Source organism: Streptomyces sp. NPDC050674 (assembly GCF_040654575.1).
Lineage (GTDB): Bacteria > Actinomycetota > Actinomycetes > Streptomycetales > Streptomycetaceae > Streptomyces.
The window spans coordinates 1-57,671 of record NZ_JBFAIG010000016.1; the positions used below are offsets into that span (position 1 = coordinate 1).

The 57,671-nt window shown below is 71.0% G+C and carries 49 protein-coding genes, 1 tRNA gene and 2 pseudogenes (1 of these 52 running past the window's edge); 39 read left to right on the top strand and 13 right to left on the bottom strand.

From position 1 onward, the window contains the following. Positions 1 to 225, bottom strand: a pseudogene (locus AB0I06_RS24870) (hypothetical protein); the annotation flags it as partial. Between the two features lie 559 nt (positions 226 to 784). Between AB0I06_RS24870 and AB0I06_RS24875 the strand changes: the two are divergent. From AB0I06_RS24875 to AB0I06_RS24895, 5 genes are all read left to right on the top strand, one after another. Next, the gene (locus AB0I06_RS24875; protein ID WP_363121055.1) at positions 785 to 2,074 is read left to right on the top strand and encodes an extracellular solute-binding protein; all 1,290 of its coding nucleotides are present in this window, start codon (positions 785 to 787) and stop codon (positions 2,072 to 2,074) included. Further along, positions 2,074 to 3,075, top strand: coding sequence for a sugar ABC transporter permease (locus AB0I06_RS24880; protein WP_363121056.1), 1,002 nt, complete (start codon positions 2,074 to 2,076; stop codon positions 3,073 to 3,075). The genes AB0I06_RS24875 and AB0I06_RS24880 overlap by 1 nt, the downstream gene beginning before the upstream one ends. Then, on the top strand, positions 3,072 to 3,998 hold the full coding sequence (locus AB0I06_RS24885; protein WP_363121057.1) for a carbohydrate ABC transporter permease: 927 nt from the start codon (positions 3,072 to 3,074) through the stop codon (positions 3,996 to 3,998). Before AB0I06_RS24880 ends, AB0I06_RS24885 begins: the two co-directional genes overlap by 4 nt. A gap of 7 nt (positions 3,999 to 4,005) precedes the next feature. Further along, a complete protein-coding gene (locus AB0I06_RS24890; protein WP_363121058.1) occupies positions 4,006 to 4,635 on the top strand; it encodes a hypothetical protein in 630 nt (209 codons plus the stop codon). A 111-nt stretch (positions 4,636 to 4,746) separates the two neighbouring features. Continuing rightward, on the top strand, positions 4,747 to 7,482 hold the full coding sequence (locus AB0I06_RS24895; RefSeq protein WP_363121059.1) for a Tat pathway signal sequence domain protein: 2,736 nt from the start codon (positions 4,747 to 4,749) through the stop codon (positions 7,480 to 7,482). Between the two features lie 65 nt (positions 7,483 to 7,547). Here AB0I06_RS24895 and AB0I06_RS24900 read toward each other — a convergent pair whose 3' ends face one another. From AB0I06_RS24900 to AB0I06_RS24915, 4 genes are all read right to left on the bottom strand, one after another. Continuing rightward, positions 7,548 to 7,754, bottom strand: a complete 207-nt coding sequence (locus AB0I06_RS24900) for a hypothetical protein (protein WP_363121060.1) — start codon at positions 7,752 to 7,754, stop codon at positions 7,548 to 7,550. A gap of 10 nt (positions 7,755 to 7,764) precedes the next feature. After that, positions 7,765 to 9,117: a diaminopimelate decarboxylase gene (locus AB0I06_RS24905; RefSeq protein WP_363121061.1), complete on the bottom strand. Its 1,353-nt coding sequence runs from the start codon at positions 9,115 to 9,117 to the stop codon at positions 7,765 to 7,767. Between the two features lie 267 nt (positions 9,118 to 9,384). Further along, positions 9,385 to 11,046: a helix-turn-helix domain-containing protein gene (locus AB0I06_RS24910; RefSeq protein ID WP_363121062.1), complete on the bottom strand. Its 1,662-nt coding sequence runs from the start codon at positions 11,044 to 11,046 to the stop codon at positions 9,385 to 9,387. 361 nt (positions 11,047 to 11,407) lie between these two features. Further along, the gene (locus AB0I06_RS24915; RefSeq protein ID WP_363121063.1) at positions 11,408 to 11,887 is read right to left on the bottom strand and encodes a hypothetical protein; all 480 of its coding nucleotides are present in this window, start codon (positions 11,885 to 11,887) and stop codon (positions 11,408 to 11,410) included. Between the two features lie 505 nt (positions 11,888 to 12,392). Here AB0I06_RS24915 and AB0I06_RS24920 point away from each other — a divergent pair. Beyond that, positions 12,393 to 14,939, top strand: a complete 2,547-nt coding sequence (locus AB0I06_RS24920; protein WP_363121064.1) for a GH32 C-terminal domain-containing protein — start codon at positions 12,393 to 12,395, stop codon at positions 14,937 to 14,939. A gap of 442 nt (positions 14,940 to 15,381) precedes the next feature. Here the strand turns inward: AB0I06_RS24920 and AB0I06_RS24925 are convergent, their stop codons facing one another. Together AB0I06_RS24925 and AB0I06_RS24930 are read right to left on the bottom strand one after the other, a co-directional pair. Then, positions 15,382 to 15,684: a putative quinol monooxygenase gene (locus tag AB0I06_RS24925; protein WP_363121065.1), complete on the bottom strand. Its 303-nt coding sequence runs from the start codon at positions 15,682 to 15,684 to the stop codon at positions 15,382 to 15,384. 39 nt (positions 15,685 to 15,723) lie between these two features. Then, positions 15,724 to 16,704, bottom strand: coding sequence for a carbohydrate kinase (locus AB0I06_RS24930; protein ID WP_363121066.1), 981 nt, complete (start codon positions 16,702 to 16,704; stop codon positions 15,724 to 15,726). 250 nt (positions 16,705 to 16,954) lie between these two features. Here AB0I06_RS24930 and AB0I06_RS24935 point away from each other — a divergent pair, with 250 nt between their 5' ends. From AB0I06_RS24935 to infA, 8 genes are all read left to right on the top strand, one after another. Continuing rightward, complete coding sequence (locus AB0I06_RS24935) at positions 16,955 to 17,971, top strand: sugar ABC transporter substrate-binding protein (protein WP_363121067.1); 1,017 nt, start codon at positions 16,955 to 16,957, stop codon at positions 17,969 to 17,971. 143 nt (positions 17,972 to 18,114) lie between these two features. Continuing rightward, positions 18,115 to 19,128, top strand: coding sequence for an ABC transporter permease (locus AB0I06_RS24940; protein ID WP_363121068.1), 1,014 nt, complete (start codon positions 18,115 to 18,117; stop codon positions 19,126 to 19,128). After that, positions 19,125 to 19,961, top strand: a complete 837-nt coding sequence (locus AB0I06_RS24945; protein ID WP_363121069.1) for an ATP-binding cassette domain-containing protein — start codon at positions 19,125 to 19,127, stop codon at positions 19,959 to 19,961. Before AB0I06_RS24940 ends, AB0I06_RS24945 begins: the two co-directional genes overlap by 4 nt. Before the next feature lie 77 nt (positions 19,962 to 20,038). Beyond that, positions 20,039 to 21,067, top strand: coding sequence for a LacI family DNA-binding transcriptional regulator (locus tag AB0I06_RS24950; RefSeq protein ID WP_363121070.1), 1,029 nt, complete (start codon positions 20,039 to 20,041; stop codon positions 21,065 to 21,067). Positions 21,068 to 21,185: 118 nt separating this feature from the next. Continuing rightward, on the top strand, positions 21,186 to 22,199 hold the full coding sequence (locus tag AB0I06_RS24955; RefSeq protein ID WP_363121071.1) for a LacI family DNA-binding transcriptional regulator: 1,014 nt from the start codon (positions 21,186 to 21,188) through the stop codon (positions 22,197 to 22,199). 184 nt (positions 22,200 to 22,383) lie between these two features. Beyond that, entirely contained in the window at positions 22,384 to 23,718 is a 1,335-nt protein-coding gene (locus AB0I06_RS24960; RefSeq protein ID WP_363121072.1) for a glycoside hydrolase family 68 protein, read from the top strand. A 310-nt stretch (positions 23,719 to 24,028) separates the two neighbouring features. After that, positions 24,029 to 24,823, top strand: coding sequence for a GNAT family N-acetyltransferase (locus tag AB0I06_RS24965; RefSeq protein ID WP_363121073.1), 795 nt, complete (start codon positions 24,029 to 24,031; stop codon positions 24,821 to 24,823). Continuing rightward, a complete protein-coding gene (gene infA / locus AB0I06_RS24970) occupies positions 24,820 to 25,044 on the top strand; it encodes a translation initiation factor IF-1 (RefSeq protein WP_232024847.1) in 225 nt (74 codons plus the stop codon). Before AB0I06_RS24965 ends, infA begins: the two co-directional genes overlap by 4 nt. 175 nt (positions 25,045 to 25,219) lie before the next feature. Here the strand turns inward: infA and AB0I06_RS24975 are convergent, their stop codons facing one another. Further along, positions 25,220 to 27,601: a hypothetical protein gene (locus AB0I06_RS24975; protein WP_363121074.1), complete on the bottom strand. Its 2,382-nt coding sequence runs from the start codon at positions 27,599 to 27,601 to the stop codon at positions 25,220 to 25,222. Between the two features lie 97 nt (positions 27,602 to 27,698). Here AB0I06_RS24975 and AB0I06_RS24980 point away from each other — a divergent pair, with 97 nt between their 5' ends. Both AB0I06_RS24980 and AB0I06_RS24985 read left to right on the top strand, forming a co-directional pair. After that, positions 27,699 to 28,145: an SRPBCC family protein gene (locus tag AB0I06_RS24980; protein WP_363121201.1), complete on the top strand. Its 447-nt coding sequence runs from the start codon at positions 27,699 to 27,701 to the stop codon at positions 28,143 to 28,145. Positions 28,146 to 28,184: 39 nt separating this feature from the next. Beyond that, positions 28,185 to 28,256 (top strand) — tRNA-Val (locus tag AB0I06_RS24985). 67 nt (positions 28,257 to 28,323) lie between these two features. Here AB0I06_RS24985 and AB0I06_RS24990 read toward each other — a convergent pair. Beyond that, positions 28,324 to 29,052: a 3'-5' exonuclease gene (locus AB0I06_RS24990; protein WP_363121075.1), complete on the bottom strand. Its 729-nt coding sequence runs from the start codon at positions 29,050 to 29,052 to the stop codon at positions 28,324 to 28,326. 170 nt (positions 29,053 to 29,222) lie between these two features. On the opposite strand from AB0I06_RS24990, the gene AB0I06_RS24995 reads away from it, so the two are divergent. The 4 genes and pseudogenes from AB0I06_RS24995 to AB0I06_RS25010 all read left to right on the top strand — a co-directional run bounded on the left by AB0I06_RS24995 (position 29,223) and on the right by AB0I06_RS25010 (position 33,709). Then, positions 29,223 to 29,789: a DUF4365 domain-containing protein gene (locus AB0I06_RS24995; protein ID WP_361876385.1), complete on the top strand. Its 567-nt coding sequence runs from the start codon at positions 29,223 to 29,225 to the stop codon at positions 29,787 to 29,789. Then, positions 29,786 to 31,013: pseudogene (locus tag AB0I06_RS25000) on the top strand (hypothetical protein). Before AB0I06_RS24995 ends, AB0I06_RS25000 begins: the two are co-directional and overlap by 4 nt. A 92-nt stretch (positions 31,014 to 31,105) precedes the next feature. Then, positions 31,106 to 33,082 carry a threonine--tRNA ligase gene (gene thrS / locus AB0I06_RS25005; protein WP_363121076.1) on the top strand — a complete coding sequence of 659 codons (1,977 nt, stop codon included), beginning with the start codon at positions 31,106 to 31,108 and terminating at the stop codon, positions 33,080 to 33,082. Between the two features lie 66 nt (positions 33,083 to 33,148). Beyond that, the gene (locus tag AB0I06_RS25010; protein ID WP_363121077.1) at positions 33,149 to 33,709 is read left to right on the top strand and encodes an HIT domain-containing protein; all 561 of its coding nucleotides are present in this window, start codon (positions 33,149 to 33,151) and stop codon (positions 33,707 to 33,709) included. A gap of 93 nt (positions 33,710 to 33,802) precedes the next feature. Here the strand turns inward: AB0I06_RS25010 and AB0I06_RS25015 are convergent, their stop codons facing one another. Then, positions 33,803 to 35,470, bottom strand: a complete 1,668-nt coding sequence (locus AB0I06_RS25015) for a hypothetical protein (protein ID WP_363121202.1) — start codon at positions 35,468 to 35,470, stop codon at positions 33,803 to 33,805. Between the two features lie 171 nt (positions 35,471 to 35,641). After that, positions 35,642 to 37,840 carry an elongation factor G-like protein EF-G2 gene (locus AB0I06_RS25020; RefSeq protein ID WP_363121078.1) on the bottom strand — a complete coding sequence of 733 codons (2,199 nt, stop codon included), beginning with the start codon at positions 37,838 to 37,840 and terminating at the stop codon, positions 35,642 to 35,644. A gap of 222 nt (positions 37,841 to 38,062) precedes the next feature. On the opposite strand from AB0I06_RS25020, the gene pgsA reads away from it, so the two are divergent. The 19 genes from pgsA to relA all read left to right on the top strand — a co-directional run bounded on the left by pgsA (position 38,063) and on the right by relA (position 56,227). Further along, the gene (pgsA, locus tag AB0I06_RS25025; protein ID WP_363121203.1) at positions 38,063 to 38,821 is read left to right on the top strand and encodes a phosphatidylinositol phosphate synthase; all 759 of its coding nucleotides are present in this window, start codon (positions 38,063 to 38,065) and stop codon (positions 38,819 to 38,821) included. After that, on the top strand, positions 38,818 to 39,726 hold the full coding sequence (locus AB0I06_RS25030; protein ID WP_363121079.1) for a phosphatidylinositol mannoside acyltransferase: 909 nt from the start codon (positions 38,818 to 38,820) through the stop codon (positions 39,724 to 39,726). Before pgsA ends, AB0I06_RS25030 begins: the two co-directional genes overlap by 4 nt. Beyond that, a complete protein-coding gene (locus tag AB0I06_RS25035; RefSeq protein ID WP_363121080.1) occupies positions 39,723 to 40,886 on the top strand; it encodes a glycosyltransferase family 4 protein in 1,164 nt (387 codons plus the stop codon). Before AB0I06_RS25030 ends, AB0I06_RS25035 begins: the two co-directional genes overlap by 4 nt. A gap of 228 nt (positions 40,887 to 41,114) precedes the next feature. Further along, on the top strand, positions 41,115 to 41,255 hold the full coding sequence (locus AB0I06_RS25040) for a lasso RiPP family leader peptide-containing protein (RefSeq protein WP_158761618.1): 141 nt from the start codon (positions 41,115 to 41,117) through the stop codon (positions 41,253 to 41,255). A gap of 42 nt (positions 41,256 to 41,297) precedes the next feature. Continuing rightward, positions 41,298 to 43,133, top strand: coding sequence for a lasso peptide isopeptide bond-forming cyclase (locus AB0I06_RS25045; RefSeq protein WP_363121081.1), 1,836 nt, complete (start codon positions 41,298 to 41,300; stop codon positions 43,131 to 43,133). Position 43,134: 1 nt separating this feature from the next. After that, positions 43,135 to 43,368, top strand: coding sequence for a lasso peptide biosynthesis PqqD family chaperone (locus AB0I06_RS25050; protein WP_363121082.1), 234 nt, complete (start codon positions 43,135 to 43,137; stop codon positions 43,366 to 43,368). After that, a complete protein-coding gene (locus AB0I06_RS25055) occupies positions 43,365 to 43,796 on the top strand; it encodes a lasso peptide biosynthesis B2 protein (RefSeq protein WP_363121083.1) in 432 nt (143 codons plus the stop codon). Before AB0I06_RS25050 ends, AB0I06_RS25055 begins: the two co-directional genes overlap by 4 nt. Positions 43,797 to 43,852: 56 nt before the next feature. Beyond that, a complete protein-coding gene (locus AB0I06_RS25060) occupies positions 43,853 to 44,395 on the top strand; it encodes a hypothetical protein (RefSeq protein ID WP_363121084.1) in 543 nt (180 codons plus the stop codon). A gap of 137 nt (positions 44,396 to 44,532) precedes the next feature. Beyond that, entirely contained in the window at positions 44,533 to 45,438 is a 906-nt protein-coding gene (pdxS, locus tag AB0I06_RS25065) for a pyridoxal 5'-phosphate synthase lyase subunit PdxS (RefSeq protein ID WP_363121085.1), read from the top strand. A 6-nt stretch (positions 45,439 to 45,444) separates the two neighbouring features. Beyond that, positions 45,445 to 46,050 (top strand): pyridoxal 5'-phosphate synthase glutaminase subunit PdxT, encoded by a 606-nt coding sequence (gene pdxT / locus AB0I06_RS25070; protein ID WP_363121086.1) that lies wholly within the window; start codon positions 45,445 to 45,447, stop codon positions 46,048 to 46,050. Positions 46,051 to 46,098: 48 nt separating this feature from the next. Then, the gene (locus AB0I06_RS25075) at positions 46,099 to 46,851 is read left to right on the top strand and encodes a YebC/PmpR family DNA-binding transcriptional regulator (protein WP_031116589.1); all 753 of its coding nucleotides are present in this window, start codon (positions 46,099 to 46,101) and stop codon (positions 46,849 to 46,851) included. Between the two features lie 200 nt (positions 46,852 to 47,051). After that, the gene (ruvC, locus tag AB0I06_RS25080) at positions 47,052 to 47,582 is read left to right on the top strand and encodes a crossover junction endodeoxyribonuclease RuvC (RefSeq protein ID WP_363121087.1); all 531 of its coding nucleotides are present in this window, start codon (positions 47,052 to 47,054) and stop codon (positions 47,580 to 47,582) included. Next, positions 47,579 to 48,184 (top strand): Holliday junction branch migration protein RuvA, encoded by a 606-nt coding sequence (gene ruvA, locus AB0I06_RS25085; protein ID WP_363121088.1) that lies wholly within the window; start codon positions 47,579 to 47,581, stop codon positions 48,182 to 48,184. Before ruvC ends, ruvA begins: the two co-directional genes overlap by 4 nt. 29 nt (positions 48,185 to 48,213) lie before the next feature. After that, complete coding sequence (gene ruvB / locus AB0I06_RS25090; RefSeq protein ID WP_363121089.1) at positions 48,214 to 49,284, top strand: Holliday junction branch migration DNA helicase RuvB; 1,071 nt, start codon at positions 48,214 to 48,216, stop codon at positions 49,282 to 49,284. Positions 49,285 to 49,469: 185 nt separating this feature from the next. Further along, entirely contained in the window at positions 49,470 to 49,949 is a 480-nt protein-coding gene (gene yajC / locus AB0I06_RS25095; protein WP_363121090.1) for a preprotein translocase subunit YajC, read from the top strand. Positions 49,950 to 50,081: 132 nt separating this feature from the next. Beyond that, positions 50,082 to 51,848 (top strand): protein translocase subunit SecD, encoded by a 1,767-nt coding sequence (secD, locus tag AB0I06_RS25100; RefSeq protein WP_363121091.1) that lies wholly within the window; start codon positions 50,082 to 50,084, stop codon positions 51,846 to 51,848. Between the two features lies 1 nt (position 51,849). Further along, positions 51,850 to 52,968, top strand: coding sequence for a protein translocase subunit SecF (secF, locus tag AB0I06_RS25105; RefSeq protein ID WP_363121092.1), 1,119 nt, complete (start codon positions 51,850 to 51,852; stop codon positions 52,966 to 52,968). Further along, the gene (locus tag AB0I06_RS25110) at positions 52,965 to 53,504 is read left to right on the top strand and encodes an adenine phosphoribosyltransferase (protein ID WP_363121093.1); all 540 of its coding nucleotides are present in this window, start codon (positions 52,965 to 52,967) and stop codon (positions 53,502 to 53,504) included. The genes secF and AB0I06_RS25110 overlap by 4 nt, the downstream gene beginning before the upstream one ends. Before the next feature lie 203 nt (positions 53,505 to 53,707). Then, positions 53,708 to 56,227 (top strand): GTP pyrophosphokinase, encoded by a 2,520-nt coding sequence (relA, locus tag AB0I06_RS25115; RefSeq protein WP_363121094.1) that lies wholly within the window; start codon positions 53,708 to 53,710, stop codon positions 56,225 to 56,227. A gap of 74 nt (positions 56,228 to 56,301) precedes the next feature. Here the strand turns inward: relA and AB0I06_RS25120 are convergent, their stop codons facing one another. Together AB0I06_RS25120 and AB0I06_RS25125 are read right to left on the bottom strand one after the other, a co-directional pair. Further along, positions 56,302 to 57,531 (bottom strand): DUF349 domain-containing protein, encoded by a 1,230-nt coding sequence (locus AB0I06_RS25120; protein ID WP_363121095.1) that lies wholly within the window; start codon positions 57,529 to 57,531, stop codon positions 56,302 to 56,304. Positions 57,532 to 57,667: 136 nt separating this feature from the next. Further along, positions 57,668 to 57,671, bottom strand: partial view of a peptidylprolyl isomerase gene (locus AB0I06_RS25125; RefSeq protein WP_363121096.1) — the end only. The gene runs 842 nt beyond the window's last position; the window shows 4 of its 846 coding nt (coding positions 843–846); the start codon falls outside the window, past its right edge — the gene reads right to left on this strand; its stop codon occupies positions 57,668 to 57,670.

Consider the following 57,671-nt stretch of genomic DNA (forward strand, 5'->3'; position numbering starts at 1 on the left):
AATGTTCATGGTCACGTTCAGGGTGCTGTGCCCGACGATGTCGCGGACGATGTGCGGCGTCCCAAGACCCAGCAGCAGGGTCACACAGGTGTGGGCGACCAGCAGGTGGGCCGCCGTCGTTTCTGCCCGCGACGGGAGGGCGGTGCGGGTGCCCTCTCCGACGGTGTTCGCCGGCGGGTCCGACGCGCTGCCATCGGCTCCATCTGTCCGCGGATTCTCTGCCACCGCCTCCGCTGGTCAGGCCCTGCAACCGGCTCCGCCGGCCCGGTCCGACAGCACGCCCTCACCGACAAGCCCGATGTCACCCCCGCCGAGCAGGACCGGCCCCCCTCATAGCTTCGTTTCGGCCGACCTGGTGCCGCCCGGGAAAACGTCAGTCCACCCGTCCGTTCCTGCCACCCCCACACCCAGCCCCACCCCCGCCCCGTAACCCCCAGTCGCCGCACCCCCTCACCCGGTCCCACCCCATCCCAGCGCCACATGGCCAAAAGCGACTCACACCCCTCGACCCGCGACTCCCACCCCACCGTCGTCTTCCGGTCGCGCGCAGAACTCGTCCCACCACCCCCAGCCCGTTCGGCGATCCGACCGCACCGCCGTCACCAGCGGCGTCGCCCCGCCCCGTCCCTGGCCCTGCCCGCTCCACCCGCTCCAGCGGTCGGCTCGCGGTAAGAAAATCTTGTCCGAATCATTGACGCACCCTCAGCCCCTCCGTAACTTGTGCCAGCAAGCGCTTACTTGAAACGATTCATGCGAGCGGGACGACGTGCGGGGAGGTCCAACGGTGCTGAACGGCAGGAACGTTGAGAGACGTACGATTCTGAAGGCGGCCGGGGCTACGGCGGCCACGATGGGGCTGGCGGCGACCACCGGCTGCGGTGGCGACGGAGGGACTTCCGCGGACGGGACGGTGACGATCCGTTACGCGTGGTGGGGTGCGGAGGACCGTGCCGAGCGAATCAACAAGACGATCGAGCTCTTCCACAAGAAGTACCCGAAGATCAAGGTTAAAACGGACTTCCAGCCTTATCTCGACTTCTGGAAGAAGTTCAACACCCAGGCCTCCGGCGGAAATCCGCCGGACGTGTTCCAGAATGCCATCGGCTTCCTCCGGAAATACGACGCGAAGAACGTGCTGCTCGATCTCAGCGAGCAGGTCAAGGCCGGCCACCTCCGGATGGAGGGATTCCGCGCGGGCCTGGAGAAGTTCGGCGAGGTCGACGGCAAGCTCCTCGGCGTTCCGGTCGGTTCGAACTCCATGTCCCTGGTCATCGACAAGCCCGTCTACACGCGAGCCGGTGTGAAGCCGGAGCAGGGCTGGACGTGGGACGACTACCACGCGGCGATGAAGAAGATCCGTGACAAGACGGGGCGTGCGGGCGACACCGGCCCATACAACATCATGTACCTCTACGACCTCTACCTGCGCCAGAACGGCAAGGCGTTCTTCACCGAGGACGCGCTCGGCTTCACCGAGGCGGATCTGACGGACTGGTGGACGAAGGCGAAGCGAGGCGTCGAGGACGGCAGCTACGCCAACCAGAAGAAGGTCGCCCAGATCAAGCCCAAGTCGGCGGTCGCCGGGGAGATCTCCGCCGGTGAGTTCACCTGGGACAACTTCACCGTCCGCTACACCTCCGAGGGCAAGAGCGAGTACGGCCTGGCCCCCATCCCGACCACGGACGGCAAGAAGACCGGCCAGTACCTCGGCTCCCTCATGCTGAGCGCCTCCAAGCGCACCCAGCACCCCAAGGAAGTCGCCCAGTTCATCGACTTCATGGTGCACGACCCCGAGGTCGCCAAGATCATGGGCTACGACCGCGGCGTGCCCGCGACACAGGCGCAGTTCGACGCGTACAAGCCGACCGACGAGGTCAACAAGGCGATCGCCGCCTACGAGGAGTCCCTCGTCAAAGCGGGCGTCCTGGAGCCCATCACCCCGCACCCGAACGGCGCGGACGTCTGCGAGGCCGCCTTCCTGCGCATCGGTGAGGAACTCGGCCTGGGCAAGCGCTCGGTGGCCGAGGCCGTCAAGCAGTTCTTCAGCGAGTCGAAGACGGCTCTCGGCACCTGATGGGAACCACCGTGACACACGCCCCTGCGATGGAGGGCCTGTCAAAGGACTCCGAGCCGCGGCACGGTCCGGTGACGCCCGAGCGCCCCGCCGCCCTCAAGCGGCGGCGGCGCCGGGAGAACCTGGCCGGCTATCTCTTCATGTCCCCGTGGATCGCCGGGTTCCTGCTGCTCACCGCGGGCCCGATGATCGCCTCGCTCTACTACGCCTTCACCGACTACAACCTCTTCGACGCCCCCAAGTGGATCGGCCTCGGCAACTTCTCCGAGATGTTCGGCGATCCGCGCTGGCGCCACTCGGTGCAGGTGACGCTCTGGTACGTCGCCGTCGGCACGCCGCTCAAGCTGATCGCCGCCCTCGGTGTGGCCCTGCTGCTCGCCCAGAGCCGGCGCGGGCAGGCCTTCTACCGGGCCGCCTTCTACGCGCCGTCCCTCATCGGCGCGAGTGTCTCCGTCGCGATCGTCTGGAAGGCGATCTTCTCGGACGACGCGATCGTCGACCGCACCCAGAAGATGTTCGGCATCGACGTCGGCGGCTGGACCGGCGACCCGGACATGATCATCTACAGCCTGGTGGCCCTCACCGTCTGGCAGTTCGGTGCCCCCATGGTCATCTTCCTGGCCGGTCTCAAGCAGGTCCCGCGCGAGCTGTACGAGGCGGCCGAGGTCGACGGGGCGGGCAAGCTGCGGCGGTTCTGGAACATCACGCTGCCGATGATCTCTCCGGTCCTCTTCTTCAATGTGCTGCTGGAGACGATCCACTCCTTCCAGATCTTCAGCTCGGCGTACATCGTCGGCGGCGGCGCCGGTGGCAACGCCTGCGGTCCGGCCGACGGGTCGATGGTCTACACCTGCTACCTCTACGTCCAGGGCTTCGAGAACAGCCGCATGGGTCTGGCCTCCGCGATGGCCTGGCTCCTGCTGGTCGCGGTCGCCCTGGTGACGGCGGTGCTGTTCTGGTCCCAGAAGCGCTGGGTGCACTACGAGGAGGGCGCCCGATGAGCTCCCCCAATCTCTCGACTCCGCTCGATCAGGGGGCACCCCCATCGGCCACCGACGTCAAGGCCACAGCCGGAGCCGGAGCGCTCCGGCGCAAGCTGCCCGGCTCCCTCGCCTGGCACATCGGATCACTGCTGGTTCTCGCGGTGATCCTCTACCCGGTGATCTGGGTCATCGGCGGGTCCTTCAAGAAGAGCGACGAGATCGTCGGCAGCCTGGACCTCCTCCCGACCGACCCGGTCATCGCCAACTACAAGAGCCTCGCCGACGGCATCGCGGACATCTCGATCTCCACGTTCTTCTTCAACTCGCTCTTCCTCGCGGTGGGTTCCGTGATCGGGGTCCTGGTCTCCTGCTCGCTGACGGCGTACGCCTTCTCGAGGATCCGGTTCGCGGGCCGCAACCTGTTGTTCACGCTGATGATCGGCACGCTCCTGCTGCCGTACCACGTGCTGCTGATCCCGCAGTACGTGCTGTTCCGCAACCTTGAACTGATCAACACCTACACGCCGTTGCTGCTCGGGAAGTACCTGGCCACCGAGGCGTTCTTCGTCTTCCTGATGGTGCAGTTCATGCGCAACATGCCCAAGGAACTGGACGAGGCGGCCCGGCTCGACGGCTGCGGGCACTTTCGGACCTACTGGTCGATCGTGCTGCCGCTGAGCAGGCCGGCCCTGATCACCAGCGCGATCTTCACGTTCATCAACTCCTGGAACGACTTCATGGGCCCGCTGATCTACCTCAACGAGCCCGACAAGTACACGGTCTCGCTCGGCCTGAAGATGTTCGTCGACCAGGAGGGGCTGGCCAACTACGGCGGCATGATCGCCATGTCACTGGTCGCGCTGCTTCCGGTGCTCGCCTTCTTCCTCGCCTTCCAGCGCTACTTGATCGACGGCATGGCCACGTCGGGCCTGAAGGGCTGAGGCGGGCATGGCCGGGACACGGGTGAAGGCACGGGGGGAGTCGGCGTCGGCCCATGGGGCCTCCCCTGCCCGAGCGGAGTCGAGAGCTTGGGGAAGGTTCGCGGTGTTCGCCGAGTGCCTGCTGACCGGCGTGTGGATCGCGGTGGCCTCCCTGGGGGTGGTCACCTACCCCGCCGCGTTCGCCGCCGGGGCACGGCACCTGCGGCGCTGTACCGCTCATGAGGGCGGTGGCTGGCGGGAGTTCGTCGCCGACTTCCGCACGGCCCTGCGCGGCGGGTGGCTCGCCGGGCTCGCCGGGTGGGCCGCGGTGGGCGTGGTCTGGGTGGACGTGCGGGCGGCCCGGGCGGGGATTCCCGGCGGGCCGCTCGTCGGCGCCCTCGGTGTAGTCGCGCTCATCGGGCTCGTCGTCGCCGGGCTGCGCGCGTCGGCGGTGTGGGCGCCGGGCGCCCGCTGGCGGACGCTGCTGGCCGGGGCCGGACGGCGCACGGTGCTCGACCCGGCCGGTTCCTTCCTGATCGTCGGCGGGCTGGCCGTGGTGGCCGTGTCCGCCTGGTTCGCCGCGCCGCTGGCGCTCCCCGTCCTCGGGGCCGTGGCGGCCGCGGCCGTCGCCGTGGAGGAGCGGTACCGGCACCGCTGACGGCGGTGCCCCCCTTCCAGGCCGGCGCCCTCGGCGCCGCACCTTGCTCTGTCATGCCCCTGACCCCCGCACGGATTCGCTTCCCGCACGGACAAGGAAAGGCAGCTCGCCATGTCTCCCATCCCCCGCAGATCCCTCCTCAAGGCGGCCGCCGTCACCGGAGCCGCCGCCCAGTTCAGCTGGGCACTGGGAGCCCAGGACGCCCAGGCCGCGCCCGGAGCCGAAGCCGCCGACGCGGACCCGGTGACCCTGGACTGGCTGGAGGACGGCGGCCTCGGCGCCGCACCCGGCTCCACCCTCGGCGTGCCCTGGCCCAAGGGCGCCTACCAGAAGGACCAGACCTTCGCGCTGACGGACGCCGACGGCAAGGCCGTACCCGTACAGTCCTGGCCGATCGCCTACTGGCCCGACGGCTCCCTCAAGTGGACCGCGCACGCGGTCGCCTCGGGCGACGGAAAGCTCACCCTCGCCCCCGGGGCACCCGCCGCGCCCGAGAAGAAGGTCACCGTCGGCAAGCGCGGCGGCACCATCGACATCTCGACCGGCGTCATCACGGCGAGGATCGGCACATCCGGCTCCACCCTCGTCAAGTCCGTCACCCGGGGCTCCACCGAGATCGCGAAGAACGGCCGGCTGGTGCTGATCCGCCAGCCCGAGATCGAGGACGAGGACCAGGGCGCGGTCAAGACCGAACGCTTCGACGGCGCGATCTCCAAGGTCGAGGTCGAGCAGGCGGGCCCGGTCCGCGCGGTCGTCCGCATCGACGGCAAACACCGCAAGGGCGGCCGCAGTTGGCTGCCCTTCTCGATCAGACTCTATTTCTACGCCGGCGCCGACTCCTTCCGCATGGTGCACACCATCACCTACGACGGCAAGCAGGAACCGGGCAAGGCCAGTGGCGACTTCATCCGGGGCCTGGGAGTCCGCTTCACCGTGCCCCTGCGGGACGAGTCGTACGACCGCCACATCCGCATCGGCGGCGAGGGCACCGGAATGCTCCGCGAGGCCGTCAAGGGCATCACCGGACTGCGCCGGGACCCCGGCGCGGCCGTGCAGGCGGCCCAGTTCGAGGGCAGGAAACTGCCCGACCCGGCCACCTGGGACCAGCGGGTGACGACCCGGCTGAAGTACATCCCCGAATGGGGCGACTACACCCTCTCCCAGCTGTCCGCCGACGGCTTCACCCTGCGCAAGCGCACCAAGAAGGGGCACGGCTGGGTCGCCGCGGGCGGTGGCGGGCGCGCCTCCGGCTTCGGCTACGTCGGCGGGGCGAGCGGCGGGTTCTCCTTCGGGCTGCGCGACTTCTGGGAGAAGTTCCCCGCCCAGCTCGACATCCGGGACGCGCACACCGACGAGGCCGAGGTCACCCTCTGGCTCTGGTCGCCGGAAGCACAGCCCATGGACATGCGCTTCTACCACGACGGCATGGGCCAGGACACCTACCCGGAGCAGATCGAAGGCCTCAACATCACCTACGAGGACTACGAGCCGGAGTTCGGCACCCCGTACGGCATCGCCCGCACCTCCGAACTCCTCTTCTGGGCCAACGAGTCGACGCCGAGCCCCGACCGGCTCGCCGAGCAGGTCAAGGCCGTCCGCGTGCTGCCGCAGCTGGCCGCCCCGCCCAGGCAGCTCATCAAGGCCAAGGTCTTCGGCCCGAACCTGTACTCCGAGCCCGACCGCTCCACCCCGGCCAAGGCGAAGATCGAGGACCACCTCGACTTCCTCTTCACCTACTACAAGGGCCAGGTGGAGCAGCGCCGCTGGTACGGCTTCTGGGACTACGGCGACATCATGCACACCTACGACACGTTCCGGCACCAGTGGCGGTACGACATCGGCGGCTACGCCTGGGACAACTCCGAGCTGTCGCCGGACCTGTGGCTCTGGTTCGCCTACCTGCGCTCCGGCCGCGCCGACATCTTCCGCTTCGCCGAGGCGATGACCCGGCACACCGGCGAGGTCGACGTCTACCACCTGGGCAAATGGGCGGGCCTCGGCACCCGGCACGGTGTGCAGCACTTCGCCGACAGCGCCAAGCAGCAGCGCATCGCCAACACCACCTACCGGCGCTACTACTACTTCCTCACGGCGGACGAACGCGTCGGCGACCTCATGCACGCCAACGTCGACTCCGACGAGACGTTCCTCGCCCTCGACCCGCTGCGCAAGATCCGCACCGAGCCGTACACCCCCGACCGGCACGCCCTGTCGGTCGGCTTCGGCACGGACTGGAGCGGCCTGGTGTCGGCCTGGCTGACGGAGTGGGAGCGCAAGGGCCCCAAGTGGGAGAAGGCCAAGGCCCGCGTGCTGTCCACCATGGAGACCATCGCCGCCCAGCCCAACGGCTTCATCCAGGGCAGCGGCCTGTACGACCTGGACACCGGCAGGTTCGCCGTCGCCGGGGCCCCCAAGGTGGAGGTCTCGCACCTCTCGGCCGTCTTCGGACTCAACGAACTGTGCGCCGAGCTCATCGACCTCGTCGACATGCCGAAGTTCAACGAGGCGTACTTCGACTACTGCCGTTACTTCAACGCCTCCAAGGCCGAGCAGAAGGCCCGCTACGGCTTCGACTTCGGCAACCTGCTGCTGTTCCAGGGCCACTCGCGCCTCGACGCGTACGCGGCCGTCAAGACCGGGGACGAGAAGCTCGCCAAGCGGGCGTGGGAGAAGTTCTACAACTCCGACGGCTACAAGGAGTCGGCGCCCTGGAAGACGGAGAAGCTGAGCGGCCCGGTCGCGCTGGTGCCGGGCAGCGAGGCCACCTGGGTCTCCACGAACGACACCGCGCTGTACGGCCTCGCCGCCATCGAGAACCTGGCGCTGCTCGGCGACAAGATGCCGTAGCGGATGCCGGGCGAACACAGGGCCGGACGAGCGGTTCCCGGGCGCCACTCCGGGAACCGCTCGTCCTAGTCGATGATCTGGTCGAAGAACAGCACGGCGGGGGCCAGCACCCCGCCCCCGACGCTCACCGCGACCGGCCAGACATGGCCGGCCAGTGCCGCCAGGACGGTGGCACCGATGCCGACCAGGGCCGCCAGCAGGAAGACGATCGCGGCGCGCTGGCTGAGGAGCGGTCCGTCCCGGCCGGGCCCGTCGCGGTCGGCCTGTGCCACCTCGGTGCCCCTACCCGGCGCTGCGAACGGGCTCGGGGGCCCGGCGCCGCGGCGGCACGAGGTGGGCATCCCGGCCCGGCACGTCCCAGGGGTCCTGCGCCGGACGCAGCAGTTCGAAGCGGACGCCGCCGTCACCGTCCGTCCGGACCCCGTGCACGGCGGGCTCGGGCAGGCTGTTGTAGTGGAACGGCGTCGAGAAGTAGTAGGCGCCGGTGTCCGGGACGGTGATGAGGTCACCGGGCTCCAGCAGCGGCAACGCACGGTCGCGTGCCAGCAGGTCCCCGGCGAAACAGGCAGGCCCCGCGATGTCCTGGCGGACCGGTCCGCCCCGCTTGGCACTGCCGCTTCCCTCGTGCGCCTCGATGCGCAGGGGCCAGGCATCGGGGTTGAACACCGTCCGGGTGGCCACCTGCACACCGGCGTGGGTGACCGCGATCGGCCGGCCGCCCATGCTCTTCGTGTACTCGACGTACGCGGTCAGGAAGCCGTTCTTGGCCAGGACGGAACGCCCGAACTCGGTGACGATCTCGTACCGGCCGGAGAACAGCGCGGGAGCCTGTGCCCGCAACTGCCGGACATAGGTGTCGAACGTCGGCGTGGTCTCGTCGTCGGCGAAGTTGACGGGCAGTCCGCCGCCGATGTCGATGCCGACGACCTGACGCCGTCCGAGCGAGGCGTTGACCTCCTCGGCGAACGCCACGGCCCGCGCGACCCCGGCGGCCATGAGGTCGAGCGGGCAGCCCTGTGAACCCGCGTGCGTGTGCACCCAGGTGAGCCACGGGTGGTCGCGGTAGGCACGCAGCAGCCGCTGCCGGCTCCCCGGGTCCGCCAGGGGCACACCGAACTTCGACGTGCTCGTCGCGGTGCTCATCGCGGCGATGCTGCCCCCGCCGAGCTGGGAGTTGACCCGCACCCCGATCCGCGAGGCCGGGACGCGGTCGCCGAGCGTCCGGTCGATCCTCGCCAGTTCCTGATAGTTGTCCACGTTGACGGTCACGCCCAGGTCGAGGGCGTGCCGCAGTTCGGCCTCCGTCTTGGCCGGTGAGTCGAACACGATCCGCTCCGGCGCGAATCCGGCGGCCAGCGCGCGGGCCAGCTCACCCGCGGTGGCCACCTCGCAGCCCATGCCGAGCCGCCGCAACTCCGCCAGCACCGGCACCAGACAGTTCGCCTTGGCCGCGAACGCGTGCAGGACACCGGGGGACGTGGGGAAGGCGCGGTGCAGGGACGCGACGGTCGCGGCGACGCCGTCGAGGTCGACGAAAGCGGCCAGGGGGAACCGCTCGGCATCCAGCAGTCCCTGCCGCACCGCCTCCTGGAGGACCCGTTCGCGTCGCTCGGCGGCGGCAGTCAGTCCGGTCATGGTGTGCCCTTCCGGTGTCGTAGGCGCGGCGCCCCGGACCGCCCGGGGTGGACCACCAGGCTGCTCTCCGCGCCCGGCCGGCGTCTTCGTCGGATCCTCAAAGACACGGGCCGCAGGTCCGACGGGCGGCGGCAACAAGGCGCCCGCCGGGCAGAGGCGTTGTCCGATACGACAACGGGGGAGCCCCTGGATGGTGTCCGCGGCCGAACGACGGACCGCCCGCGCGCTCGCGCCTCGGCGCGGGGCGTCCGGCATCGGGCCGGGCGTTCAGGTGCGGGTGCCCTCGGCCTCGCCGCCCAGACGCAACTGCACCTGGGCCAGCAGCCGGGCATCGGGGTCGCCCAGGTCCAGCCCGGACACCTGCGTGATGCGGCGCAACCGGTAGCGCAGACTGTTGGAATGCACGCCCAGGGCGCGCGAAGCGGCGGACACGTCGCCGAAGTGGTCGAGGTAGACGCGCAGGGTCTCCACCAGGCAGCTTCCGCTGTGGTCGGCGTCGAACTCCCTCAGCCGGGCCACCGATGTCCGCGCCGGCAGCCTCACCTCGCGCAGGACGTCGACGATCTGGAGGATGCCCACGGTGTCCGCGACGTCCTCGCTCCGCGCCACGGTGTGCGGCCCGCCGGACGCGACGATCGCCTGGAGGGCCTGCTCGGCCGACCTGCGGGATTCGGGCGCCCGCGCCAGGCCGGGGACCACGTCACCGAGCCCGGCCCGCACCGTCGAGCCGATCGTCGCCGACAATTGCTCGGCCAGGGCGTTCCCGAGCCGTCTCACCTGGGCGTCGGCCCGCCGCGGGTCGCGTTCCAGCCCGCTCAGCAGGACCAGGGTCCTGCCGCCCGCCGGGACCACCACGACGCGGTGACCGAGGGCCGCGCAGTGCAAGGTGAGCAGGCCGTGGAGCCCGGCCGGGCCGTCGTCCGCAGGGTGGCCGGTGCCGGTCCCCACCGCCAGGACGGCACAGGGCTCCCGGGGTGGCAGCCCGGCCCGCTCCGCGAGCACCTCGACCGAGCCGCGGTCCTCCAGCAGCGCCCGGGCCGCGTCCTCCACCAGCCGGCCGTCGGAGCTGTGGGTGCGGTGGTGCAGCAGATGGGCGGCGGCGGCCCGGACCGCCGCGCGCAGCGTCTCGGCGGCGTTCGGCGACAGCGGACGGCCGGCCACCGCCGCCACCCAGATGGACCCGAGCGCCTCTCCGCCCGCCCGCACGGCACCGACCAGACGCTCCGGATCCTGTCCTCGGGCGGGCCGGTGCAGCACGTCGTCCGCACCCCACAGCGCCTGGAAGAACCCCGCCTCCCGCATGGCCGCCACCCGCCAGGGCGGCACGCGACGGCCGAGGATGGTCAGCCGGCGCATCTCGTCCACGTTCTCCTCCGTGGAGGAGTAGGCCAGCACCCGCGACTCCGTGTCCTCGATCGTCACCGAGCCTCCCACCAGGGCGGCCACCGCGTCGGCCAGCGAGTCCAGGTCGCCCGGGCGTACGTCGCCGGCCGTGGGCACCGCAGGCGCGCCCGCCGCGGCCAGCCCCGCCCTCAGCACTCCCACCAGTTGTGCCCACGGGCACCAGGCGGTGCGGAAGAGCACCGCCGTGCCGCTCTCCTCGGCGGCCGTCTGCAACGCCCGCGCGGTGGACTCCGGCCGGTCCGGGCCGAACACCACGCCCGCCGCACCGGCCTCACCGGCCCGGCGCACCACGTCGACCGCGTGCGCGGAACGCGGGTCCACGCCGACCGCGAGGAGTAACTCCCGTGCTCGGATCACCGGTTCCAGGGCGTCCAGCACATGGACACCGGTGACCTTCGTCCGCAGCCCCCGCGGGGCCGTGTGCAACTCCAGGGCTCCCGCCCCCACCACCGAGAGCAGCCGCTCCAGCGTCGCCCCGTCCTCGGCGCCCGGCCCGCTGCCCGACGATTCCCCCAGGTCCGTCACGGTGCCTCCCCGTCCCAGCCGACCGTGCCGCTGCCGGGCGGCCGTTCGGAGAACACGTATGACATCACGGGCCTGTCCCGCAGTCGAGAGGTCCATTGAGGCGCACAGGCGCCGGCGGCGCGAACCACGGGGGCGTACGCCCCTGGAAGTACGGCAACCGGCGAGGGGTCCACGACCGGCGGCGGATGTGGACGCCGAACAGGGCGATGCCGACGGACACCCGGGGCGCAGAGCGACGCCGGCCGCGGGTGACCGCCGTCGCGTCGCCGTCGCGGCTGACGCTTGGCGGCCACCCGCTGACGGGCCGACACGCTTCAGGCAGCACTCCCCGCGGTGGGGCGGCGAGCGTGCTCGTTCGGAGTCATCCCTGGTCCTCCGAGGAGGGATAGATCCGCCACAGCTGGGAGAGGTTCGGCCCGCCCCACATGCGGGTGAGGCCTACCAGCCGGTCGTTGCCCTGAAGGTGGTCGGCGATGGCCAGGGCATAGCGTGGGTGCACGACCGAGACCATGTAGAAGTCGTTGCCGCGCTCTGCGTGGGAGACCAGGCGCCAGTGCTGGTTGAGACTGTCGGTGCGTTCTCGAAGTGTCACGATGTCGGGCGGGTTGGCCCCTGCGGTGAGGCAGCGGCGGTTGGCGTACGACTCGATGCGCACGGTGCCGTCGGCGTTCTGCCGCAGGAACCACCGGTGCGAGTTGTTGTCCTTCGCGAACGGGTCTTGTGCCCAGGTCTGGGTGTGGTTGCCGACACCGTCGTGCCAGTCGTTGCACATGAAGTAGGTGCCGGTGACGTGGTGGGTCATCGTCACCGATCCGCCCGCGAGCAGGAGGAGGTCGCTCAAGTCAGTGCTCCTCAGCCTCGAGTGTTTTTCACAGGAGCGGATGCCCCTGCAACTCAGCGTAAGCAGCAGGCTGTTGTCGCAGAGCGGGGTGAACCGGTCGTTTACCGAGGCCACGGCCTGTCTGGACGGGCTCGAACGGGTGGGCGGCGGCGCTCGGCCCACCTGACCGAGCGTCACCCACAGGTACCGCACCCAGCGCAACGGTGCGGCAGGGCACCGCTCGATTCGCACGGGCAAGGTGAACACCTCGCGGCAGGGAGAGCGGCAAGAACGAGAAGCCGACAGCCGTCCCGACGAGGCGCTGTCTCATACAAACCGCATCCCCACCGTTGACGCGGCCACCTGGCTGCGTCTCATAATCGGGCAGCCACTGTCATCGATGACACAAGTCAACGATGACACCCTCGGGCGGCGGGCAGCCTTCGTCGGGCCGGGGTGCACTTCTCGGTCGTCGCGCAGGGTTCTTCCCATCGCTGCGCGGACGGCCGTGGGACAAGGAGCCGCTATGAGCCGAATACGCGTATCCCGGCAGGCCCGCATGCGGATGGCGACGGTGGTGACCGCCTGCGCTCTGTCGGCAGCCCCGCTCATTCCTCAGGACGTCGCACCCGCATACACCGAGACCTACAGACCCCAGTTCCACTTCACCCCGCAGAAGAACTGGATGAACGATCCCAACGGCCTCGTGTACTACAAGGGCGAATACCACCTCTTCTACCAGTACAACCCGAACGGCGACTCATGGGGCGACATGTCCTGGGGGCACGCGGTGAGCAAGGACCTCGTGCACTGGGAGGAGTTGCCGCTCGCTCTGTCGCACGACCACGAGGAGATGGTCTTCTCCGGCGGCGCCGTCGTCGACTGGAACAACACCACCGGGTTCGGCACCAAGGAGAACCCGCCCATGGTGGCGATCTACACCAGTGCCTACCGACACGGCGGCAAGCAGGCCCAGTCACTCGCCTACAGCACCGACCGAGGCCGCACCTGGACCAAGTACCAGGGCAATCCCGTGATCGACATCGGCTCCGACAACTTCCGCGACCCCAAGGTGCAGTGGTACGCGCCGACCAAGAGCTGGCTGATGACGGTGTCTCTGTCCGCCGAGCACAAGGTGCGGTTCTACTCGTCCAAGAACCTCAAGGACTGGGAGCAGCAGAGCGAGTTCGGGCCGGCCGGCGCGACGGGTGGCGTGTGGGAGTGTCCGGACCTGTTCCCCCTCGCGGTCGACGGGGACCCGAAGAAGACCAAGTGGGTCCTGGTGGTCAACCTCAACCCCGGTGGCATCGCGGGTGGTTCCGCCGCCCAGTACTTCGTCGGAGACTTCGACGGCAAGAAGTTCACCCCCGAGGACAAGGGCACCTACACACCGCCCACGGGCGATGTCGTGCAGGACTTCGAAGGCGACGGCTTCGGGGACTGGACGGCGACCGGGACCGCGTTCGGCCGAGGGCCGGCCGCCGGTGCGGTGGACGGCCAGGGAACCGTCTCGGGCTTCGACGGCAAGGGCCTCGCCAACAGCTTCCACGGCGGTGACGGCACCACCGGCTCCCTCACCTCCCCCTCGTTCACCGTGACCAGCCCCTACCTGAACTTCAAGATCGGCGGCGGGCGGCATCCGCACGAGGACGCTACCGTCCTGGAGAACACCCCGCCCGAGGGCACGCTCCTCGCCGACTTCGAGGGCGGCGGCTACGGCGACTGGACGGCGACCGGGGACGCCTTCGGCACGGCGCCCGCCACCGGCACGCTCCCCGGCCAGCAGCAAGTCTCCGGATACCTGGGCAACGGCCTGGTCAACACCTTCCGGAGCGGCGACTCCACCACCGGCACCCTCACCTCGCCCGAGTTCACCGTCGACAAGAAACACATCAACTTCCTCATCGGCGGCGGCAACCACCCGGCCGGCTCGGCCGGCCCCACCGCCGTCGAGCTGCTCGTGGACGGCCGGGTCGTGCGCAGCGCCACGGGGAAGGACTCCGAGGCGCTCAGCTGGACCTCGTGGGACGTCGGCGACCTGGCCGGCAAGAAGGCGCGGATCAGGATCGTCGACGACAACACCGGCGGCTGGGGCCATGTCAACGCCGACCACTTCGTCATGTCCGACACCCCGGCCCGGCGCGTCTCCCAGGAGACGTCCGTCAATCTGATCGTCGACGGCAAGGTCGTCCGCAGTGTGACCGGCACCGACAGCGAGACCCTGGACTGGGCGTCCTTCGACATGCGCCCGTACGTCGGCGAGAAGGCGCAGATCCGGATCCTCGACATGAACACCGGCGGCTGGGGCCACGTGCTGGCCGACCGGTTCACCACCGCGGACAGACCCGCCGAGTCCGCCCTGCGGCGCGCCGGCTGGGCCGACTACGGCAAGGACTATTACGCGGCCGTGTCCTGGGAGAACGCGCCGGGCGGCAAGCGCTACATGATCGGCTGGATGAACAACTGGGACTACGGCGGGTCCGTCCCCACCTCCCCATGGCGCGGGGTGCAGAGCGTCCCGAGGGAGATGGCCCTGCGCACCGTCGACGGCCGGATCCGGCTCACCAGCAAGCCGGTGGGCAGCCTGGAGTACCTCCGGCAGAAGGGTCCGGCGACGGCGTCCGGTGTCACCGTCGAGAGCACCTCGAAGTCCCTGACCGGCCTCGGGGCCGAGGGCAAGGCGCTCGACATCGAGGCGACCTTCTCCCTCAAGGACGCGGATCGCTTTGGACTCAAGGTGCGCACCGGCGCGGGCGGCGAGGAGACCGTCATCGGCTACGACACCGCCTCCCAGGAGCTGTACGTCGACCGCAGCCGATCCGGCGCCGGGGACTTCAGCAGCACGTTCCCGGGCGTGCAGACAGCGCCCCTGAAGGCGGAGAACGGCAAGGTCAGGCTGCGGATCCTCGTCGACTGGTCGTCCGTGGAGGTCTTCGGGGGCCGCGGCGAGTCCGTGATCACCGACCAGATCTTCCCCGACCCCTCCAGCACCGGCGTCCAGGTGTTCGCCGAAGACGGCAGCGCCACCCTCGACGGCCTCCGCGCGTGGCGGCTGAAGTCCATCTGGCGGTGACGAGCCGTCTCCCCACGAAAGCCGGGAGGCGCCACGCGGCACCTCCCGGTCGGCGTCTAGCGCGGCAGCCACCACCACGTCCCGCTCCTCCTGACCGGCGGCGATGCGCGGCAGGGCGCGGAACCATGTCTCCTTCTTGCCCCGCGCCACCGCGAACACCGTCGGCGGCGGGCGGCCGGCGGGGGTACTCGTGCGGGTGGAGACGCTCGCCGAGGCGCAGGGCTCTCGGCGCGCGTGCAGGCCGGCGAGCTTCGCCGGGTTCGCCGCGACCACGCGTCGAGGCCCGCGAGCAGCCCCCGGCGGCCCGGCCGCGGCAGCGTCCGGGGGCGGTGTGCACGACCCGCGGCCTCGGACAGTCCGACAGCGGCTCCGGCAACTCGGCCTTCCCCTGCGGATCCGTTGAGGCGAGGGCAGGCGAGGGGCGGGCCCCGGCCGACGCCCGTCAGGGACGCGTGCCCAGCGGATCGAGGAACGTCAGCACGGAGGCGTCCTCCTCGATCAGCGGAGTGAGCGCGGCGTTGAACGGGCCGCCGTACGGGGCGTTCAGGTGTGCCTGGAAGGCGTCCTCGTCCCGGTAGACCTCGAAGATCCAGTAGGCGCGGGGGTCGGCCGCCTTTGTGTAGACGTCGAACGTCAGGTTGCCTTCCTCCTCGCGCACCTTCAGGGCGTACTCCTGGATCAGGCGGGCGACCTCGTCCTCCGCTCCCTCTCGGGCGGTGAATTCGGCGAGCAGGGTTTTCGTCATGGTCTTCCGTCCTTGTCCGAGAGGTTCAGTGCGAGAGGTTCAGTGCGTGGAGTCGAGATGCCGGACCGCGCCGCCACCCGGCGTGGGCTGCGGCAACTGGTCCCGCCAGGGCGGGTTCGGGCCGGCGACCGAGCAGGTCAGGGAGGCGACCTGCACGGCGAACAGGCAGGCCGCCTCGACGTCGGCGAGGCGCAGGTCCGTCAGTCTGCCGCCGAGGAGTCCGCGGGTGCCGAGGTGGTGCAGCAGGCCTGCCGTGAAGGAGTCCCCCGCACCGACCGTGTCGACGACCGGCGTCGCCACCGCCGGCACCTGCACGCGCTCCCCGTCGAGCGAGGCCAGGGCTCCTGCCGCGCCGCGCGTGATCACCACGAGCCGGGTCCCCGCCGCATGCCAGGTGTCGCACGCCTGCTCCGGCGGTGTTCCGGGCAGGAGGAGCTCCAGATCGTCCTCGCTCAGCCGCAGCACGTCCGCGAGGCCGCACCAGTGCGCCAGCCGGGCGCGGTAGACCTCGGGACGCACCAGGAGCGGGCGGACGTTGGGGTCGATGCTGATGGTGGCCCGGGGAGCGGCCGCTGCCAGGAAGTCCTCCACCACCGCCGCTCCCGGCTCCCTGACCAGGGCCAGTGAACCGGTGTGCACGCAGGCCGTGCCGGCCAGGTCCACCCCGGCCAGTTCCGCGGTCGTCCACTGCCAGTCGGCGGTGGCCTGGGCGTGGAAGGAGAACGCGGCCTGGCCCTCGGCGTCCAGTTCGGCGACGGCGAGCGTGCTGGGCTCGGCGGCATCCACGGCGTGCGAGAGGTCCACGCCGGAAGCCGCGAGGTGGGCCCGGAAGAGGCGGCCGAACACGTCGCCGGACAGCCGCGCGAGGAAGCGGGCGGGGGTGCCCAGGCGGGCCAGGGCCACCGCCGTGTTGGCCGGCCCGCCGCCCGGCAGGACGCGCAGGGCGAGTTCGTTCGGGGCAGGTGCGGGCTCGGTGAACGCGTCGGCGACACATTCTCCGAGGACGGTGATCCGGCTCATGGGCTGCTCTTCTCTGGGACGCGCGGAGCGGAAACGGTCATGACCCGGGCACGCCGGTGTGCGCCTTCGGGGCGGGCGGCCGCCGAGGGGCGTTGCCGATTTGTGACGAGTGCAAGGCATTGACGTTGCCGGTGAGCGGAGTCCATCATCCTCGCCAAGCAGTGTCAACGATGACATCAGTCATCGTTGACATCGCGGGACGGCAGGCCTCGCTGCCGACCACCCGCCCGACATCCCGCTGGAGTCGTTCATGTCACGCACCTCTCGTCTGCCCTCCTCCCTGCTCCGAGCCGCCGCGTGCACGGGCATCGCGGCCCTGACCCTGACCGCCTGTGGATCCGGATCGGGATCGAGCAGCGCGAGCACCGGCTCGGGCGAGGCCAAGGTCGGCCTGATCACCAAGACGGACACCAACCCGTTCTTCGTCAAGATGAAGGAGGGCGCGGAGAAGACCGCGAAGGCCGAGGGCGTCCAGCTCATGACCGCCGCAGGCAAGTTCGACGGCGACAACGCCGGACAGGTCACCGCGATCGAGAACATGGTCGCCGCCGGTGTGAAGGGCATCCTGATCACCCCGAGCGACTCGAAGGCGATCGTGCCCGCGATCGAGAAGGCCAAGGCCAAGGGTGTCCTGGTCATCGCCCTGGACACCCCGACCGAGCCGCAGAGCGCGGTCGACGCCCTCTTCGCCACCGACAACCTCAAGGCCGGTGAGCTGATCGGCGAGTACGCCAAGGCCGCGATGAAGGGCAAGACCGCGAAGATAGCCGCCCTCGACCTCGCGCCGGGTGTGTCCGTCGGCGTCCAGCGGCACAACGGCTTCCTCAAGGGCTTCGGCGCCACCGACAAGGACGTCGCCTGTGCCCAGGACACCGGCGGCGACCAGTCCAAGGGCCAGACGGCGATGGAGAACTGCCTCCAGAAGGAACCCGGCATCAACGTCGTCTACACCATCAACGAGCCCGCCGCGCTGGGCGCGTACACCGCGCTCAAGGCCAAGGGCCGGGAGAAGGACGTCCTGATCGTCTCCGTCGACGGCGGCTGCACCGGCACCCGGGCGGTCAAGGACGGCAAGATCGCCGCGACCTCGCAGCAGTACCCGCTGAAGATGGCCGCCGAGGGCGTCAAGGCCGTCGTGACCTACGCCAAGGACGGCAAGAAGGCGTCGGGTTACACCGACACCGGGGTCACTCTGATCACCGACAAGGCGCAGGACGGGGTCGCTTCGAAGGACACCGCCTACGGCCTGGACAACTGCTGGGGCTGAGCCGCCGGCTCCCGCTGCCACCGTCCGACACCCCACAGCGGGGCGGCCGGCCCCTCCTCCCCGAACCGGGACGGCCGCCTCCTCGTCCTCCTTCCGCCCTGAAGGGACGGACAAGGACTTCTGTCTTCCGACAAGGACCTCGCATGACTGCCACGTCCACACCACCCTCCACGTCCACGCCGTACGCCGATCTCAAAGCGCCGACCACGGTCCGCAGACTGCTCACCCAGCCGACCACCGGCCCGCTGATCGCGCTCCTGCTGGCCTGTGTCTTCTTCTCCGTCTCCAGCGACCAGTTCCTCACCGGCGGGAACTTCTCGCTGATCGTCCAGCAGGTCATGGTCGTCGGCACGCTCGCCATCGGCCAGACGCTCATCATCCTCACCGCGGGCATCGACCTGTCCTGCGGAGCGGTGATGGCGTTCGGCAGCATCGTCATCGCGAAGATGGCCGCCGAGGGTTCCCTGCCGCCGCTCGCCGCGATCGCACTGGGCCTGGTCGTCTGCGGCGGCTTCGGGATGCTCAACGGGGCCCTGGTGCAGAAGGTCCCGCTGCCGCCGTTCATCGTCACCCTCGGCATGCTCAACGTGGCGTTCGCGCTGACGCACATCTACTCCGAGGAGCAGACGGTCAGCAACCTGCCCGGCCCGCTGACGGCCCTCGGGCAGACCTTCCCGCTGGGCAAGACCGACATCACCTACGGCTCGCTGGTCACGATCGCCCTGTTCCTCCTGCTCGCCTACGCGCTGAGCAGCACCGGCTGGGGCCGGCACGTCTACGCGCTGGGCAACAGCCCGGAAGCGGCGCGGCTGAACGGCATCCGCACCTCCCGGCTGACCATCGGCGTCTACACCGTGGCCGGTCTCCTCTACGGCATCGCCGCCCTGCTGCTCATCTCCCGTACCGGAGTGGGCGATCCGCAGGCCGGGCAGACCGACAACCTCGACAGCATCACCGCCGTGGTGCTCGGCGGCACCAGCCTCTTCGGCGGACGCGGCTCGGTCCTGGGCACGTTCATCGGCGTCCTCATCGTCGGCGTCTTCCGTAACGGGCTCCAGCTGATGGGCGTCGCCTCGATCTACCAGACTCTGATCACCGGGGTCCTGGTGATCCTCGCGGTGACCGTCGACCAGATCTCCCGGAGGAAGGCCCGATGACCACGACCACCACCGAGACCCCCGTGCTGCAGGCCCGCGGTCTCGTCAAGCGCTACGGCCAGGTCACCGCCATCGACGGCGCCGACTTCGACCTGCTGCCCGGCGAGGTCCTCGCCGTCATCGGCGACAACGGCGCCGGCAAGACCAGCCTCATCAAGGCCCTCACCGGCGCGGTGGTGCCGGACGAGGGGGAGATTCGCCTGAACGGCGAGCCGATCCAGTTCTCGGGCCCGCAGAGCGCACGCGCCCACGGCATCGAGACGGTGTACCAGGACCTCGCCGTGGCGGCGTCCATGGACATCGCCTCGAACATGTTCCTGGGCCGCGAGCTGCGCCGCCCGGGCGTCCTCGGCAGTGCCTTCCGCATGCTCGACAAGAAGCGCATGCGCCAGGAGGCCGCCGAGCACATGGCGGACCTGAAGATCGGCCTGCGCTCGCTGACCCAGTCCGTCGAGACCCTCTCCGGCGGACAGCGGCAGGCCGTCGCGGTGGCCCGCGCGGTCGCCTGGGCCCGCAGCGTCGTCGTCATGGACGAACCCACCGCCGCCCTCGGCGTCAAGGAGTCCGGCCAGGTCCTCGACCTGATCCGCCGTGTCCGCGACAAGGGCATGCCGGTCGTCCTCATCAGCCACAACATGCCGCACGTCTTCGAGATCGCCGACCGGATCCACGTCCACCGGCTGGGCCGGCGCGCCGCCGTGATCAAGCCGTCCGACTACTCCATGGCGGAAGTCGTGGCCATCATGACGGGTGCCCTCACCGTCGACGAGGCCGGAGATACTGTCGTAGCGGATTCCGAGGCCGCGAAGGCCGCCGGAGTACAGGCCACCTGACAGCGCAACCCCGCTCCCGCATGTTCCGGCCGAGGCCGCGGCCCGGAACCGGGAGCATCCAGGAGACGGTTTACTCCATGGCAGCGAGCCGCCGACCCACCTTGGCCGATGTCGCCCGAGAAGTGGGTGTCAGCGCCAAGACGGTCTCCCGCGTCCTCAACGAGGACGGGCCCGTCTCGGCCCGGACGCGGGAGCAAGTGCTCGCCGCGGTGGCCGAGTTGGGCTTCCAGCCCAACCTCATGGCCCGCAACATCCGCGTCGGCGGCCCGGACACGACCATAGGGCTGGTCATCCCCGACCTGGCCAACCCCTTCTTCGGAGCCGTGGCCCGCGGGATCGAGGACACGGTCCGGGACCGCGGACTGACGCTGCTCATGGGCTCCTCCGCGGACGACCCCGAGCGCGAACGCGCCCTGACGGCCCAGTTCCTCGCCCGGCGCGTCAGCATCCTGATCGTCGTGCCGTCCGTCGGCGCCGACCACTCCGACCTCAAGTCGCACCGCACGGCGGGCCTGCCGGTCGTCTTCCTCGACCGGCCGGGGGTCGGCCTGTCCACGGACAGCGTCGTCAGCTCCAACCGTGCGGGGGCCCAGGAGGGCGTCGCGCACCTGATCGCCCACGGGCACCGCCGCATCGGGTTCGTCGGCGACCTGCCGGTCAAGCTGTACACCCGCCGCGAACGCCTCGCCGGATACCGGGCGGCCCTGCGGGAAGCCGGCATCCCCTACGACCGCTCCCTGGTCGTCAGCGCGCACGATCAGCAGGGGGCGGAGGCCGTGACGGCTCAACTCCTCGAACTGACCGATCCCCCCACGGCCCTGTTCGCCGGGAACAACATCATGGCGCTCGGCATCGTCGCCGAACTCGCCCGCAGCAAGCGCAAACACGTGGCCGTCGTGGCCTTCGACGACGTATCCCTCGCCGAAGCACTGGAACCGGCCCTGACGGTCGTCGCCCAGGACCCCGAGGAGATCGGCCGCAGCGCCGCGGCCACCGCCCTGGCCCGGCTCGACGGCGACCGCTCCCGGGCCCGCACGATCACGGTGCCCACCCGGCTGGTCGTCCGTGGGTCGGGAGAGCAACGCATCCGAGACGTCGGTCGCTGACGGTCCGGCCCCCGGGCGGTGGGCGCCCGGGGGAGCGGCGGACGGACCCGACCGGCACCGGGCAACCGGGGATGTGCGAGTCAGGAGGCTGATCTGCGAGTTCGGGTACTGTACGGCCGTGGGACAACGGGCGACCATCGGCGATGTCGCGGCCCGGGCCGGGGTGGGCGTCGGCACGGTTTCGCGCGTCCTGAACGACAGCAGGAACGTCAGCGAGGACACCCGCGAGCGGGTGCTGCGGGTGATCCGGGATCTGGAGTACCGGCCCAACCGGCGCGCTCGCGCCCTGTCCACGGGACGCACCCAGAGCATCGCCGTCATCGCGCCCTTCGCCACCGAGCCGTCGGTCGTCGAGCGGCTGCGCGGCATCTCACATGTGCTGCACGGCAGCGACCACGACCTCACTCTGCTCGACGTGGCCACCCCGGATCAGCGCGATCAGCAGTACCGGGCGGTGGCGGCCGGCGACCGCTTCGACGGGCTGCTGGCGATCTCACTCGCCCCCACCGACGACGAGGTGAAGCAGCTGGCACGGGCCGGTCTGCCCACGGTGCTGCTGGACTGTGAGCACCCGGACCTGCCACGTGTGGTGATCGACGACGTGCGCGGCGGCATGCTGGCGACGCGTCATCTGCTGCAACTCGGCCACCGTCGCATCGCGTTCATGGGCGACGTCGCCGACGACCGTTTCCGTTTCAGCGCGAGCGCCCGTCGCCGCGAGGGCTGCGAACGGGCGCTGCGGGCGTACGGCCTCGCGCTCAAGGAGCCGTACGTGCGGATCGGACCGCACGGCCGCGCCGTGGCGCACCGGCTCACCGACGAGTTGCTGGCCCTTCCGGAGCCGCCCAGCGCGATCGTCACCGCGTCCGACACCCGGGCGCTGGGGGTGATCGAAGCGGCGAGGTCGGCGGGCGTGAGGGTTCCTCAGGACCTGTCCGTGGTGGGCTTCGACGACCTCGACGTGGCGGCGTACGTAGGGCTCACCACGGTACGCCAGCCCCTGCGGACCAGCGGCGGGATCAGCGCGCGCCTGCTGCTGGAGCGCATCGGCCAACCCCTTGGCGCCCCCGTCGAGGAGAAGCTGGAACTGGAGCTCGTGCCCCGGCGTACGACGGTCGCCGCGGGAGCCTGATCCACGCTGCGCCGACCACGCTGGATCGGTTCCATCCAGTTCCACAACGCGACACCGACCGCTGTTCACACGTGTGCATCTTTACCTCTCAAGTTCACCGCTTTTTACGGTAATTGAGGTACTGTCAACCATGGAACCGGTTCCACATCTTCCATTCGTTCCCTCTTCCCCCCAAGGGTGACGTATGCACAGAGCAAGACGAGTGCTGCTCCGGCTGGCGACGGGTGTGGCAACCCTCGCGATGCTGACCGGCATCACCGCTCCCGCTTCCGCCTCCCCCCACGACCCCTCCCGGACGGGCACACGGCAGTACACCGCTGACGACGACCACACAGCCGTCTGGTCCCGCGCGGACGCCCTGAAACTCCGGCAGGACAGGACCAACACCGCCCCTCGCGTGTCACCCGACTTCCCGGTGATGACCGACAAGGTGTGGGTGTGGGACACCTGGCCGCTCACCAAGCTCAACACCCGGACCGCCACCTACAAGGGCTGGCACGTCATCTTCTCGCTGACGGCCCCGCGCTCGGTGCCGTTCGGCGACCGGCACTGGTACGCGAAGATCGGCTACTTCTACTCGCGTGACGCCAAGAGCTGGAAGTACGGCGGCGACCTGTTCCCGGCCGGCACCTCGTTCGGCTCACGTGAGTGGGCCGGCTCGACGGCGCTCATCGGCGACAAGGTGCACTCCTTCTACACCGCCTCGGGGCACGACGACGGCGGGGTCGACCCCAGCGACGCGCTGCAGCGTCTGGCGCAGGCGACCGGCAGGATCCACGCGGACAAGAAGCGCGTGTGGTTCTCCGGCTTCCGGGACCACCGCATCATCGCCCAGGCCGACGGCAAGCTGTACCAGACCCTCGAACAGTCGCAACAAGGCCCGATCATCTACGCCTTCCGCGACCCGTTCGTCTTCCGCGACCCGCGGGACCGCAAGATCCACCTGCTGTTCGAGGGCAACACGGGCGGTACCGCGGGCACGTACCAGTGCACCAAGCGTGACCTGGGCGACCTCCCGGCCGGTCACGAGGTGCCGGCGGACTCGAAGTACTACACGGGCAACATCGGGCTGGCCACGGCCGACGGCGACAGCATGAGGAACTGGAAGCTCCAGCCCCCGCTCCTCTCGGCCAACTGCGTGAACCAGCAGACCGAGCGGCCGCACCTGATCATCCGCGGCGGCAAGTACTACCTGTTCACGATCAGCCACAAGTTCACGTTCGCGCCGGGGCTGAGCGGCTGGGACGGCCTCTACGGGTTCGTCGGCCCGGGGCTGCGCAGCGACTACCGGCCGCTCAACGGCAGCGCGCTGGTGCTGGGCAACCCCGAGGACGCCCCGACGCAGCAGTACTCGCACTACGTGATGCCCAACGGGCTGGTGGAGAGCTTCATCGACACGGTCCCGACGGCTGACGGCGGGACCCGCTTCGGCGGCACCCTCGCACGCACACTCGTGCTGTCCCTGAAGGGCGACAGGACGAGGCTGGCCGGTCAGTTGGACTACGGCTACATACCGTAGACCGCACTGAGCAGACCGGGGGGCGGCTGATCCGATCAGTCGCCCCCTGTCCCATACCGCCACCGTCCACAGCGCCGGACTCCTCTCGCCAAGGTGCCGAGCCGTCCGCCACACCAGGTCGGAAAAGGCTTTGAGCGCGGCGGTGGCCCGCTGCTACGGTCCGGGTCGGACCGTGAAGTCGTCGTAGGGAGGTGAGCCCCGTGAACGCAGTTACCCGTGGGTGCTCCCTCAACCCGTCACGGTCCGGCGGCTGACGTTCGGTGTCGCCAGGAGCGCCTGAGATCGAGGCACTCCTGGGAGGGAGACTCCGATGGACACAAAGCCTTTCGCATCCCGCCTGAGCGAGAACGCGGTGACGGTCACTCGCGTCGCTGACAGGCAATGGCACGCATTGGAAGACGACCTGGTGGTCGGACGCGGGCATGCGTTCCACCGGCCCGACGGGCGCTTGTTTGTCAGCATCGACGCCTGGCATGACCTTGCCTTCGACCGGCTCGCCGGGGTGATGGTCGCGGAACTTCCGGCCCCGCTGTACACGGTGGTCGACGAAGCGGACGCAGAGCTGACGGCCGGCTGGCGACGGGCCGGTTTCACGGTCCGGCGCCGCGAGTGGGAGTACGCCGTACCGACCGACCCGCGGGTCACCGGGCTGGAAGAGGTCCTGCCGCCTTCGGGCGTGACGATCGTGCCCGCCGGTCAGGCGGACGAGGGTCTGCTGCGGGAGGTGGACCGCGCGATCCGGGACGAGGTCGAGGCGACGGCCGGGTGGTGGCAGTCCATGCCCGCGGAGGTGATGCCCCGCACCGAGGGCGACACCGTCGTCGACCCGACGAAATACGCGGTGGCCGCGGCGCCTGACCGCTACGTGGGGCTGATCCGGGTGGTGACGGCGATCCGGCCGCGCATCGGGCTGGTCGCGGTCCGGGCCGGTGAGCAGCGCCGCGGCGTGGCGCGGGCCCTGCTGGCCCATGCGCTCATCACGGCACACCGCTCCGGATTCCCCACGGCCTGGACCGAGGTCCACGAGTCCAACCACGCGGCCACGGCGCTGTTCGAGGGCGTCGGCGCCCGGCCGGTGAGCAGCAACCTGGAGCTGGTGCGATGACGAAGAACAAGAACGTCATCGAGGTCGAGGGCAGGGTCGTCGAGTGCCTGCGCAGCGCCATGTTCACCGTGGAGCTGGAGAACGGCCACCAGGTGCTCGCGCACATCAGCGGGAAGATCCGCAAGAACTACATCAAGATCATGCTGGAGGACCGGGTGCTGGTGGAGCTTCCGCCGTACGACCTGACGCGCGGTCGGATCGTGTTCCGGTACCGGAACTAGGGCTTTTCCTGAGGCGGTTGACACATCGCTCGACCGTGTCGCGTTGTTCCCGCGTCCGGTTCGCCGGTCGGGGCCCCCTTTCGGGGGTCCCGACCGCGTGCTGGTGAGCGTGCACGGCCATGACCTGACACAGCGCACAGGTCACGTGGCGAAACGAGACCTCAAGACCAGCTCACTAGTTCATCCTCCCCAGAACCTCCCGCATCCGCCGGACGTCCCGGATCCGCTGCTCGTACGTCGCCCCGAGCGCCAGCAGCAGGAGGCCGGCCAGGGCGGGAGGTGCCCAGCGGGGGAGGGCCCCCGTCACCTGGACGACGTACGGGGCGAGTTCGTGCAGGGTCACCAGGGCCAGCACCCAGCCGCCGAGCACCAGCGGTGCCCGCAGCCGGTGCCGGGCGCCGAGCAGGGTGACCAGCAGCGCGGCGACGCCCAGCAGCAGCGGACGGGTCCACCGCGGGTCGGCCCAGGCCGCGACCAGGCTCGGCAGCAGGGTCGCGGCGAGCCCGGGGCCGTACGCCGCCCAGGAGGAGACCCGCGGGTCGCGGCGCCGCCGCAGCGCTCCGACGAGCAGCGCCGGGACGGTCACCGGGAGGGTGTAGGCCTCCGGTGTGCCGACGTCCCAGGAGGCCAGGCGGACCCAGGCGGCCAGCACGAACAGGGCCGTGGCCGCGTAGCCGCCGACGGAACGGCGCTCGGCGCGCAGGGCCGTGCCCGCGGCGATCACCCCGCACAGGCCCAGCACCAGCGCGAGCAGCGGCGGGTCGGTGACGGCGAGAGCCGCGGCGACCAGCCCGACGGCCGCGCCCGTGGCCTCGACCGGCACCGTCGTCCGGGACGCGCCGAGACGCGCCGCCAGCAGGGCGGCCGCGGCGGGGACCACCAGGAGCAGCAGGGCGGTGCGGGCCGGCGGCCAGTCGGCGGCGGCACCGGACGCCGAGGCCAACGCGGCGGCGTGGACGAGAGCGGCCGGAGCCGTGCAGGGAGAGACGTCCGCCCGCCAGGAGGCCGCGGCGAAGAGCACCGTCAGCCCGGACAGCACGACGAGGGTCGCGGACTGGGAGGCGAGGGAGACCAGGGTGAGGCTGACAGCCGTGACCAGGGCGAGGACCAGGGCCGTGACCCGTGCCGCCGACGCCGTGACCCGGCACGCGTACAGCGCCGCCGCCGTCACGACACCCAGGACCAGCATCCCCGCGGCATAGGGAACCTCGAGGACCGCCGGAAGCGTCAGGAGCGCGGCCCACAGCAGGGCCGGCGCACCCAGCCGGGCCCGCGCACGCCACGGCTCCGCGCGGACCCCCAGGGCCACGACGGCGGCGACCGCCACCAGCACGAGGGGAGCCACGGCCGCGTGGGGCGGCCAGGGCACGTCCACGGTCACCGCGGCACGGGCGTCGGCGGGAGCACCGCTCCACACCCGGCCGAGCAGGCCGACCGGGCCCAGCACCACCACGGCGACGGCCGGCAGGGCCCACAGCACGGCCAGCGCCTGCACGGCACCGGAGGCCCAGGCGAAGCCCAGCCGTATCGCGTCCGGCAGCCGCTCCACCCGCACCACCGCCAACAGGGCGATGCCCACCAGCAGATGGGCCGGAACCACCCACTGCGACGGCACCGCGAAACGTGCCACCCCACCGAGCGCACCCACCACGAGCAGCCCGGACGTGATCGCGAGGCCGAGGGCCTGCCCGGTGCCCGGCCCGCGCCGGGCCGCACCCAGGGCGATCGCAGCGGCGAGCAGGAGCAGAGCCCCGGCGCGGAAGGCGTCCCCCGGACCGTCGGCCGTCAGGGACAGCCAGCCGGCACCCAGAACGCCCCAGCCACCGACGCCGTACGCGCCCACCACCGCGGTGACCCGCACCGCCCCGGCAGGCAACCGCACCCCCGCCACCGCGTCGAGACCGGCCGTCACCAGCAGCGCGGCCGTGATCAGGTACGGGCTCGCCTCGGTGGCCAGAGTCCACAGGAGCAGCGGGAACTGGGCCGCCGCCAGGGCGCAGGGCAGGGGCAGACGCAGCGCGGACGTGGCAGGCAGCAGGCCGTACGCCGACCAGGCCGCCGCGAGCACCGCCGTGGCGGCGGCCGCGTACCCGGTGCCGTCCGTGCCGGACAGGGCCGCCGCGTGCAGCGCGTAGGCGTCCAGGACGGTCAGGGCGAGCCCGAGACCCGCCACGGACTCGGCCGTCGACCGCAGGCCCCGCTTCAGCAGGGCCACGGGCGCCGCCAGCGTGGCCAGCGTGACCGCGCCGAGCACCAGCGCCCGGCCCGCGATCCCCAGGTGCCCCCAGCTGACCAGGGTGAACACCGCGGCCGCCAGCGTGAGCAGCACACCGCCGAGAATCAGGAGCAGGTTCTGCACGCTGGGCGCGGCCGTCTCCGGGCGGGGCGGTGCGGCGGCCGGCGGCCGGGCCGACGCCTGGGCACGCGACTGCTCCGGCTGGCGCAGGGCCGCGACCAGCCAGGCGCGACGGGTCAGCAACTGGGCGCGACGGGCGTCCAGTTGCCACAGTTCGGCATCGAGGAGCCGCAGTTCCTCGGCCGGGGGCGGAAGGGTCATGCTCCGCAGTGTGGCCCGCATCACCTCGCAGGACATGAGCGCGGATACTCAGGCGCGTACTCAGACCGTCCACGCCGTGACCGGGCAGACTCCCGGCATGGACTGGAACCATTACCGCTTCCGCAGCCTGTGGGTCCTGCCCGCGCCCCCCGGCACCGTGTACGACGTGCTGGAACGCCCCGAGGACTACCCGCGCTGGTGGCCCCAGGTGCGCGAGGTGACCCGGCTCGACGACACCACCGGAGTGTTCCGCATCCGCTCCGTGGTGCCGTACGACATGTCCTTCACGGCACGGGAGGTGCGGCGGGACCGGGCGGCCGGGGTGCTGGAGACCTCCCTGTCCGGGGACATCGAGGGCCGGGCCCGCTGGACGGTCCTGCCGCGGGGGACGAGCACACTCGCGCGGTACGACCAGACCGTCACCGTGCACAAGCCGCTGCTGCGGCGGCTCGCCGTGCCGGGACGGCCCGTCTTCCGCGCCAACCACGCGCTGATGATGCGGTCCGGGCGGCGCGGGCTCCTCAGGCACCTCCGAGCGGTTTGAAGGAAACGCGCCCGGGCCTGTATGGTTCAGTGCGTTCCCGGGCGATTAGCTCAGTGGGAGAGCGCTTCGTTCACACCGAAGAGGTCACTGGTTCGAACCCAGTATCGCCCACCGGAAACAGCCGGTCCGTCGCAGACGGACCGGTTTTTTCATGCCCTCGCCAGCCCTGACCAGGTGTTCAGGCCGCCGCCGGTAGCTCCGGACGCAGCGGCCAGGCCGGGTCGACCGCCTCGTCCACCCCGCTGCGCGCGAACCACGCCTGCAACCCCCGTGCCTGTGCCGCGTGCCACACCGCCTGGAGGGTGTGCAGCTCGCCCGGGGCGAGCCGCTCCAGCCGGGACGCGAACCGGCGGCCCACCGCCCGGGTGACCTCCAGCGCCGCCACGGCGTCGGCCGCCGCGTCGTGCGCGCCCTCCAGGTCGACGCCGTAGTGCGCGCACAGGTCGGTGAGCGTGCGGCGGCCCTTGCGGTAGCGGTCCAGGTGCTTGTCCAGGACCCGCGGGTCGAGCACCGACAGCGGCGCCGACTCGAACCAGCGGCCGAGCGCCGAGGCACGGTGCCGGCGCAACTCCCGGTCCAGCAGGGTCAGATCGAACGGCGCGTTCATCACCACGACCGGCCGCCCGGCGTGCGCCTGCTCGGCCAGCGCCTGCGCTATCTCGTACATCACCGGCGCCGGCCACCGGCCGTTGCGCTGGAGGTGCTCCTCCGTCAGTCCGTGCACCGCCGTCGCCTCGGCGGGCACCGGCACCCCCGGGTTCACCAGCCACCGGCTCACCCGCGGCCGGATGCCCGGGGCATCCTGGACGACGACGGCGGCCGACACGATCCGGTCGGTCTCGACGTCCACGCCCGTCGTCTCCGTGTCGAAGGCGGCCAGCGGCCCCTCGTACCAGCACGTCGTCATAGAGCACACAACCCCTCGTTCACCTTCGGCAGTTGACGTCCCGTCCGCTGCCCGATCCGGTGATACCCGGGCTGTTTGCGCCGTACGCCGGAAGGAGACAACAGGAGTACGGGTCGACGCAGTTCAGCGGCCCGCAGCGGGGAAACACTTGTTCTGGAAGGCTGTTGGCCATGGCCATAGCGCAGCCCGAACGGGGCGGGCTGCTGCCCGAGCGCACGGCTCCCTCGCGCGGCACTCTCGCCACCACCGCCTGCATGGAGACCTTGCAGGTCGGCTACCTCCACGCCGTCGCGGCGGCCGCCGGCTGCTCGCTGTCCCAGCCCTTTCCCGACAACGGCATCGACTGGCACGTCAGCCACAGCGCCCCCGGCCACACGGTCGACGACGAGGTCACCATCAAGGTGCAGCTCAAAGCCACCTACCAGGTGCCGCCCCACCCCCCGGGCCGCACCTTCTCCTTCACCCTCGACAACGACCACCTGGCGAAGCTCGCCCGCACCCCCGTGTCGGTGCACAAGATCCTCGTCGTGATGCTGGTGCCGCGCTCCCAGGACGACTGGCTGCGGGCCGGCCACGACCGGCTCGACCTCAGGCACTGCTGCTACTGGACCAACCTCGCCGGACAGCCGATCACCGGCCGCCGCCGCACCACCGTGCGCATACCGACCTCACGCATCTTCGACGACCGGGCCCTGTGCGAGATCATGACGAGGGTCGGGACGGGAGGGAAACCGTGACGCACCGCCCGACCGAGGAGCCCCGCGGGCCGGTCCGGCCGCACCCCGTCGGCACACCGGGACGCACCGGCCACCCGCCCGGGCCCGCCGACGTCGACCCGGCCGTGCTGGGCGCCCTGCTGCGCCGGCACGGCTGGCAGCGACGCGGCGGCGCCCCGGGCCGCTACGGCCGCTGGACCCCGCCCGGCCCCGGCGCCGGCGGAACCAGCCTCCTGGTCCCCGAGAGCCGCGCCTTCCCCGACAGCGACGACCTGCTCGCGGAGGCCCTGCTCGCGCTGTCCCGCAGCGGCGCGCCCTCCGCCCGCGAGGTCCTGGTCTCCCTCACCGTGCCCAGCGACGAGATCCGCTGGTGGCACGACGTCCCCGCCGGGCCCGCCGGCACCGCGTCCTGGACCGTCGAGGACCGGCTGCGCGGCGCCGCCCGCCGGATGCTGCTCGCCGCGGCCCTCGCCACCCGCGCGCGGGCCGGCTACCACGGCGCCCGCCACCGGCGCTCCGCCGCAGCGGCCCTGGCCGACGTCCTCGTCGGCTCCGCGACCGACGGCCGGCTCACCGCCTTCGTGCCCGTCGCGGGCGGACGCCCCCTGGCCGTACGCCTCCACCAGGCCCTCTTCGCCGCCAGGGAGGCCATCGACTACCAGCGGGCCACCGGCGGCATGGACGCCTTCGACGCGGCCGTCGAGGCCGGGGTGAGCCACGAGCTCACCGAGGCGCTCGTGACCCTCGTCCGGGGCACCGAGGGCGCCCGGATCGCCGTCGCATGGGCCCCGGCGGCCGGTGTGCCCGAGGTGCGCGCCCTCCGCCGAGCCCGTCGAGTTCTCACCCGGCGACCTGACCGTGCTGCGCGAGGCGGGCGCCCGCTACCTGCGCGAGGAACCCGCCGTCCCGGTGCGGATCACGGGAGCGGTGGTCCGGCTGCGCCGGTCCGGGCCGCGCGGCGACGGCACCGTACGGCTGCGCGTGCTGGCCGGGGCCGACGTGCCGAACGTCCGGATCACCCTGGACGAGGAGGGCTACCGCATCGCCGGCCACGCCCACCTCGTCGGACTCCCGGTGCGGGTGCAGGGGCGGCTGGAGAGCCGGGGCGGGTTCCGCCGCCTCACCGGCGCCCACGGCGTCGTCCCCGTACAGGTCGACGACGCCGAGCGGGACCGGCTGCTGAAGGAGCTCCACGAGAACCTGGACTTCTTCGAGGAGGCCTGCGGAGGGGAGTGCGGGGACTGATTTCGCGAAGGGTGGTGTCGGGTCGGTACGATCCTTACTCGTGCGCGCGCTCCGGTATGGCGCACGCAGCCCCCTTCAGTCAGGAGAGACCGGTGTCAGACGTCCGTGTGATCATCCAGCGCGATTCCGAGCGGGAAGAACGCGTGGTGACGACGGGCACTACGGCCGCCGAGCTCTTCGCGGGCGAGCGCTCCATCATCGCCGCGCGCGTCGCCGGCGAGCTCAAGGACCTGTCGTACGCCCTGTCCGACGGCGACGAGGTCGAGGGCGTCGAGATCTCCTCCGAGGACGGCCTCAACATCCTGCGCCACTCCACCGCGCACGTCATGGCGCAGGCCGTGCAGGAGCTCTTCCCCGAGGCCAAGCTGGGCATCGGCCCGCCGGTCAAGGACGGCTTCTACTACGACTTCGACGTCGAGAAGCCGTTCACGCCCGAGGATCTCAAGGCCATCGAGAAGAAGATGCAGGAGATCCAGAAGCGCGGGCAGCGCTTCTCCCGCCGCGTGGTCACCGACGAGGCCGCCCGCGAGGAGCTGGCCGGTGAGCCCTACAAGCTGGAGCTGATCGGCCTCAAGGGCTCCGCCTCGTCCGACGACGGTGCGGACGTCGAGGTCGGCGCCGGCGAGCTGACGATCTACGACAACCTCGACGCCAAGACCGGCGACCTGTGCTGGAAGGACCTCTGCCGGGGCCCCCACCTGCCGTCCACCCGCGCGATCCCGGCGTTCAAGCTCATGCGCAACGCGGCCGCCTACTGGCGCGGCAGCGAGAAGAACCCCATGCTCCAGCGCATCTACGGCACCGCCTGGCCCACCAAGGACGAGCTGAAGGCGCACCTGGAGTTCCTCGCCGAGGCCGAGAAGCGCGACCACCGCAAGCTGGGCAACGAGCTGGACCTGTTCTCCATCCCCGAGCAGATCGGCTCCGGCCTGGCCGTCTTCCACCCCAAGGGCGGCATCATCCGCCGGGTCATGGAGGACTACTCGCGCCGCCGCCACGAGGAGGAGGGCTACGAGTTCGTCTACACCCCGCACGCCACCAAGGGGAAGCTCTTCGAGACCTCGGGCCACCTGGACTGGTACGCCGACGGCATGTACCCGCCCATGCAGCTCGACGAGGGCGTGGACTACTACCTCAAGCCCATGAACTGCCCGATGCACAACCTGATCTTCGACGCGCGCGGCCGCTCCTACCGCGAACTGCCGCTGCGCCTGTTCGAGTTCGGGACCGTGTACCGCTACGAGAAGTCGGGCGTCGTGCACGGCCTGACCCGGGCCCGCGGCTTCACCCAGGACGACGCGCACATCTACTGCACCCGTGAGCAGATGTCCGAGGAGCTCGACAAGACGCTCACGTTCGTGCTGAACCTGCTGCGCGACTACGGCCTGACCGACTTCTACCTCGAGCTGTCCACCAAGGACCCGGAGAAGTTCGTCGGCTCCGACGAGGCCTGGGAGGAGGCGACCGAGACGCTGCGCCAGGTCGCCGAGAAGCAGGGCCTGCCCCTGGTGCCCGACCCGGGCGGCGCCGCCTTCTACGGCCCCAAGATCTCCGTCCAGGCCAAGGACGCCATCGGCCGCACCTGGCAGATGTCGACCATCCAGCTCGACTTCAACCTGCCGGAGCGCTTCGACCTGGAGTACACCTCCGCGGACGGCACCAAGACCCGCCCGGTCATGATCCACCGCGCGCTGTTCGGCTCCATCGAGCGCTTCTTCGCGGTGCTCCTGGAGCACTACGCGGGCGCCTTCCCGGCGTGGCTGGCGCCGGTCCAGGCGATCGGCATCCCGATCGGCGACGCGCACGTGGAGTACCTGGAGAAGTTCGCCGCCGCGGCCCGGAAGAAGGGCCTGCGCGTCGACGTCGACTCCTCCTCCGACCGCATGCAGAAGAAGATCCGCAACGCCCAGAAGCAGAAGGTGCCCTTCATGGTCATCGCGGGCGACGAGGACATGTCCCACGAGTCCGTGTCGTTCCGCTACCGCGACGGCTCGCAGGAGAACGGCATCCCCTTCGACGAGGCCATCGCGAAGATCCAGAAGGTCGTCGAGGAGCGGGCCCAGGTCTGATCTCACGCGCCCAAGGCCCCCGGGGAGATCCCGGGGGCCTTTGCCGTCCCCCCAGCTCGACGCCATATGCTGCAGAGCATGACGAGTGAGCCGGAGCAGCAGCTGGGAGTGGGGACGCAGGACGCGTTCCAGCGTCTGTGGACGCCCCATCGGATGGCCTACATCCAGGGCGAGAACAAGCCGACCGGCCCGGGCGCCGGCGACGGCTGCCCCTTCTGCTCCATCCCGGCCAAGTCCGACGAGGACGGGCTCGTCGTCCGCCGCGGCGAGCAGGTCTACGCGGTGCTCAACCTCTACCCGTATACCGGCGGGCACCTGATGACCGTGCCCTACCGGCACGTCGCCGACTACACCGACCTCACGGCGGGGGAGACGGCCGAGCTCGGCGAACTCACCAAGCAGGCGATGACGGCCCTGCGCACGGCCTCCGGCGCGCACGGCTTCAACATCGGCATGAACCAGGGCACGGTCGCCGGCGCGGGCATCGCCGCGCACCTGCACCAGCACATCGTGCCGCGGTGGGGCGGCGACACCAACTTCATGCCGGTGGTGGGGCACACCCGGGTGCTGCCGCAGCTCCTGGCCGACACGAGGAAGATGCTGGCGGAGGCCTGGCCGGCCACCTGATCCCGGCGGTTGCTGCCGGCCCCTGGCGGCACTTGAGGACGGGGCCGTTCAGACCGGTGGGGACACGAGCCCCCACCGGCCGACGCCGGAGGCCTACGCGTCGTACACGTCCGCCTTCTTCGGCGAAGCCTCCTGCACGGCCCCGCTGAGCGCCGCCGACCTGGATCCGAACTTCTCCACGTCCACGCCGTTCTCCCGCAGCACCTTCAGCGCCGCCGCGTGCACCACCCGCAGCACCGGCGTGGCCGCCCGCAGCGCGTCGTCGGCCATGAACCGGTGCCGCCACGGCTGGTCGGCCCACGCGTGCCGCAGGCCGAACGGCTCCGGCAGGGTCAGGGAGCCGCCGAGCCAGTTCAGCAGCGGCGGGTACCAGGTCAGGGGGGCACGCGCGGCCAGCCGTACGACCTCGTCGGCGTCGATCAGGGGCATCTTCACCGTGCGGGTCTCCCAGAAGCGGAAGGCCTTCTGGACCTTCTTCTCCTTGGCCGCCGGCTTCTCGTTGAACAGGGAGTTGACCGGCCCCAGGGCGTGCCCGGTGACCTCGATGCGCAGCGTGTCGTGCAGCACGGTCACCGTGATCAGCATGGTGATCACCAGGTGGCCGTCCCACAGCGTCCACTGCACGCCCAGGTAGTGCCGGTCGCCGCTGCCGAACTGCTGCTTGTTGCAGATGTCCTGTATGGCGTGCGTCCGGACCGTGTACGCGTCGACGTCCGTGCCGCTCGGCCGGGACACCTCCGTCGCCTTCTCACCGATCGGCGTGACGACCCAGTGCGTGATGGACGGCTTGGGGAAGCCGCCGGTGTTGATGGACGTACGCTCCAGCATGCCCAGGCCGCCCTGGATCGCCACGATGACGTCCCAGCTGCGGAAGGGGTGGAACTCCTTGCCCGGCTCGGCGGAGACCAGCTCCTCGGCCAGCTGCCAGCTGCCCCACCGGGTGCCCATGCCGAGTATGCCCTTGGGGCCCGCGTAGAAGACGGAGTTGGACCGCTGCTCCGCCGCGAGACGGGCCAGCTCCTTGCGGACCTGCTCGGCCGCGTCGCCCGGGTTCCCGGGGACGGCCTCCGGGATCTTGGCGCCCACACCGCCGCCCGACAGCAGGCTCGACCAGCGCTCGCGCAGGTCACGGGCGGTCCGCTCGCAGATCTGCTTGGCCCAGAACCAGCCGACGACCGGCATGATCACCGCCGCGCGTCCGTACAGCGCCCAGAAGCCGGTGAAGGGCATGCGGATCACGAAGAGCACGGCCAGCGCGCCCATGGCGAGCAGCAGGGTCGTGGCGAGGGCACCGGCCCGTTTGTCCTCGCGCTTGGTCATGGTGGTGCGCAGCGTGAACACCAGCAGCCACACGAGGAAGCCCGGCAGGAACAGCAGTCCGCAGATCACCGTGATCGCCGAGAGCCAGTTGTCGCGGTCGCGGCGGATGCGGTGGGCCGCGAGGCAGTGCTCAACGACGACCTGGGGCTCGATGCCGAAGGACTGGATGACCGGCTTGCGCCCGGCACCCAGCATCCGGTCGATCACCGCGCGGGAGAAGGCCTCGCCCAGCCGGGGGCGGAAGATCTTCGCCCACGGGCGCGGCGGGGTCACCTTCGACTGGTGCCACTCGTTGTCGGCGGCCAGGATCTTGGTGACCTCGTCGTCCCGGTAGGCCGCCGCGGCGAGCGCGTAGGTCGCCGCCGTCTGGCCGCTCGCACCCGCCAGGGGCACCTGGGCCCCCGGGCTGAAGTCGAATCCGTCCGTCACTGCCGCCCCCATCGCCTGCCGCATCCGCATCTGCGGCCTTCCCGACTTCCGCGCTGCGCACACCTGTTGATCAGGTCATCAGCGTATCCGTCCGCACCGGCGAACGGGGGCGGGCGCCCGTCAAGCCGCCCGCCCCCGCGGAGGGAAGCTCCCACAGGGGCACTTGGGGGCGCCCGGCGCCAACTACGAGGCCTTGCGCTCCTCTTCACGCACCCGGTCCGCCACCTGCTGCGGCATCGGCTCGTGCCGCGCGTACCGGCGGCTGAACCCGGCGGTGCCGTGCGCCATCGACCGCAGATCGATCGCGTAGCGGCCGATCTCGATCTCCGGCACCTCGGCCCGGATCAGGGTGCGTCCGCCGGGTGTCTGCTCGGTGCCGAGCACCCGGCCGCGCCGCCCTGACAGATCGCTCATCACGGCGCCCACGAACTCGTCGCCGACCAGCACCGACACCTCCGCCACCGGCTCCAGCAGATGGATCCTCGCGCCGGCCGCGGCCTCCCGCAGCGCCAGCGCGCCGGCCGTCTGGAAGGCGGCGTCGGAGGAGTCCACCGAGTGTGCCTTGCCGTCCAGCAGGGTCACCCGTACGTCGATGAGCGGGTACCCGGCCGCGACTCCCTTCGCCGCCTGGGCGCGTACGCCCTTCTCCACCGACGGGATGAACTGCCGGGGCACCGCACCGCCCACGACCTTGTCGACGAACTCGATGCCGGACCCGCCGGGCAGCGGCTCGACCTCGATCTCGCAGATGGCGAACTGCCCGTGCCCGCCGGACTGTTTGACGTGCCTGCCCCGGCCGGCCGCCTTGCTCGCGAACGTCTCGCGCAGGGACACCCGGTGGGGCACGACGTCGACCTGGACGCCGTACCGGCTGCGCAGCCGCTCCAGGGCCACGTCCGCGTGCGCCTCGCCCAGGCACCACAGGACCACCTGGTGGGTGTCCTGGTTCTGCTCAAGGCGCATCGTCGGGTCCTCGGCCACCAGCCGGGCCAGGCCCTGGGACAGCTTGTCCTCGTCCGGTTTGCTGTGCGCCTGGATGGCCAGCGGCAGCAGCGGGTCGGGCATCTGCCAGGGCTCCATCAGCAGCGGGTCGTCCTTGGCGGACAGGGTGTCACCGGTCTCGGCGCGGCTCAGCTTGGCCACGCACGCAAGATCACCCGCGATGACGTGCGACACCGGCCGCTGCTGCTTGCCGAACGGTGTGGACAGGGCGCCGATCCGCTCGTCGACGTCGTGGTCCTCGTGGCCGCGGTCGGCCAGCCCGTGCCCGGAGACGTGGACCGTCTGGTCGGCGCGCAGGGTGCCCGAGAACACGCGGATCAGCGACAGCCGGCCCACGTACGGGTCCGAGGACGTCTTCACGACCTCCGCGACCAGCGGGGCGTCCGGGTCGCAGGGCTTGAGCTCGCGCGGCTTTCCGTCGATCGTCGTCACCCGCACCGTCTCGTGTTCCAGCGGCGTCGGGAAGCCCCGCGTGATCAGCTCCAGCAGCTCCACGGTGCCGAGCCCCTGCCGGGCGCCCTCGCCCGCGGGAGCGGCGGCCAGGACCGGGAAGAAGGCCCCGCGGGCGACGGCACGCTCCAGGTCCTCGATGAGCGTCGTGACGTCGATCGGCTCTCCGCCCAGGTAGCGGTCCATGAGGGTCTCGTCCTCGCTCTCCGCGATGATCCCCTCGATGAGCCGGTTGCGGGCCTCCTCGATGAGCGGCAGCTGGTCCTCGCCCGGCTCGGATTCCTTGCGTTCGCCGGCCGAGTAGTCGAACAGCTTCTGCGACAGCAGCCCGATCAGCCCGGTCACGGGAGCGTGCCCGTCGGGGGCCTGGGGGCCGCGCAGCGGCAGGTAGAGCGGCAGGACCGCGTCGGGATCGTCCGCGCCGAAGGCCTCCGCGCAGGTGCGGGTCATCTCCTCGAAGTCGGAGCGCGCCGACTCCAGGTGCGTGACGACGATGGCGCGGGGCATGCCCACGGCCGCGCACTCCTCCCATACGACGCGGGTCGAGCCGTCCACGCCGTCCGAGGCCGACACGACGAAGAGGGCCGCGTCCGCCGCGCGCAGACCGGCCCTGAGCTCACCGACGAAGTCGGCGTATCCGGGGGTGTCGAGAAGGTTGACCTTGATGCCGTCCCACTCCACGGGCACCAGGGAGAGCTGCACCGAGCGCTGCTGCCGGTGCTCGATCTCGTCGTGGTCGGAGACGGTGCCGCCGTCCTCCACGCGGCCCGCCCGGTTCACCGCCCCCGCCGTCAGCGCGAGGGCCTCCACCAAGGTGGTCTTGCCCGATCCGGAGTGGCCGACCAGCACCACATTCCGTACGGACTGGGGGTGGTCGGCCGCCTGTGCCCTGCCGGCGGCCCCAGGGTGTGTCTGTGCCTTGTCGCCCATGATCCTGCCTCCCGTGCACGGTGAGGTCACTGTGGGCGCGGACACGCGGGACCCGCGTCGCGTGCGGTGCGGCTCCGGCGACGCCCGCGGTCATTCGACCTTCCCACTGTCCTCACGGGGCGTCCATACGAACGACGTGATCCCACCGCCACCAGGGGCGCACGGGTTCCCCCGAAAGGGGTCCGGGTGCCCGCGCCTCGACCACGCGCGCGCGTGACTACGATGGGCCAGCCGGTGGCCAGCAGGGGCCAGACGGCGACACCGACCCTCGGGAAGGCCATGCTGAACAAGTACGCGCGTGCATTCTTCACGCGTGTCCTCACACCGTTCGCCGCGTTTCTGATCCGCCGGGGCGTCAGCCCCGACACCGTCACGCTCATCGGCACCGCCGGTGTGGTCGCGGGCGCGCTGGTCTTCTACCCCATGGGCGAGTTCTTCTGGGGCACGGTCGTGATCACGCTCTTCGTGTTCTCCGACCTCGTCGACGGCAACATGGCCCGCCAGCTCGGCCGCTCCAGCCGCTGGGGCGCCTTCCTGGACTCCACGCTCGACCGGGTCGCCGACGGCGCGATCTTCGGCGGCTTCATCCTGTGGTACGCGGGCGGAGGCGACGACCTCGTGCTCTGCGCGGTCTCGATCTTCTGCCTGGCCAGCGGGCAGGTGGTGTCGTACACCAAGGCCCGGGGCGAGTCGATCGGGCTGCCGGTGGCGGTCAACGGGCTCGTCGAGCGCGCCGAGCGGCTGGTGATCTCCCTGGTCGCGGCCGGGCTGGCGGGCCTGCACGCGTTCGGCGTGCCGGGCATCCAGTACCTGCTGCCCGTCGCCCTGTGGATCGTCGCCGTGGGCAGCCTCGTCACACTGATCCAGCGGGTCGTCACCGTCCGCCGCGAGTCCGCCGAGGCCGAGCAGGCGGCCGCCGCCGCGCAGGGCGACGAGGGCGGGCAGCACAACGCCTCCCACGGCAGCGAGGCCGCCACGTGAGCGCCCAGGACCGGCTGACGGACGCGCTGTACGGCCTCGGCTGGAGCACGGTGAAGAAGCTCCCCGAGCCGGCCGCCGTACGGCTCGGGCGCACCATCGCCGACGCCGCCTGGAAGCAGCGCGGCAAGGGCGTGCTGCGCCTGGAGAGCAACTACGCGCGCGTGGTGCCCGGCGCGAGCCCCGAGCGCCTCGCCGAGCTGTCCCGCGCGGGCATGCGCTCCTACCTGCGCTACTGGATGGAGTCCTTCCGCCTCCCCGCCTGGAGCGCGGAGCGGATCGCGGACGGTTTCACCGCCAAGGACCTGCACCACCTCACCGAGGGCATGGACGCGGGCAGGGGCGTGATCCTCGCCCTGCCGCACCTGGCCAACTGGGACCTCGCGGGTGCCTGGGTCACCACCAGGCTGGGCATCCCCTTCACCACGGTCGCCGAGCGCCTGAAGCCCGAGACGCTCTACGACCGGTTCGTCGCCTACCGCGAGGGCCTCGGCATGGAGGTCCTGCCGCACAGCGGCGGCACCGCCTTCGGCACCCTGGCCCGGCGGCTGCGCGACGGCGGTCTGGTCTGCCTGGTCGCCGACCGCGACCTGTCGGCCTCCGGGGTCGAGGTGGACTTCTTCGGCGACACCGCCCGGATGCCGGCCGGACCCGCCCTGCTCGCCCAGCAGACCGGCGCCACGCTGCTGCCCGTCACCCTCTGGTACGACGACTCGCCCGTCATGCGCGGTCGCGTCCATCCGCCCGTCGAGGTCCCCGAGTCGGGCACGCGCGCCGAGAAGACGTCCGTCATGACACAGGCGCTGGCCGACGCCTTCGCCACCGGTATCGCCGACCACCCGGAGGACTGGCACATGTTGCAACGCCTGTGGCTCGCGGACCTCGAGCCGGGGAAGGGGCGTCCGTGAGGATCGGCATCGTCTGCCCGTACTCCTGGGACGTGCCGGGGGGCGTCCAGTTCCACATCCGCGACCTCGCCGAGTACTTCCTCCGCCTCGGCCACGAGGTGTCCGTCCTGGCCCCCGCCGACGACGACACCCCGCTGCCCCCGTACGTGGTCTCGGCCGGGCGCGCGGTGCCGGTGCCGTACAACGGCTCGGTGGCCCGGCTGAACTTCGGGTTCCTCAGTGCCGCCCGGGTGCGCCGGTGGCTGCACGACGGTTCGTTCGACGTGATCCACATTCACGAGCCGACCTCGCCCTCGCTGGGCCTGCTGACCTGCTGGGCCGCCCAGGGCCCGATCGTGGCGACCTTCCACACCTCCAACCCGCGCTCCCGCGCGATGATCGCCGCGTACTCCATCCTCCAGGCCGCGCTGGAGAAGATCAGCGCGCGGATCGCGGTCAGCGAGTACGCCCGCCGCACGCTGGTGGAGCACCTCGGCGGGGACGCGGTGGTCATCCCCAACGGCGTCGACGTCGGCTTCTTCGCCGAGGCGGAGCCCAAGGCCGAGTGGCAGGGCGACACGATCGGCTTCATAGGGCGCATCGACGAGCCCCGCAAGGGACTGCCGGTGCTCATGAAGGCCCTGCCGAAGATCCTCGCCGCCCGGCCGCGGACGCGCCTGCTGGTGGCCGGACGCGGCGACGAGAAGGAGGCCGTGGAGTCCCTGCCCGCCGAGCTGCGCTCCCGCGTGGAGTTCCTCGGCATGGTCAGCGACGAGGACAAGGCCCGCTTCCTGCGCAGCGTCGACCTGTACGTCGCGCCCAACACCGGCGGCGAGAGCTTCGGCATCATCCTGGTCGAGGCCATGTCCGCCGGCGCCCCCGTCCTCGCCTCCGACCTGGACGCCTTCGCCCAGGTCCTGGACAGGGGAGCGGCGGGCGAGCTGTTCCCCAACGAGGACGCCGACGCCCTGGCCGACGCGGCCGTACGCCTCCTGGACGACCCGGAGCGGCGGGCGGAGCTGCGTGCGCGGGGGAGCGCCCACGTACGGCGCTTCGACTGGTCGACCGTCGGCGCGGACATCATGTCCGTCTACGAGACGGTCACGGCGGGCGCGGCGGCGGTGGCCGAGGACGAGCGGACGACCGGGCTGTGGGGGCGTCTGGGGTTCGCCCGGGACTGACGGGCGGGCGCCCGGTCCATTTCGGCCATGCCGAAAGGGCAGGTCGGGCGCGTGTGTGTCACGGTGCTGATGATCGATTGCGCAGATCAACCGTGATCTTTCCGTGTCGCTCGAGTGTGCGAGGTGGCTGCCGGGAATTGAGTGAAAACCGATGGATCATGAATCAATATCGAATGTACGGTGCAATGGGTAGCTGACCGGCTGCCCCTTGTAACGGGAGGAGATGTTGTGGACGAGCAGATCGAGCTCACGACCGCCGAGCCGTACGCCCCGCCGACGCTGACCGAGGTCGGAGAGTTCAACGAGGACACCCTGGGCTTCATCGGCTGGGGCAACGACATCTTCGGTCACTACTCGGGCGGCTTCTGACAGTCGTCTCGCCGGCACGAGCACGCTCGGAGAGATGAGTAGATGAGCAGCACCGGGTTCGTGGTCCTGCCGGACACGGCAGCGGCGGCCGCCGCTCGTGCGGCCGTGCCGTGGGCGTCGCCGCAGGAGTACGCGCACGCCTCGGGGCGGCCGTGGCTGGTGGGCCGTTGGTCCACCGGCGAGATCACGGTGGTCACCGCGGGCCCGGTGCGGGTGGCGGTGGTCGGGGTCTGTCCCGTCCCCGCCGCCCGGCTCTCCGAACTTGCCGCCCGTATACGGACGGTGTCCGACGCGGACGCGCTCGCCACGTCCCTCCCCGGCTCCTGCCACCTGGTCGTCTCGGCCCACGGGGAGGTTCGCTTCCAGGGCAGCGCGACGGGACTGCGCCGGGTGTTCCGCACCCGGACGAACGAGGTCGAGGTGGCAGCCGACCGGGCCGATGTCCTCGCCGTCATGACCGGTGCCGGGATCGACGAACAGGTCCTGGCCCTGCGGGTGGCCACCGGTGGGTTCCTGCCGCCTCCGCTGGGCGACCGGCCCCTGTGGGCCGGCATATCCGCCCTCGCCCCGGACCACTGCCTGGTGTGGGAACACGAGCGGATACGAGAGACACGCTGGTGGCGGCCACCAGCCCCCGAACTGACCCTGACGGCAGGCGCCGAGGCGGTGCGTCAGGCTCTCACCTCGGCCTTCGAGTACCGCGCGCCCGAGCAGGGACGGCTCAGCACGGACCTGTCCGGCGGCATGGACTCCACCTCACTGTGCTTCCTCGCCGCCCGGAGCACGCCCGACCTGGTGACGTTCCGCTGGGGCGAGGCCGAGGCGGGCAACGACGACGCCGCTTTCGCCACGTACGCCATCGGCGCCCTCGACCGGGCCGAGCACCTCGTGGTCCCGCCCGGCGACCTCCCCTCCCTCTTCACCGACTGCGACGAGCCGGTGGACACCGAGGGGCCCTACCCCTTCGCCCGCACCCTCGCCCGCACCCGGCACACGGCCCGCCTGCTGGCCGGCACCGGATCGCGCAGACACCTCGCCGGACACGGCGGCGACGAGCTGTTCACGCCGTTCCCCGGTTACCTCCACCGACTGCTCCGCCGCCGTCCGCTGACCGCCCTGCGGCACGTCCGCGGATACGGCGCGCTGAGCCGCTGGCCCGTCCTGCCGACCCTGGCCGCGCTGACCCGCCCCGGTGACGAAGCCGCCTGGTGGCGCAGCCAGGCCGACCGGCTCACCGACCCGCCCCCGCCCAGACGCAGACCCGCACTCGGGTGGGGCTTGTGGACGCTGCGCGCACCGTCCTGGGCCACCGGCACCGCGATCGAGGCGGCCCGAGAGGCCCTGCGGGACACCGCGACCCGGGTGCAGCCGCTCTCCGGCGACCTGGCACAACACCAGTCGCTCCTGGCCGTGCGCACCGCCGCCCCCTGGTACCGGCAACTGGCCCGCGTGTTCGCCGACGACGGCGTACAGCTCGACTCGCCCTTCTTCGACGACCGCGTGGTGGAAGCGGTCCTGGCGGTCCGGGCGCACGAACACGCGGGCCCCTGGCGCTACAAGCCCCTGCTGGCCGACGCGATGTGCGGCATTGTCCCGCAGCCCGTGCTGGGCCGCTCCACCAAGGGCGAGTTCAGCGACGAGGCCAACAGCGGGCTGCGCCGCAACCTGCCCGCCATCCTGGAGATGCTCGACGACTCGGCCCTGGCCGCCCGGGGCCTGATCGACCCCGCGGCACTGCGCACCCGGTTGCTCGCACCCCAGCCGGACAACTCCACGAGGATCGCCCTGGAACCCCTGATCGGCTGCGAGACCTGGCTGCGCGCCGCCACCCGCCCCACCCCTGTCTGGAGGTTCGACGCCCGTGCGCCTGCACCCTGACGTGAGCACCACCGACACCGACGACGGCACGGTCCTGCTCAACGAACGTACCGGCCGCTACTGGCAGTTGAACAACACCGGCGCCCACGTGCTGCGCGAACTGCTCGACGGGCACGAGCCCGCCGCCATCGCCGGCGGACTCGCGAGCCGGTACGGGATCGACTCCCAGCAGGCCGAGCGCGACGTGAGCGCCGTGATCGAGCGACTGCGAGGCTCGGAACTGGTGATCTCGTGAGCATGCCCGTCGCGCTGGCCGAACGGCGCCGCCTCCCGGTGCACCGCCGCGTCATGCCCCTGCTGGCCGTGGGCGTCGCCCGGCTGCTGGCCAAGGTCAGACCCGCCCGGCTGCGCACCGTCCTGGAGTTCGCCCGCCGGGGCGCCGCACCCGCGACGGCCGCGCAGGCGCTCAGAGCCCGCGAGGAGGTCGTGTCCGTCAGCCTGCGCTGCGCCGGGCAGGGCTGCCTCCAGCGCTCCATCGCCACCGCCCTGCTCTGCCGCATGCGCGGTGCCTGGCCCACCTGGTGCACCGGCGTGCGCACCCACCCCTTCGCCGCCCACGCCTGGGTCGAGGCGGAGGAGCAACTCGTCGGCGAGGGCCACCCCAAGGGGCACTTCAAGACTCTGATGTCCATCCCGCCCCTGACGCAGGACCGCGACCGCTGATCACGGGCGGGACGGGGTGAACGGCGGGGACCCTCGTGCCGCTAGCCTTGCCGCCCGTGACCACCACTCTCATCTGGATCGCCGTCGCCCTGGTCGCGATCGGGCTCTACCTGAGCTGGACCGCCGGCCGGCTCGACCGTCTGCACGCCCGGATCGACGCCGCCCGGGCCGCCCTGGACGCGCAGCTGCTGCGCCGGGCCTCGGTGGCGCAGGAACTGGCGACGGCGGGGGTCCTGGATCCGGCCGCCTCGATCGTGCTCTACGAGGCCGCGCACGCCGCCCGGCAGGCCGAGGAGGAGCAGCGGGAAGTCGCCGAGAGCGAACTGAGCCAGGCGCTGCGGGCCGTCTTCGGCGAGGCCCCGCAGGTGGAGGCGGTGCGCGAGGCACCCGGGGGAGAGGAGGCGGCCCGGGAGCTCACCGAGGCGGTCCGCCGGGTGCCGATGGCCCGCCGCTTCCACAACGACGCCGTACGGGCGGCCCGGGCCCTGCGCCGGCATCGCAAGGTGCGCTGGTTCCGCCTGGCCGGTCACGCGCCCTTCCCCATGGCCTTCGAAATGGACGACGAGCCTCCGGCGGCCCTGGTGGCCCGGGCCGCCTGACCCCGTTCCCAGGGGCGTTTTCCGGCCGTCCGACGCAAAAAGGATCCACGGCGTTGCCATTGGCCCTTGCTGTGGCCTGGTTCTCTCACGTTTCCTCAGTGCTGCAGAAATCCCCATTTCCCTCAGCGAGGTCACCCGTGTCCATCTCCGAAAACCAGGCTCCCGCCACCGGCACCGCCCGAGTCAAGCGCGGCATGGCCGAGCAGCTCAAGGGCGGCGTCATCATGGACGTCGTCACGCCGGAGCAGGCGAAGATCGCCGAGGACGCGGGCGCCGTGGCCGTCATGGCCCTGGAGCGGGTCCCGGCCGACATCCGCAAGGACGGCGGCGTGGCCCGCATGTCCGACCCGGACATGATCGAGGGCATCATCGACGCCGTCTCCATCCCGGTCATGGCCAAGTCCCGCATCGGCCACTTCGTCGAGGCCCAGGTGCTCCAGTCCCTCGGCGTCGACTACATCGACGAGTCCGAGGTCCTCACCCCGGCCGACGAGGTCAACCACTCCGACAAGTGGGCCTTCACCACGCCGTTCGTCTGTGGCGCCACCAACCTGGGCGAGGCCCTGCGCCGCATCGCCGAGGGCGCGGCCATGATCCGCTCCAAGGGCGAGGCCGGCACCGGCAACGTCGTCGAGGCCGTCCGCCACCTGCGCCAGATCAAGAACGAGATCGCCCGCCTGCGCGGCTACGACAACAACGAGCTGTACGCCGCCGCCAAGGAGCTGCGCGCCCCGTACGAGCTCGTCAGGGAAGTCGCCGAGCTCGGCAAGCTCCCCGTGGTGCTGTTCTCCGCCGGTGGCGTCGCCACCCCGGCCGACGCCGCCCTGATGCGCCAGCTCGGCGCCGAGGGCGTCTTCGTCGGCTCCGGCATCTTCAAGTCGGGCGACCCCGCCAAGCGCGCCGCCGCCATCGTGAAGGCCACCACCTTCTACGACGACCCGAAGATCATCGCCGACGCGTCCCGCAACCTCGGCGAGGCCATGGTCGGCATCAACTGCGACACCCTGCCCGAGGCCGAGCGCTACGCCAACCGCGGCTGGTAACCACTCATGAGCACTCCTGTCATAGGCGTCCTGGCCCTCCAGGGCGACGTCCGGGAGCACCTCGTCGCCCTGGCCGCGGCCGACGCCGTGGCCAGGCCGGTGCGGCGCCCCGAAGAACTCGCCGAGGTGGACGGCCTGGTCATCCCCGGCGGCGAGTCCACCACCATCTCCAAGCTGGCCGTCCTGTTCGGGGTGATGGAACCCCTGCGCGCGCGGGTGCGGGACGGCATGCCCGTCTACGGCACCTGCGCCGGCATGATCATGCTGGCGGACAAGATCCTCGACCCGCGGTCGGGCCAGGAGACCATCGGCGGCATCGACATGATCGTGCGCCGCAACGCCTTCGGCCGGCAGAACGAGTCCTTCGAGGCGGCCGTCGACATCGCGGGCGTCGAGGGCGACCCTGTGGAGGGCGTCTTCATCCGCGCCCCCTGGGTGGAGTCCGTCGGCGCCCGGGCCGAGGTGCTCGCCGAGCACGCCGGTCACATCGTCGCCGTACGTCAGGGCAACGCCCTGGCCACCTCGTTCCACCCGGAACTGACCGGCGATCACCGGGTGCACGCCCTGTTCGTCGACATGGTGCGGGCGAACCGGACAGCCGAGTCCTTGTAGGATTCCTGCGTTCGTTGCTGAGATGGGTTACGCGAAGGAGACAGGCAGATGTCCGGCCACTCTAAATGGGCCACGACGAAGCACAAGAAGGCCGTCATCGATGCCAAGCGCGGCAAGCTCTTCGCGAAGCTGATCAAGAACATCGAGGTCGCGGCGCGCATGGGCGGCGCCGACCCCGAGGGCAACCCGACGCTCTATGACGCCATCCAGAAGGCCAAGAAGTCGTCGGTCCCCAACAAGAACATCGACTCCGCGGTCAAGCGCGGCGCGGGCCTCGAGGCCGGCGGCGCCGACTACGAGACGATCATGTACGAGGGCTACGGCCCGAACGGTGTCGCGGTGCTCATCGAGTGCCTCACCGACAACCGCAACCGCGCCGCCTCCGAGGTCCGCGTCGCCATGACCCGCAACGGCGGCTCCATGGCCGACCCGGGCTCGGTGTCGTACCTGTTCAACCGCAAGGGCGTCGTGATCGTCCCCAAGGGCGAGCTGACCGAGGACGACGTCCTCGGCGCCGTCCTGGACGCCGGTGCCGAGGAGGTCAACGACCTCGGCGAGACCTTCGAGGTCATCAGCGAGGCCACCGACCTGGTCGCGGTCCGCACCGCCCTCCAGGACGCCGGCATCGACTACGACTCCGCCGACGCCAACTTCGTCCCGACCATGCAGGTCGAACTGGACGAGGAGGGCGCCAAGAAGATCTTCAAGCTGATCGACGCGCTGGAGGACAGCGACGACGTGCAGAACGTCTTCGCCAACTTCGACGTGAGCGACGAAGTCATGGAGAAGGTCGACGCGTAACGCGCCGCGAATGCCGCGATCTCGGCGGGCCGGGGGACACACGTCTTTCGGCCCGCCGTCGTTGTCGGTGGCAGCGGATAGCCTGGCGTAGCCAAAGATCACCGGCCACGGACCGCGACCAATGATCGAGGAACCACGACGGTGCTCAGCACCGGGTCCGCGAGAGCGGCGGCGGTTCAGCCGCAAAAAGGGGAGGGCGCGTGCGCGTACTGGGGGTGGACCCGGGGCTGACCCGGTGCGGTGTCGGCGTGGTCGAGGGCGTCGCCGGACGGCCGCTCACCATGATCGGCGTCGGTGTCGTGCGCACACCCGCGGACGCCGAGCTCGGCCACCGCCTGGTCGCGGTCGAGCAGGGCATCGAGCAGTGGCTGGACGAGCACCGGCCCGAGTTCGTCGCCGTCGAGCGCGTCTTCAGCCAGCACAACGTCCGCACGGTGATGGGCACCGCCCAGGCCAGTGCCGTCGCCATGCTGTGCGCCGCCCGCCGCGGGATCCCCGTCGCGCTGCACACCCCCAGCGAGGTCAAGGCCGCCGTCACCGGCAGCGGCCGGGCCGACAAGGCCCAGGTCGGCGCCATGGTGACCCGGCTGCTCCGGCTCAGCGCCCCGCCCAAGCCCGCCGACGCGGCCGACGCCCTCGCCCTCGCCATCTGCCACATCTGGCGCGCCCCCGCGCAGAACCGACTCCAGCAGGCCGTCGCCCTGCACACATCGAAAGGCCGTACGGCATGATCGCCTTCGTCAGCGGCACGGTCGCCGCGCTCGCCCCCGACGCCGCGGTCGTCGAGGTCGGCGGCGTGGGCATGGCCGTGCAGTGCACGCCGAACACGCTGTCCACGCTCCGCACGGGCCGGCCCGCCAAGCTGCACACCTCCCTCGTCGTGCGCGAGGACTCCCTCACCCTGTACGGCTTCGCGGACGACGACGAGCGGCAGGTCTTCGAACTGCTCCAGACCGCGAGCGGCGTGGGACCGAGACTCGCCCAGGCCATGCTCGCCGTGCACACCCCCGACGCGCTGCGCCGGGCGGTGTCCACCGCCGACGAGAAGGCGCTCACCGCCGTCCCCGGCATCGGCAAGAAGGGCGCCCAGAAGCTGCTGCTGGAGCTCAAGGACCGGCTCGGCGCCCCGGTCGGCGCACCCGCCGTCGGCGCACCGGTCAGCTCGGGCTGGCGCGACCAGCTGCACGCCGCCCTCATCGGCCTCGGTTACGCGACCCGGGAGGCCGACGAGGCCGTGTCGGCCGTGGCCCCGCAGGCCGAGGCCGCCGGGGGCACACCCCAGGTGGGCCAGCTGCTGAAGGCCGCCCTGCAGACCCTGAACCGCGCCCGATAGTCCGCACCGAGATTCCCGAGGCACACTCCATGAACTGGGACGACACGACCGACGCCGACGCCGCGGAGCGGCTGGTGGGCCCCGCCGCCGACGGTGAGGACCAAGCGGTCGAAGCCGCCCTGCGCCCCAAGGACCTGGACGAGTTCATCGGCCAGGAGAAGGTCCGCGAACAGCTCGACCTCGTCCTGCGCGCCGCCCGCGCGCGGGGCGCGACCGCCGACCACGTGCTGCTCTCCGGCGCCCCCGGCCTCGGCAAGACCACCCTGTCGATGATCATCGCGGCCGAGATGGGCGCCCCCATCCGCATCACCTCGGGCCCCGCCATCCAGCACGCCGGCGACCTCGCCGCGATCCTCTCCTCCCTCCAGGAGGGCGAGGTCCTCTTCCTCGACGAGATCCACCGCATGTCCCGGCCCGCCGAGGAGATGCTGTACATGGCGATGGAGGACTTCCGCGTCGACGTCATCGTGGGCAAGGGCCCCGGCGCCACCGCCATCCCCCTGGAGCTGCCGCCCTTCACCCTGGTCGGCGCCACCACCCGAGCCGGTCTGCTGCCGCCCCCGCTGCGCGACCGCTTCGGCTTCACCGCCCACATGGAGTTCTACGAACCGGCCGAACTGGAGCGGGTCGTCCACCGCTCGGCGGACCTCCTGGAGGTCGAGATCGAGCCGGAAGGCGCCGCCGAGATCGCCGGCCGCTCCCGCGGCACGCCCCGCATCGCCAACCGCCTGCTGCGCCGCGTGCGGGACTACGCGCAGGTCAAGGCCGACGGCCTGATCACCAAGGACATCGCGGCGGCTGCCCTCGCGGTGTACGAGGTGGACGCGCGCGGGCTCGACCGCCTCGACCGGGGCGTGCTGGAGGCCCTGCTCAAGCTGTTCGGCGGCGGTCCGGTCGGTCTGTCCACGCTCGCCGTCGCGGTGGGCGAGGAACGTGAGACCGTGGAGGAGGTCGCCGAGCCCTTCCTCGTACGGGAGGGCCTGCTGGCCCGCACCCCGCGCGGCCGGGTCGCCACCCCCGCCGCATGGGCGCATCTCGGCCTCACCCCACCCCGCTCCCAGACCACCGGAAACGGACAACAGGACCTGTTCGGGGCGTGACGGCGCCGTTACGGCTCCGAGGCGGCGAGGTCAATGGCCGGAGCAGGAACCCCGGTGCCATGCTGAGCGTTGTTCCCTGCGCGCGGACTCGCTTAGACTCCGCCGATGCCGCCTTTGCCGGCGGCGTACACACCCCCAACCATCTGGCCGCTCACAGCGCGGTCGTGTGAAGGAAGTACCGACCCGTGAGTCTCCTGACCCTCCTCCCGTTCATCGTGCTCATCGGGGCCATGTTCCTGATGACCCGATCGGCCAAGAAGAAGCAGCAGCAGGCCGTGGAGATGCGGAACCAAATGCAGCCCGGCAGCGGTATTCGCACGATCGGGGGCATGTACGCCACGGTCAAGGAGGTCAACGAGGACACCGTCCTCGTCGACGCCGGTCCCGGCGTCGAACTCCTCTTCGCCAAGAACGCCATCGGTGCCGTCCTCACCGACGACGAGTACAACCGCATCGTCCACGGCGTCGAGCACGACCTGAAGTCCGACGCCGACATCGTCCCGGACGACGCCTCCTCCCTCACCGAGACGGGCGACTCCACCGCCGACGCCCCTGTTGACGACAAGGCTGTCGACCTCGGCAAGAAGGACGCGGCCGAGGACGTGCCCGAGGTGAAGACGGACGCAGAGCCGAAGAAGACCGACGGCGACTCCGAGGCGAAGTAGTCGTGACCTGGGGTGCGCGGGCCCGTCCCGCGCACCCCGGGACACGCCCAGCTCGCACGGAATCCCGACACCATGTCATGGCCGCCCGTCCGCCGATCCGGAGCGAGGTGGCCCGAGAGGGAGTACGAGAAGGTGGCCACACCTAAGAAGGGCAGGAGCGCGAGCGCCCAGAGCAAGCCGTGGCGCTCGCTGGCCCTGATCCTGATCGCCATCGCGGCGCTCACCGGTGGGATGTTCGCCTCGGGGCACACGAAGCCGCGTCTCGGCATCGACCTTGCCGGCGGTACGAGCATCACGCTCCGCGCGGTCCCCGAGGCCGGCAACGAGTCGGCGATCAACAAGACCAACATGGACACGGCCGTCTCCATCATGGAGCGCCGTGTCAATGGTCTGGGCGTCTCCGAGGCCGAGGTCCAGACGCAGGGCCGCGACAACATCGTCGTGAACATCCCCAAGGGGACCAACTCCGAGCAGGCCCGCAAGCAGGTCGGCACCACCGCCAAGCTCTACTTCCGCCCCGTCGTCGCCACCGAGGTCTCCGGCGGCAAGGGCGCGCCCAGCCCGTCCCCGAGCCCCACCGGCAACCCCTCGGGGCAGCCGTCCGGCAAGGCGTCCGACAAGCCCGAGGCCACCGACAAGAACTCCGCCTCGCCGTCCGCCACGCCCACCACCCAGGGCCGCGCGGTCACCGACGCGCTGAAGGCCGACGCCACGCCGTCCCCGAGCGCCTCCGACAAGGGCAAGGCCAGCCCCTCCCCGTCGGCGAGCGGCGGCACCGCCGATGCGGACACGAAAGCGCTTCAGGCGAAGTACGCCGAGCTCGACTGCACGAACGCCAAGACCCGCTCCAGCGTGGGCGACGGCGTCAAGGCCTCCCAGCCCACCCTCGCCTGTGGCAAGAACTCGGGCGGACAGTGGCAGAAGTACATCCTCGGCCCCGCCGAGGTCGACGGCACCGACGTCGACAAGGCCCAGGCCACCCTGGACACCCAGCGGGGCGCGGGCTGGACGGTCCAGATGGACTTCACCGACGGGGGCGCCAAGAAGTTCGGCGACATCACCGGCAAGCTGGCCCAGAACCAGCCGCCGCAGAACCAGTTCGCGATCGTCCTGGACGGCGACGTGGTCTCCGACCCGTCCGTCAATCAGGCGCTGACGGGCGGCAACGCCGAGATCTCCGGCAACTTCAACCAGCAGTCCGCGCAGGAACTGTCCAACATGCTGAGCTACGGCGCCCTGCCGCTGACCTTCAAGGTCGACAGCATGACGACCGTGACCGCCGCGCTCGGCGGTGACCAGCTGGAGGCCGGTCTGATCGCCGGCGCGATCGGTCTCGCGCTGGTCGTCATCTACCTGCTGGCCTACTACCGCGGTCTGTCGTTCGTCGCGATCCTCTCGCTGCTGGTCTCCGCCGCCCTCACCTACACGCTCATGGCCCTGCTCGGCCCGGCCATCGGCTTCGCGCTGAACCTGCCGGCCGTCTGCGGTGCCATCGTCGCCATCGGCATCACGGCGGACTCGTTCATCGTCTACTTCGAACGCGTCCGGGACGAGATCCGCGAGGGCCGTACGCTGCGCCCCGCCGTCGAGCGGGCCTGGCCCCGCGCTCGGCGCACCATCCTGGTCTCCGACTTCGTGTCGTTCCTCGCCGCCGCGGTGCTCTTCATCGTCACCGTCGGCAAGGTGCGCGGCTTCGCCTTCACGCTCGGCCTGACCACGCTGCTCGACGTCGTCGTGGTCTTCCTCTTCACCAAGCCGCTGCTGACCCTGCTGGCCCGTCGCACCTTCTTCGCGAGCGGCCACAAGTGGTCCGGCCTCGACCCGAAGAGCCTGGGTGCCCAGCCGCCGCTGCGCCGCACCCGCCGTCCCTCCGCCCCCGTCGAGACGAAGGAGGCGTGAGATGTCGAAACTCGGCAACCTCGGCGCCCGGCTGCACCGCGGCGAGATCGGCTACGACTTCGTCAAGAACCGCAAGATCTGGTACGGCCTGTCTATCCTGATCACCATCACGGCCATCGTCGGCCTGGCGGTGCGCGGCCTGAACATGGGCATCGAGTTCCAGGGCGGTGCCGTCTTCACCACCCCGAAGAACATCAGCGTCTCGGTGTCCCAGGCCGAGGAGTACGCGGAAACGGCCTCCGGCCACGACGCGATCGTCCAGAAGCTCGGTGACGGCAGCCTGCGCATCCAGGTCGCGGGCATCGAGACCGACAAGGCCAACCAGATCAAGAGCCAGCTCTCGGACGACCTCAAGGTCGACGCGGAGCAGATCAACGCCGAGCTGGTCGGCCCCAGCTGGGGTGAGCAGATCGCCAACAAGGCCTGGCAGGGCCTGGGGATCTTCCTGATCCTGGTGGTCATCTACCTGGCGATCGCGTTCGAGTGGCGCATGGCGGTCGCCGCGTTCGTCGCCCTGATCCACGACATCACGATCACGGTCGGCATCTACGCCCTGGTCGGCTTCGAGGTCACCCCGGGCACGGTGATCGGTCTGCTGACCATCCTCGGCTACTCGCTCTACGACACGGTCGTGGTCTTCGACAGCCTCAAGGAACAGACGCGGGACCTCACCAAGCAGACCCGCTGGACCTACAGCGACGTCGCCAACCGCTCGATCAACAGCACCCTGGTCCGCTCCATCAACACCACGGTGGTCGCCCTGCTGCCGGTCGCGGGCCTGCTGTTCATCGGTGGCGGTGTCCTCGGCGCCGGCATGCTGAACGACATCTCGCTGTCGCTGTTCGTCGGCCTCGCGGCCGGTGCGTACTCCTCGATCTTCATCGCCACCCCGCTCGTCGCCGACCTCAAGGAGCGCGAGCCGGCGATGAAGGCCCTGAAGAAGCGCGTCCTGGCCAAGCGGGGCCAGTCCGCCGCCAAGGGCGAGCCCACCGAGGCGCAGGACGGCCACGAGTCGTACGCCGACGAGCCCGAGGACGCCGCACCCGCGGTCGTCGGGCCGCGCAACCAGCCCGCCTCCCGCAACCGCGGCCGCGGCCGCCCCTCGGGGAAGCGCCGATGACCGACATCAGGGAACTGCTGCTCAGCCGCATCCGTGACGTGGCCGACTACCCGGAGCCGGGGGTGATGTTCAAGGACATCACCCCGCTCCTGGCGGACCCGGCGGCGTTCACCGCGCTGACCGACGCGCTCGCCGAGATCGCCGAGCGCACCGGCGCCACCAAGGTCGTCGGCCTGGAGGCCCGGGGCTTCATCCTCGGCGCCCCGGTCGCCGTCCGCGCCGGCCTCGGCTTCATCCCCGTACGCAAGGCGGGCAAGCTCCCCGGAGCGACCCTCGCCCAGGCCTACGACCTGGAGTACGGCTCGGCGGAGATCGAGGTGCACGCCGAGGACCTCGCCGCCGGCGACCGCGTCCTGATCGTCGACGACGTCCTCGCCACCGGCGGTACCGCCGAGGCCTCGGTCCAGCTCATCCGCCGGGCCGGCGCCGACGTGGCGGGTCTCGCCGTCCTCATGGAACTCGGCTTCCTGAGCGGCCGCGCCCGCCTGGAGCCGGCGCTGAACGGTGCTCCGCTGGAGGCGCTGCTCACGGTCTAGCGGCCGCGCAGCCGTCCCGGCGGGGAACGGCACGACACAGCGGAGGCGGGCCCCGGAGGAATCCGGAGCCCGCCTCGTGCGTTGTCCGCGTTTCCGGGTAGACGGTCCTCACATTGGCCTGAAGGCGATCCTGGAGCTCAGGATCGCTACCATGGGGGTCCGGAGCCTGACCGGGGGACCCGGATCGCGCACGAGGAGCCCTCTTGCCAGACGAGGCCCAGCACCTGACCGCCGCCAAGCCCGAGTCCGCCTCGGCAGCCGCGGCGAAGCCCGCGCCGAACGCGCCTCACGCGAAGAACGACACCCGCGGGCCGGTCGAGCACGCCCAGGCGGCGCCGGCCGACAAGTCGGAAGAGCAGTCGCGGCCCAAGCCCACCCCGCCGCCCGCGGTGCGGCAGAGCGCCGGACAGCCGGCCCGCTCCGGCTCCTCCAACCGCGTCCGCGCCCGTCTGGCCCGGCTCGGCGTGCAGCGCGCGAACCCGTACAACCCGGTGCTGGAGCCGCTGCTGCGGATAGTGCGCGGCAACGACCCGAAGATCGAGACGGCCACGCTCCGCCAGATCGAGCGCGCCTACCAGGTCGCCGAGCGCTGGCACCGCGGCCAGAAGCGCAAGAGCGGCGACCCGTACATCACGCACCCGCTCGCCGTCACCACCATCCTCGCCGAGCTGGGCATGGATCCGGCCACGCTGATGGCCGGCCTGCTGCACGACACGGTCGAGGACACCGAGTACGGCCTCGACGACCTGCGCCGCGACTTCGGCGACGTCGTCACCCTGCTCGTCGACGGCGTCACCAAGCTGGACAAGGTCAAGTTCGGCGAGGCCGCGCAGGCGGAGACCGTGCGCAAGATGGTCGTCGCCATGGCCAAGGACCCGCGCGTCCTGGTCATCAAGCTCGCCGACCGCCTGCACAACATGCGCACCATGCGCTACCTCAAGCGCGAGAAGCAGGAGAAGAAGGCGCGCGAGACCCTGGAGATCTACGCGCCGCTCGCCCATCGCCTGGGCATGAACACCATCAAGTGGGAGCTGGAGGACCTCGCCTTCGCGATCCTCTATCCCAAGATGTACGACGAGATCGTCCGGCTGGTGGCCGAGCGGGCGCCCAAGCGCGACGAGTACCTGGCCATCGTCACCGACGAGGTGCAGCAGGACCTGCGCGCCGCCCGCATCAAGGCGACCGTCACCGGCCGCCCGAAGCACTACTACAGCGTCTACCAGAAGATGATCGTCCGCGGCCGTGACTTCGCGGAGATCTACGACCTGGTGGGCATCCGCGTCCTCGTGGACACCGTCCGCGACTGCTACGCGGCCCTCGGCACGGTGCACGCGCGATGGAACCCGGTCCCCGGCCGGTTCAAGGACTACATCGCGATGCCCAAGTTCAACATGTACCAGTCGCTGCACACGACGGTCATCGGCCCCGGCGGCAAGCCCGTCGAATTGCAGATCCGCACCTTCGACATGCACCGCCGCGCCGAGTACGGCATCGCCGCGCACTGGAAGTACAAGCAGGAGGCCGTCGCCGGCGCGTCCAAGGTGCGCTCCGACGCCCCCAAGTCCTCCGGCAAGGGCAAGGACGACCACCTCAACGACATGGCGTGGCTGCGCCAGCTGCTGGACTGGCAGAAGGAGACCGAGGACCCCGGGGAGTTCCTGGAGTCCCTGCGCTTCGACCTGTCCCGCAACGAGGTCTTCGTCTTCACCCCCAAGGGCGACGTCATAGCGCTCCCCGCCGGTGCCACCCCGGTGGACTTCGCCTACGCGGTGCACACCGAGGTCGGCCACCGCACCATAGGCGCCCGCGTCAACGGCCGGCTGGTCCCGCTGGAGTCCACCCTCGACAACGGCGACCTGGTGGAGGTCTTCACCTCCAAGGCGGCCGGTGCCGGCCCCTCCCGCGACTGGCTCGGCTTCGTCAAGTCACCGCGCGCCCGCAACAAGATCCGGGCCTGGTTCTCCAAGGAGCGCCGCGACGAGGCGATCGAGCAGGGCAAGGACGCCATCGTCCGCGCCATGCGCAAGCAGAACCTGCCGATCCAGCGCATCCTGACCGGCGACTCCCTGGTGACCCTCGCGCACGAGATGCGCTACGCCGACATCTCCGCCCTGTACGCGGCGATCGGCGAAGGCCATGTCTCCGCGCAGAACATCGTGCAGAAGCTGGTCCAGGCCCTCGGCGGCGAGGAGGCCGCCACCGAGGAGATCGACGAGTCGGTCCCGCCGGCCCGCGGCCGCAGCCGCAAGCGCCGCTCCAGCGCCGACCCGGGCGTCGTCGTCAAGGGTGTCGACGACGTGTGGGTCAAGCTGGCCCGCTGCTGTACGCCTGTCCCGGGCGACCCCATCATCGGCTTCGTCACCCGTGGCAGCGGCGTATCGGTTCACCGCAGCGACTGTGTGAACGTCGACTCGCTGTCCCGCGAGCCCGAGCGCATCCTCGACGTCGAGTGGGCGCCCACCCAGTCCTCGGTCTTCCTGGTCGCCATCCAGGTCGAGGCCCTGGACCGCTCCCGTCTGCTCTCGGACGTCACCCGCGTGCTGTCCGACCAGCACGTCAACATCCTGTCCGCGGCCGTGCAGACCTCCCGCGACCGGGTCGCCACCTCCCGCTTCACCTTCGAGATGGGCGACCCGAAGCACCTCGGCCATGTGCTGAAGGCGGTCCGGGGCGTGGAGGGCGTCTACGACGTGTACCGGGTGACGTCGGCGCGCAGCAAGTAGCCGCCCGCCCAGCGACCGCACGAAAGGGGGGCTTCCGTACGAGGTGTACGGAAGCCCCCCTTCGCGTCGGCTGATCAGCCGCCGAACTCCTGCAGACCCTTCAGCGCCTGGTCCAGCAGCGCCTGACGGCCGTCGAGCTCACGCTGGAGCTTGTCGGCCTTGGCGTTGTTGCCCTGCGCGCGGGCCTGCTCGATCTGGCCCCGCAGCTTGTCCACCGCGGCCTGGAGCTGGCCGGTCAGACCCTCGGCACGCGCACGCGCCTCCGGGTTCGTCCGGCGCCACTCGGTCTCCTCGGCCTCCTGGATCGCCCTCTCGACCGCGTGCATCCGGCCCTCGACCTTGGGCCGGGCGTCGCGCGGCACATGACCGATGGCCTCCCAGCGCTCGTTCAGGTTCCTCAGGGCGGCCCGGGCCGCCTTCAGGTCCGTGATCGGCAGGAGCTTCTCGGCCTCCTCGGCCAGCTCCTCCTTGAGCTTGAGGTTCTCCGACTGCTCGGCGTCCCGCTCGGCGAAGACCGAGCTGCGGGCCGCGAAGAAGACGTCCTGGGCGCCGCGGAAGCGGTTCCACAGGTCGTCCTCGTGCTCGCGCTGGGCGCGGCCCGCGGCCTTCCACTCGGACATCAGCTCGCGGTAGCGCGCGGCCGTCACGCCCCAGTCCGTCGAGTTCGACAGCGCCTCGGCCTCGGCGACCAGCCGTTCCTTGGTCTTGCGGGCCTCCTCGCGCTGCGCGTCCAGCTGCGCGAAGTGCTGCTTGCGCCGCTTGGAGAACGCCGACCGGGCGTGCGAGAACCGGTGCCACAGCTCGTCGTCGGACTTGCGGTCCAGACGCGGCAGACCCTTCCAGGTGTCCACCAGCGCCCGCAGCCGCTCACCGGCCGCCCGCCACTGGTCCGACTGCGACAGCTCCTCCGCCTCGGCGACCAGCGCCTCCTTGGCATGCCGGGCCTCGTCGGACTGCTTCGCGCGCTGCGCCTTGCGCTCCTCGCGGCGCGCCTCCACCAGCTCCACGAGCTTGTCCAGCCGGACCCGCAGGGCGTCCAGGTCGCCCACCGCGTGATGCGCGTCGACCTGTTCGCGAATGTGGTCGATGGCGGCCTGGGCGTCCTTCGCCGACAGGTCGGTGGTCTTCACTCGCTTCTCGAGGAGGCCGATCTCGACAACCAGGCCCTCGTACTTGCGCTCGAAATAGGCCAGCGCCTCATCGGGGGAGCCTGCCTGCCAGGAACCGACGACCTGCTCGCCGTCGGCCGTACGCACGTACACGGTCCCCGTCTCGTCGACGCGGCCCCACGGGTCGCTGCTCACAGCGCCTCCTCCACATGATGCCTGCGAGGGGCCTGAAGCTCCCCCGGGCATCGTCCACAGTTTCGTCACGGCCAACATAGGCGACCGGCGGGGGGCGTGTCCGCATCCCGCGCGACCGAAATTTCGCAGTTGGGGCTCAG

Bases quoted from the DNA above. Each gene is read 5' to 3' on its own strand.
- AB0I06_RS24990 (WP_363121075.1), bottom strand. From the start codon at position 29,052: ATGACGACGTGCTGGTACGAGGGGCCGCTGGCCGCCTTCGACACGGAG.
- AB0I06_RS25075 (WP_031116589.1), top strand. From the start codon at position 46,099: ATGTCCGGCCACTCTAAATGGGCCACGACGAAGCACAAGAAGGCCGTC.
- AB0I06_RS25010 (WP_363121077.1), top strand. From the start codon at position 33,149: ATGCTGCAGAGCATGACGAGTGAGCCGGAGCAGCAGCTGGGAGTGGGG.
- AB0I06_RS24995 (WP_361876385.1), top strand. From the start codon at position 29,223: ATGGCCATAGCGCAGCCCGAACGGGGCGGGCTGCTGCCCGAGCGCACG.
- AB0I06_RS24950 (WP_363121070.1), top strand. From the start codon at position 20,039: ATGGCAGCGAGCCGCCGACCCACCTTGGCCGATGTCGCCCGAGAAGTG.
- secF (WP_363121092.1), top strand. From the start codon at position 51,850: ATGTCGAAACTCGGCAACCTCGGCGCCCGGCTGCACCGCGGCGAGATC.
- AB0I06_RS24945 (WP_363121069.1), top strand. From the start codon at position 19,125: ATGACCACGACCACCACCGAGACCCCCGTGCTGCAGGCCCGCGGTCTC.
- AB0I06_RS25110 (WP_363121093.1), top strand. From the start codon at position 52,965: ATGACCGACATCAGGGAACTGCTGCTCAGCCGCATCCGTGACGTGGCC.
- AB0I06_RS24940 (WP_363121068.1), top strand. From the start codon at position 18,115: ATGACTGCCACGTCCACACCACCCTCCACGTCCACGCCGTACGCCGAT.
- AB0I06_RS24880 (WP_363121056.1), top strand. From the start codon at position 2,074: ATGGGAACCACCGTGACACACGCCCCTGCGATGGAGGGCCTGTCAAAG.
- AB0I06_RS25015 (WP_363121202.1), bottom strand. From the start codon at position 35,470: ATGGGGGCGGCAGTGACGGACGGATTCGACTTCAGCCCGGGGGCCCAG.
- AB0I06_RS24965 (WP_363121073.1), top strand. From the start codon at position 24,029: ATGGACACAAAGCCTTTCGCATCCCGCCTGAGCGAGAACGCGGTGACG.
- ruvB (WP_363121089.1), top strand. From the start codon at position 48,214: ATGAACTGGGACGACACGACCGACGCCGACGCCGCGGAGCGGCTGGTG.
- AB0I06_RS24895 (WP_363121059.1), top strand. From the start codon at position 4,747: ATGTCTCCCATCCCCCGCAGATCCCTCCTCAAGGCGGCCGCCGTCACC.
- AB0I06_RS24920 (WP_363121064.1), top strand. From the start codon at position 12,393: ATGAGCCGAATACGCGTATCCCGGCAGGCCCGCATGCGGATGGCGACG.
- AB0I06_RS24925 (WP_363121065.1), bottom strand. From the start codon at position 15,684: ATGACGAAAACCCTGCTCGCCGAATTCACCGCCCGAGAGGGAGCGGAG.
- AB0I06_RS25045 (WP_363121081.1), top strand. From the start codon at position 41,298: ATGAGCAGCACCGGGTTCGTGGTCCTGCCGGACACGGCAGCGGCGGCC.
- AB0I06_RS24930 (WP_363121066.1), bottom strand. From the start codon at position 16,704: ATGAGCCGGATCACCGTCCTCGGAGAATGTGTCGCCGACGCGTTCACC.
- AB0I06_RS24935 (WP_363121067.1), top strand. From the start codon at position 16,955: ATGTCACGCACCTCTCGTCTGCCCTCCTCCCTGCTCCGAGCCGCCGCG.
- pdxT (WP_363121086.1), top strand. From the start codon at position 45,445: ATGAGCACTCCTGTCATAGGCGTCCTGGCCCTCCAGGGCGACGTCCGG.
- pgsA (WP_363121203.1), top strand. From the start codon at position 38,063: ATGGGCCAGCCGGTGGCCAGCAGGGGCCAGACGGCGACACCGACCCTC.
- ruvA (WP_363121088.1), top strand. From the start codon at position 47,579: ATGATCGCCTTCGTCAGCGGCACGGTCGCCGCGCTCGCCCCCGACGCC.
- AB0I06_RS24960 (WP_363121072.1), top strand. From the start codon at position 22,384: ATGCACAGAGCAAGACGAGTGCTGCTCCGGCTGGCGACGGGTGTGGCA.
- AB0I06_RS24975 (WP_363121074.1), bottom strand. From the start codon at position 27,601: ATGACCCTTCCGCCCCCGGCCGAGGAACTGCGGCTCCTCGATGCCGAA.
- AB0I06_RS24885 (WP_363121057.1), top strand. From the start codon at position 3,072: ATGAGCTCCCCCAATCTCTCGACTCCGCTCGATCAGGGGGCACCCCCA.
- infA (WP_232024847.1), top strand. From the start codon at position 24,820: ATGACGAAGAACAAGAACGTCATCGAGGTCGAGGGCAGGGTCGTCGAG.
- AB0I06_RS24905 (WP_363121061.1), bottom strand. From the start codon at position 9,117: ATGACCGGACTGACTGCCGCCGCCGAGCGACGCGAACGGGTCCTCCAG.
- AB0I06_RS24980 (WP_363121201.1), top strand. From the start codon at position 27,699: ATGGACTGGAACCATTACCGCTTCCGCAGCCTGTGGGTCCTGCCCGCG.
- AB0I06_RS24890 (WP_363121058.1), top strand. From the start codon at position 4,006: ATGGCCGGGACACGGGTGAAGGCACGGGGGGAGTCGGCGTCGGCCCAT.
- AB0I06_RS25020 (WP_363121078.1), bottom strand. From the start codon at position 37,840: ATGGGCGACAAGGCACAGACACACCCTGGGGCCGCCGGCAGGGCACAG.